Here is a 57,671-nt window from a genome sequence, read left to right as displayed (position 1 = left end):
ATCGTCAGCGTACACCCGAAGGCCATGCTGGACAACTTGCTGGAGTAACTCTACCCGTTCGGCCGTGGGTCCGCTCAAAGCAGTTTGGTGCCGTAATCGGTGTAGGGTACTTTCCGAGAGCTGCAACAGAGGAGCTAATTCTTTCAGGGTAACGCCGAGTTGTTGAGCTAACTGGTTAAGCCGTGCATCCAGTCCGTTGGGTTTAATTTGAACAGGTCGTTTGGCTCGCAGTCCCATTAGGTGGGGGGCTAAGTGCTGATTGGTTTTCATAGCTGCAGTTATCAGTTGACAATTATACAACAATCAGTTGACAATTGCAAGTTCCCCTTTGATGGCGTAGGGATCTTGACTAAGCAATTCTGAGACAGTTGGGCCGTATGCTACGAATAATGGTTGATAGCTTTTAAAAGTAATCGTCCCATAAAACCCCCTTATCGTTTGACACTCGTTACATGCCCAAAAGGGCATTTTGCTTTTCTGAATTCGAATACCTATAGACGTCCGTCAACTGGTGAACAGAGTTGCTAACTAGGGGCCAACAGTTAATCAAAATCGGCCTTGAAAATGGTACTTTACCCGTAGAGTTGAACTAAATACATTTTTTTATTCCCTTTCCAATATTTTGTACTTTTCATAGTAATCGTTCAAAAAAAGCAACCTTTACGTGAACGGTTTCAGATGTGAATGATGACTGAACGATTAAATCAGTCGTTTAAAGGCGATACCCCCTTTCTGAAGAGGTTAATGGTATCATTCTTTTTGTTAGCCTTACAACCTGATAATTATGTACCTTCAAGACCAACAACCTGCTTCATAGATCGAAAATAGATTTCTCACACTCACGTCAAATACGTGAGATAGATACTACTATATCATGAAGTTAGGTTACGCCCGCGTCTCTACACAAGATCAAAACCTGGCGCTTCAGCTTGATGCTCTTAATGCAGCAGGCTGCTCGAAGATCTTTCAGGAGAAAGCCAGTGGGTCTGAAACCGAACGGCCTGAATTGACCAGGCTACTCGAAATCATCCGGGAGGGGGACACCTTGATGATTTGGAAGCTGGATCGACTGGGCCGTTCCCTGAATCACTTGATCGAGATAGTGACTAAGTTGGAGCAACAACACATTGGCTTAGTCAGTTTGAACGACCCGATTGACACCACTACGGCTCAAGGTCGGCTCGTTTTTCGCATTTTTGCCAGTCTGGCTGAGTTTGAAAGGGAAGTAATTCGGGAACGGACTTTGGCCGGCTTGGCCTCCGCCCGTCGACGAGGTCAACTCTTAGGCCGTCGTAAAGGGTTATCCAAAACCGGTGAGCAGAAAGCCCGCCTTGGTGAAAGTCTCTACAAAGAGGCCAAGTACCCGGTTGAACAAATCGCCCGCGAGTTACACATCTCCAAAACCACCCTGTATAAGTATCTCCGTTTACGCGGGGTCGAAATTGGCGCTTCAGTTGAAACCACAGTTACCACAACGTAGAAAATTGTAGATGGATTCTGTTGGACATTCATCAAATGAACTTCAGTGAAGGATCAATAAGACTTGGACAAACCCCTCTCAGCAAGTGCTTTTAACAGCGTGAATCCTTAGGTTTAGTCACGGATGAAAACTACCTTCGTTGATTAATACTTAACTTAAAAGTGAATAATTTTGTAACCATTCGGCTTTTTAAAACGTTTGAACGGGTAGCTTACTATACCCTACAGGTGGAGGGAAGAGAACAATCGGAGACCGATCGTTTTTTTACTCGCTATGAACAAGATGAGTCGTTAGCCCGTGATTTGAATTTGTTGGTAGCCTGGATACAGGAGATCGGCCAGCGACGAGGAGCGAAGGCCCGGTACTTTCGATTTGAAAATGCGGCATCCGCTCTACCTCCTCCTGCTCGCATCATGGCGGAGTTAGGCAACGATTATTGCCTGTTTCGCCTGTATTGCATTCGGCTATCCGACCAGGTTGTCATCTTAGCGAACGGCGGACTAAAAGTGAGTCAGACTGTACAGAATAGTCCTGAACTACTGATTCATTTTCGATTTGCCAACAAAATTGCTCAGCAACTCACTGAGCTGACCCAATCGGGAGATCTGCTACTGGATGGTAAACAGATCGTAGATATAGACCGACTTGAACTATTAGCTTAACAAACAGAAATTATGGACGCATTCGACCGAATTGCCAGCCGGACTCCCGACCAAACCCGGCGCTTAGTCAACAAGATGCTCGATGTAGCGGATCGTATTCACGCTATTCTTGAGCAAAAGGGTATGAGCCAGAAAGACCTGGCGGTTGCTTTACACAAGTCAGAATCTGAAATCAGCAAATGGGTCAGTGGTACCCACAACTTAGAGCTGAAAACGATCATCCGGATTGAGGAAGCGCTAGGAGAAGACATTTTAACCGTGCCGAAACCACGAGCTATGGCTTGACGACATTCATTATCCGTTTGTTACTCTGTAAACCAAGGTATTAGCAGTAATCTGTAGTCTCCGATGGCCAGAAAAACCTAAATCTTACAAAATACGCTATACTATTAAAGTGAACGGTTTTATTGAACGCCAAAAGGCCTGTTTTCGGTGACCTACCTCCTCCCCTGTTACCGTCCAATTAAACCTCCGATTCCAGCCAGGTGTATCGTCCTCGTATCGTCCTAGCTCTACCTCTACAGGAGAGTGTCCGTCCGGTAGAGAAAATAGCTACCTTAAGCCTCTCTCTAGGCTGATATCATCTTTAAGACTAATAAAATTACCAATTGAGACTGTATTGCTGAGTATAACCCATACTCATGATCCGCCCTAAATAGCGTTTATAAAAACGTCCTACTCCAGTTTTAAACCGCGTTGCAAAAATTCAGTATCTGTCAACTACAATCAGTTACGTTCGATTGTGAATGGGGAGTGACTAAATGCTATTCACAACTGAACAAGTTTGTTAGTCAACATCACTGCTCCTGCTCCGCTAATTTGTCGCCGTTACGGACCGAAAATAGCGATTGCCGGTGATCTTTTTGACCGCCTTGGGCAGGTTCAGGCCGCTGGCACACTCATTGATAAGCCTATAGCGATTTGCCCTGAGCGTGTGGATTATAATAGTCTCGCCGGCAAAATTTTAGGGTTGTGATAGCCCCGGCACATCACCCAGCCGATGGTACACCGGCAGGCCGCGCTCGGTAGCCAGTCGAACGTCTTCGTCGGCTCCTTTAGACTCGCCGGGGAGCCGTAATAGGGCATCGCACCGATCCAGGAGATGGTGTGCGACAGGATACAAGATTTCCTGCCACGCTGCGTCGCCTGGCGTTTGACCACCCGCCAGATGCCAGAGCGGGAGGGCTACCCACTCGCCGATCATGGGCAGGTGGCCTGCCCGAAACAAGGATAAGGTTACGGCTTCGAGCCGATGAAGGTTTTCAGCTATTAAAGCCGGGTTGTCTTTGGTACCGGAGCGATATGGCCCGGCTACAAGTATCATCATGGTAGCTATGCGTTAACAGGTGAATGAATAAATCGATCAGTTTTTCGTTATTGAACCATTTTCGTCGCCGTAAAATAAGTTACGGCGGGTAGGAGGCAGTAGCCGTTTATTGTGCCGGTAACCTAATAGCAGCAGAACAACGGTGGCTGCTAAACAGAACAGAGTTGACAGGATGGAAACCTGCGGTCCGTATTTTCTGCCGCTGAGCTAGTCGACCCCCTCCATCTTCGTTGTTGATAAAGCCTCGTCCACCGCATTTGCCGCTATGCATGCCCCGAAAATTCCTGTTTCAGTGGAGTTCCAGGCAACGTGAATGGTGATGGCAAACCAGCAGATCGTGTTACAGATATCGGTTACGGGCAACCCCTCTACGCGGTCTTTCCCGCTTTTTTGTACCGATACCACCGAGAAAATGCCAAACGTCAGGATGGTGAAATAGACCCCATCTCGTTCAGCAGCCTGTCGGAGCGCCAGAGTCCAATTAAGTAGCCGAATATACCGGCTCCGAGAGCAGCTCAGGAAGCGTCTACAAAGGCGGTTAAGGATTCATGAAAATTCTGGTTTAGAAAAAGGTGGAACAAACACCGTTACGTCGGCTTATCAGCAATTATTAGTGTATTGGCATACCAAAGGTGGCGTTGGCCAAGCCCGTCAGCAAAAATTTTTCTATGACTGACGTGATTCAACCGGTGATTCGTATGTGGTTGACTACGAGTCGTTTTCAGCTCGTGGCGCAACGGCTCTGTTGGTGGCCGATTAAGAATCAAGTTTACCAAAACCCCTCCGTATCCAGCGTCGAAAGGGTTTTGGAACGGACCGATGCTCACTATGAATTAATTACCGCTTGAGCACCTTTACAGTTTGCATTTGGGTGGGCGTGTTGACCCGCAGCAGATACAGGCCCGCCGATTGATGACCAATCTCAAAGCTGTGCTGCTCGACCGACTCCGCCTGCCCCACCTGGTGCGATCCGATGACCCGCCCCCGCAGATCGGTCAACTCCATCTGTATGGGCTGGCCACCTGCACCCCGAACCTCAACCAGCGCCGCCCCGTTCTCCACCGGGTTACCCAGCACCCGTACCTCCAGGGCGGTCTGTCTTTCTCCCAAAGGGCTTACCCCAATTCGGGCACCTTGGTTCTGGCAGGCTGTTAACCAGGTGTAAGCAAACGAGGCTTCGCCCGGTGTTCCACTTTGAGTAGCCTTGAGCGTGATGGTGGGGTTGTCGATATACATACCCAGGGTATAGGGCCCCGCGTTGGTGGTGGGCACCATCTCGTTGACGACCTCAAAGCTGATGGGCTGGCCATTGCTCCCCCCATACTGGGGTGTGAAGACAAGCTGGCGCTGGGTAGCCGAGACAGCCTGGCAACTTACTAAGGTTACCCCCGTGATAGCAAAAGCATTTGGGTTACTCCCAGCCGGGTTGATGGTCAGCGTATAGGTGGCGCTCGCGCTCAGGCCGCCCGGGTCAGTGGCCGTCACGGTAATGATGTATACCCCGGCTGTAGAAGGCGGACCACTGATGTTACCTCCACCGGTGACCAGTAGACCGGGGGGCAAACCAATGACAGTGTACGTCAAGGGCTGTCCTTCGGGGTCGGTGAAGGGGAGGATAGTTTGCGAATAGACCTGACCCACCGTAGCACTGGCATTGGCAATAACGGGGGCCACCGGTGGCTGATTGCTCGATGGTACTCCGCCAGTGCAAGCCGCCAGCCAGTTGTAGGCAAACGAGGTCTGGCCCGGCGTTCCACTCTGGGTGGCTTTGAGCGTGATGGTGGGGTTGTCGATGTACATGCCCAGGGTATAGGGTCCCGCGTTGGTGGTGGGCACCATTTCGTTAACGACCTCAAAGCTGATGGGTTGCCCATTAGTTCCCGTGTACTGGGGCGTGAAGACGAGCTGACGCTGGGTAGCCGAGACAGCCTGGCAACTTACTAAGGTTACCCCCGTGATGGCAAAGGCCCCCGGATTGACGGGGGGGGGCGCACTGACGGTGATGGAAAACTGACCCGTGCTTTGTCCTGCAGCGTTGACGGCGGTAATGGTGACGGTGGGTGCCTGAACCGTGGTTGGCGTTCCGTTGATAGTGCGGGTAGCCGCGTCAAAGCTCAGGCCGGCGGGTAAGCCGCTGGCCTGGTAAGTAATGGGAGCCGTGCCGGTGAAGGCAGGCACTACGAAGCTGAAGAAGCTACCCACGGTGGCGGTTTGGTTAGGCAGCGCGGGTGCCACCGGAGCCACTGGATTGACGCTCACCGTGCCGCTGAGGCTCACCGTGGTCAAAATGGGTTGATTGGGTAGCTTCGAGTCAAAGGTTATGTCGCCGGTATGTGCTCCCAAAGCTTGCAAAGCTCTTAAGCGCACGTAAATGTTGACATTCCGGGTACCGCTGTTATTGACGGCTATACTAAGATTGGTACCGTAAAGTATACCATCAAAAGAGAGTTCGTACCCGGCGGGAGCATACGCCGTAAATGCCGCTGATGGGGGAAATCCAGACGCATCCAGCGTGAATTGTTGAGCCGAGGAGGGCGTGTCATGATCTGTAGTGAACCCCGAAAGCGTGGTAGGATTGACCGTAATAGCGGGAACCTGATTGACCGGCGGCACGACCACATCATCGGGTGAGGTAACAAACGTGGCATCAGCCCCAACGGCCACGAACAGGCCGTTGCCATGCATGACGCCATTAAGCGTGTTGCCGTCACTCTTCGATAGCCGGGCCGTCCAGACGGTGCCGTCGGGAGAGGTGAAAAGTTCGCCATCCTCACCAACGGTCACGAACTGGCCGTTACCAAACGTAACCCGGTTGATATCCGAACCCGTGAACGAGGGCACAACCGACCAAATGATACTATTGACTGACTTGACTACGGTACCGCCAACGCCCACCGCTACATACGTGCCGTTTCCGTAGGCGACACTTGTGAGCAGATTACCGGTGCCGGAGGAGTGGGCCGTCCAGTCGATTCCTTCCGGCGAGGTGGCAATGGCTCCGTTGAAGCCCACGGCTACAAACTGTCCATTGGCATGGGTGATGCCGTAGTAAAACGTATTAGGTCCGGTGGTACCCTTGGTCCAGGTGGTACCGTTGGTCGAGCGAACAACATTCCCGCCAAATCCCGCACCCACGGCCACATACTGCCCGGCCCCGCAAGCAACGCCATAAAGCGAGGCCCCCATGGTCGAATAACGCAGGGTCCAGGCTTTGCCATCTACAGAGGTTTGAATGATGGCCTCACCCCCAACGGCCACAAACTGGCCATTGCCCCAAACTACATCGTTGAAGCCTTCCCCGGCACCGGCAACGTGCTCGGTCGTACCCAGTGTGTAGTTAATGCCGTCGGTCGAGGTCGCGGCAACGCTGCCAATGGCGGGCTGGAGATTAATCGGGTATTTGCCCACGGCTACGTAGTGCCCGTTGCCGTAAGCCGCTGCGTTAAACTGGGTGTAGTAACCTATTGTCAGGGGGTGCCAGTTGATGCCGTTCAGCGACGAGAGGACGAGACCAAGCAGTCCCACCGCGATGAACCGACCGTTGACGTACCGAACCCCGTACAAGTCCGAACTGGTTCCAGATGACCACGGTGACCAGTTTATCCCGTCCGGCGACCTGAACAGTTGATGAGAGCCAAAAGAGCTTTCCGTTACGGCCACGTAAAGACTTTGTACCGGATCGTAAGATACAGCCGATAGAGGCAGCGGGGTGCCCGCTACGACCTGCGCTGTCCAAACGATCCCGTCAGGTGAACGGATTACGGTGTTATTATCGCCAACGGCCACAACTTGTCCGTTAGCCCCGGCCGTAACGCCTTTCAGCGAGACGACAGTACCCGATGCTCTCGCTGTCCAGATGATGCCGTTGGGAGTCGTTCGGATTAGCCCTCCGTCGCCAACAATCGTAAACGTCCCGCTCCCGTAGGTAATATCGTTCAACTCAACGCTGGTGCCGGTGGTCAGGGGGGTCCAGGTGATGCCATCCGTCGAGGTAATCGCAACGCCATTATCCCCAACGGCAATAAACCGCCCGCCCCCGTAAGCCAGCCCGCTCAAGGACTTAGTCGTACCCGACACCTGGCTCGACCACGTCAGACCATCAGGCGATGTACTGACGTGGCCGGAGCTTCCTACTGCCACGAACTGGCCGTTTGCATAAACAACACGGATTAAGGCCCCGGCTGATTGAGAAGCGGCAACCTGCGTCGTCCAGGTGACCCCATCACCCGAAATCTGGATAAGGCCATTATTGCCGACCGTTACATATCTACCGGCTCCGTAAGCCACATCGAACAGTATGTAGCTCGGTGTCTGATACCGGCGCGTCCAGGTGGTTTGGGCATTGGTACCTGTTATCATCAGTAGTAACAGGCCGCTGAAGAGCAACCGACGCAGCCAAGTCGGGGTGCCCGGCTGAACCGACGTGGCGTCCTGCCGTTTCTGGTATTCAGCCCACTGGGTACCGAAAATGGCGCTCAACAGGCCCAGCGCGGCTCCCATCAGATTGTCGGTGGGCCAGTGTCCGGCAACGGACACTGGCCGGGTATGACTGATAAGGGCCAGCAGGCCACAAAGTACGGTAGCAGTTCGGCATACGTTTCGCTTGTTCATCTGGAGGAGCGGTTGAATAGTCATGGTTTTCGTGGTGATTGAGTGATAATGAATGCGTTACAATAGTGCTTACGGGGATAAAAGTGGCCTGAGCAGACCCCCTGAGCAAAAATTTCCCAACGAATCGTATAGATTGGGTAGTTGAGTTGCGTGTGGGCGGGAACGAATCGTCTGGGTAGTAACACCCGCTCATTGAACGGCAACCGTTTGATAAACAGGTCATAAAAAAACCCCCGGCGCGAACGACGGGGGTTTATCACAACTACATAGTAGGATTGCCTACCAGGTATTCGTACGCCGTGTTCTCAACCGAACTGCCACCCAGCGTGTGGAACATGCTTCGTTGCTTGACGTAGCCATCCGCGTTCAGCACGTAGGTGTAGAAGCGGTCACTCGGTGCGGGAAAAGCCACCGATCCTGACGGCTCATACGATACCCGTTGCACCAGGTGCTTACTCGGCTTGCCAAAAATTCGCAGGTACGCATCGTGCTCCGGTATCTTGGGGACGTTTAGATTGACCGGGTACTCATCGTTCAGGAGACCGGCAACGGTGCGCTGACTGTAGGCAAATGTTATGTCCGTAAAGTCGAACGCACTGGTAGCCACCGTCGCCAGAATCATATCGCCGTCAGCATTGTACGTGTAATTGGTCCCGCCAACACAACTGTTTTTATTATAACAAGACCACAACTGTCCCTTCGCCGTGTATTTATATACCCACTGCGTTGCGTATTGCATCGGCGTGTTGTTGTTAATAACCGTATACGCCTGGGCGGATTCGGTACAGCGGCCGCTGGCATCGAGCGTGAAGGTTTCGTCGCGCAGTACGGTGTTTCCCTGGTGGGTAAACGCTTTGATCTTACCGGGGCTGTAGGTGTAGTCGGTCTGGATAGCCAAACTGCCGGAGACGGGGGTCGTCACGTTCAGGAGTTGGCCATTGTCGGCATACGTCAGGGTAGCGGCACCGTATTTGGTGAGTTTGTGCACCTGGGAACTACCGGGCAGGATGTCGTCGTTTACGGCTCCCGACCGGGCACTGCCTGCCGGGGTTGGATCGAGTAAATTGTCTTTCTCGCAGGAAGCAAAACTTAACGACAGGGCCAGGCCCAGGCCGGTGATGGTTTTTTGAAGTAAGGTGTTCATTAGTACTGGGTTCGTTTTTTGGTTGACATCGACTCGATTAGTGGTTGTACAGTGTTGATTTGAGGAAATGCCCCGGTTAGTCCAGGCAACAGCAGATTTACTTACCCACCGTCAGCGACCGCGTTGGCTGGCTCGGCTCGGGGGCCGTCGTCCGCAGTTGAACTGACTTGACGATGACACTGTCGCCCTGTTCGATGCGGATGGTGTAGGTGCCGTCCTGAAGTTCGTTCATGTCGAAGATCTGACGGAAGCGGGCTTCCTTTTTGGGTAAGCTGGCTGCGTACAGTACGTTGCCTCCGGACGTCATCAGCTGGACGGATGCCACTGTGTTGGGCTGTTTCTCGACGGCTAAGCAAAACTTATCGACCTGCCTGGTGGGATAAACACCCACTGTGAGTGGTGTGGGGTCTTGGGTGGTTTGGGCCAAAGTGACCGATGCGCTAAGCGAGGTGGTCAGGAGGAGTACGCCTGTCAGGAGGCTTTTGAAAGATGTCGTGTGTGACATGATTTTTGAGTTTGAAAAATGTTGTTTGCTGTTCGTGTTGCCTACTCGTTTTCAGGTTTTCGGCCACCCCTGTTGGTTATTGTGTTACAAAGGTGGCGGGGCGGTAGCGGGCCCTCAAAAATTTCAGCCTGAGTGGTGAGGATTCACCGGTTGAATCGTATCCTCCTGACCATGAGTTGCTTTCAGAGCCCGCGTAGTATTGCCAGGCCCGGACGTATTTGAACGCAAAAGTCCCCCGTCGCGAGCGACGGGGGACTTTTGCGTTCAAAGGACTACCCCACCCACGGCCCCTCCCCTTAAAAGAGGAAGAGGGATGTAGTCCCAGTTAGGTTGAGAATTAGCGGGTTTGGTCCGCTCCGCTTAAAAAAGGGCCGGGAATGGGTGGCCAGCCCTCACACCGTTTGGAGCATCGCCAGAGTGATCGAATCGTAGCAGACATCCCAGGCCCGTTTTACTTCGTCGTTCCAGTCATTGCCCAAGCCCCGTTCCAGCGTCCACAACAGAGCCTCTTTAACGGGTTCATAATGCTCGGGCTTTACGCCGTACCCTTCGTGGCTTTTGGCTAACTGACCTATTTCCTGCGCTACCGCATCCGGCCGGTCAAGGCGGGCCACAATGATGCTGAGCATGTCCACAAATTTCTGATACTGGCTTTCCATCGATCCCCGGAACATTGACCGCAGCGTTGGATAGGTGATAAATAACCGTCCGTAAAAAACGTCGCCCAGGATGGCCGGGTCTACGTCGCGCAGTAGTTTCCAGCTTTGTTTAACGAGAGTGAGTTGCTGATTGGTCATGGCTGGTCTGCGTAGGTCTGTTCTAATACCAGAACTAAATAAGGGGTCAATGAGTCAACGCCCAATTTTTTTCGCACGAGTCGTCACTATAAGCTAACCAGTCGTATCGGGTTGCCTCTAAGCAGTACTGGTTAGTACGTTCCGAACGTCTAGTTGCCAATTCTGCGTCATTGATGTTCATTTTGCAACGGTTCAGGGTTAAATCAGTGAGAACATCAACTGAGAATTAGCTATTTACGAGTAGCTTTAAACTCTACTACGTTCCGCCATGAATGCGCTCATTATTGAAGACGAAAAATTAGTGGCCCAGGAATTAGCCGCCAGCATTGCCGCCGTTGATCCCACAATTCACATAGTCGGCACGGTGGGCAGCGTAAAAACGGCCCTGAACTGGTTTGCCGAACACGCCGAACCCGACGTGGTATTTGCTGACATTCAACTGGCCGATGGGGTTAGCTTCAGTATCTTTAGCCAGTTTCAGATCTCGTGCCCCGTTATTTTCACCACCGCTTACAATGAATACGCCATTCAGGCCTTCACCGTCAACGGCATTGCCTACCTGCTCAAACCCGTTGACCGGGACGAACTCCGGCTGGCCATTACCAAAGCCCGGAAGCTCACCCGCGTACAGGGCCAGTCTACCTTCGATGTGCAGAAACTGATGGACGCGCTGAACCTGTCGTCGGCACTGAAGCCTGCCTTCAAAGAGCATTTTCTGGGCAATGCCCGCAACAGTTGGGTACCCATTCGGGTGACGGACATCGCTTACTTTATCCGGGATCAACTGATTTTTTTGGTCACCAACACCGGTGAGCGCTACATTGTCGACTATGACACCCTCGACGAGGTCGAATCGGTACTCAGCCCCGACCACTTTTATCGCATCAGTCGGCATTGCATCATCAACATCAACGCCGTACAGACCCTCAAGGGGATGGCCAATCTTAAGCTACAACTAATTCTGAAAGTGCCCAATCAGTCGGTGGGGCTTGACATCAGCCGCGACAAGGCACCTTCGTTCCGGAAATGGCTCGAAAAATAAGTCTTCGAATTCGCTGGTATGACCTTTGGCTGATTGGGCTGCTGGCGGGCACATCCGGGCCCGTGTCAGCCCAGCAGCCCGTTCAGCTTGAGTTCGACCACATTCAGCAAGCACAGGGATTGTCGTCCAACATCGTAAACTGCATTATGCAGGACCGCAGTGGCTATTTATGGATTGGCACCTACGGAGGACTAAATCGCTTCGACGGCAGCCACTTCACCGTGTTTAAAACGGATCGTCGGCGGCCGGGCAGTCTGGGCAACAACGTCGTGCATGATATTGGTCAGGACCAGGCCGGAAATCTGTGGCTGGCAACAGACGATGGCATCAGTCGGTACAACGGCCGCACGGGTCAGTTTCGCATGATCCGCTCAGGTGGCGGCAAAGTCTTTGGCCAGTGCCGCAACATTTTATGCGACCGGACTGGAAAAATATGGTTCTCCAGCGTACACCAGGGCTTATTTCTGTTCGACCCTGAAACGAACCAAACGACAAGCTTTCAGCATGTTCCGGCGGAGCTCACCTCGCTGTCGAGTGATGAGATTAGTAAGAATGGCTTGCTGGAAGACCCGCACCGCAACGGGCTTTGGATAACCACGCGCGACAAAGGACTTAATTACTTCGATATAGAATCCGGACAGTTTATCAACTACCGGAACAACCCGGACAAACTGGCCATTTTTCGCCCGCACGATACCTCGTCGCTGGCCTTAGACAGTACAACCCACTTGATTTTTGCCGACAATACGGACCAGCGGATTCTGATTTGTAAGCTGGTCACCAAAACCGTGACGAATGCCATTACCCTGGCCAGTCAGATAGGCCGTCCGGCTTTCCCAATGGCTACCATAGTTGTCGACCGGAGTCATAACTTGTGGGCCTGTTCCTGGCAGTACTCGATGTTTGCTATCCGGGCCGCCGGGTATCGGGGGCAGGAGTTTTTCCATGATGATGCCGAAAAAACATCCATCGCCGGTGACTTTTTCTGGACGGGCTGGCAGCAAAACGATGGTACCATCTGGTTTGGAACCGTCAACGGTATCTCGTACACGAATCCGGAAAAAACCTTCTATCACGTGCACAACCTGGCTCGGCAGCACCCGGCACTGGCCAACGGCAGGGGGCTGTCATCTTTCCTCGAAGAAGCCGACGGAAACTGGTGGCTGACCTCGGCGGAGGGTGAGTTACTCCATTACCGGCCGACGACTAGCCGGCTGGCGGTTTATAAACTGTCGAAATCAGTGCCGGATGATTACCGGTTCGGGCTACCCATGATAATTGCGGGTTTTGGCCAGGATGAACTCTACATCTGCCAGACGCGGTCGATAGACGTTTTCAATAAGCGAACCCGGACCGTTACGCCGTTTTTCCTACCCCCGATGGTATTCAATCACGCTACTGATCTGATTGCCATTGTCCGGCAGGGTGACTGGCTCTGGCTGTTCGGCACCAGCGATGTTGTTTTTAGTTGTCATCTGCCTTCCAAAAAGTGGCGCACCCATTCCTTGCCGTTTGGGACCGGAACAACCCGGCTTAAGGTTATCTCAGCGGGGTTGGACAAAACCGGGCGATTGTGGGCCGATGTACTTTCTAAAGGATTTATCTGGTTTGCGCCGAAAGATGGGCGATTCGTGGCCTGTCCGGTTCAGCCGCCTATAACGGGTTTTACCGATCATTACCGCTTTGCCGTCGACGCCCGGAACCGGCTCTGGAAACCAATATCAGGGTATGGCCTGGTTGAGTTTGACCCCGGCCGGGGCACCTACCGGACCTGGACAGAGCAGGACGGTTTATGCTCCAATGAGGGTAAAGCAGCCTGCACTGATGCATACGGACAGATTTGGATGGCCTCGTTTAACAATGTGTCGATTGTGAACCCGGCCCGCTCATCGGTCCAAAACTTTACCCTGCCGCTCACCGAATCAAACATTAATTACGTCGACTATATGTTTCCCCTGCGCAACGGAAACATTCTAACTACCCTGAAGAACTACGTGGTCGAGTTTATGCCCAACCGGGTCAATCGCCAACCCGCGCCGGCCAGCGTATTGATTAGCACACTGGCCCTGCCCGACACAACAATCAGCATTGGGGCCGGTGATCCCATGCTCAGGCTGGGTGTTGATGAGAACGATTTCAGCATCAGCTATTCGGTACTTAATCGCGCCCGGCAGACTTATACTTATTTTTATTACTTAGATGGCTACAACGACGACTGGGTGAAAGCCGACGCCCGGACCGTAGCTAACTATACGAAGTTACCGGGGGGCGACTACACGTTTCGAGTGAAAGCCGTAGCGGGCAACACGGAGACCAGTGAAACTAAACTGGCCATTCACATCGCTACCGTTTTTTACAATACCGGCTGGTTTCGGGCTGCGCTGTTTGCCTTCATGCTGGCGTTGATTTATTGGTTCTACCAGTACCGCACCCGGCAAGTGGCCCGGCTGCACCACTTTCAGATTCAGATGACCCGGCTCGAACACGACAAAACCCAGATTCAGTACCAAAATCTGATCAATCACCTCAACCCTCATTTTCTATTCAACAGCTTAACCTCCCTCAACAGTTTGATTCTGACCAAACCCGGAGAGGCTTCCCTGTTTCTGAGAAAATTGTCGGTAATCTACCGGTACATTCTGCAAAACAAGGACTCAGAACTCGTCAGCCTCCAGGACGAACTTACCTTCACTCAGCACTACATTGACCTCCAAACGGCCCGTTTCGGCGACGGCTTACAGATCAGCTTGAACATAGGTACCGAGTACCTGACCCGCCGGATTGTGCCCGTCACCATCCAGAATTTGCTCGAAAACGCCACAAAACATAACATTGTTAGCGACGATGATCCGCTCCGCATTCGAATTTACACCGCAGCGGAAACGCTGTTTGTGATGAACACACTCCAACCGAAAGGTTTCGTGGAAACGTCAAACAAACAGGGCTTAGCCAGTCTCAAATCCTTGTATGGCTACCTGAGCCGACGCCAGGTTAGCACGACTAAAACAGCTACTCATTTTACCGTAGCGGTCCCGTTGCTCTAAGCAAGGTTTTTTTCTATGTGACTACCTACCGTGAATACAATCTGCGTTATTTGCCGTGTGCTTTATGATTATATTGAATAGTTACTAAAGTTGAAAACAATCAAAACCAAATGTTTAATGGCGCACACTACTGCTCCATTTCTTTCAGGCAAAAATAGCTTGAAAACTCCTCATTAAGCTTCCGGTATAGGTTGCGTCGCGTTCTCTTTTCGCAACTTACCTGTTTATATCCGTACAGTCTCCCCTTCTACTCTACCGGTCGTTTTCGGTTAATAAAAGAGCACCAAATGCAATATAATGAACTCAATATGTTGCTATAAATGAATAGGTTGTATCAATATCAGGAACTGTTGAAAATCGTTCAGGAAACCCTCCGATTGCGGCTGTGTCCAGCCAGATGTGAATGGGGAGTGAGTTAGGCTTATTATTTCCTTTCCAACTGACTGCACCGAAACAATCAATCCGCTGACAAGTCACATCGGCAGAAGCCGAACGCGGCTTTCTGACTCAGTTTAGTGAGTCGACAAAACAATCAAATTTAAATCCCGGCAACAGAGTTGGTCATTTTGTCGGCTAATTCTTTCTCGACCATTCCTCTAAGCTTACCATACCGTTCCTCATTTAATGCACCAAACCTTGAACTGTACCATAGTTTCGTATTGTCTTTCACCGTCCTGATAAATAGGATTCGTTTAATTTGATTCGTCGAGGTTAGAATAAACGTACTGATCTGCAAGAAAACAACGCTGTTCGTCTCGTTCGCCAAACCAACCCAAAAGATGACCCTTAATAATGAATGCGTGTTTTATTTAACGTAGCCACAAGATCCTTGTACCACTCAATCAGTTGCCCCTTGTCCGAAACCAGTTTAGCTAGCTCTGACTGGGCCAGCTAAACCGGTTTCTCATCAGATGAACCGAGCACTCGCCTACAGCAGGGCCGGATTCGGTGCCACTCCCATCATGGCGCATTCGACGGATTGGGCGTTGGAGACGTTTATTCAACCATCAGGTAAAGGACTCACCACTGCTCGTCTTATCGTTTTATGAACTTTAGGCGCACCGGCCGCTTATCGTCAATAAATTCAAGTACGTACGTGCCGGTTGTCAGGTGACTCACATCCAACGTATGATTGACGGACTGGATTTTGGTCGTTCGGGCCGTACCCACGTTGATGACATTGACGATACCGTCATCCGTAATACCGTCGAGAGTCAGCACATCATGCGCTGGGTTGGGATAAAGTTGGTATTGTTTTTCATCCGACGGGCGGTTTGCCGCACTGACAGCCGCCTGCCGCGCCCCGGCAGTGCCGTATACTTCCAGTTCTAAAATGGAGTAGCCGTAAGGGGTGTACCGTTTCGTGCCGTAAATCCTGACGTGACGGCCCGTAACGGCAAGCCCGGTATGGTTGTTGACGAGATCGGCGTTGTTAGGAACGAATACCGCCCGGTTCCACTCGCCTACCGTGGTGGCAACCTGCACCTCGTATTCTTTCCCCCGCGCGTCTTCCCAAACTATTTTTACCTGACTGATCGTGTACACCGCGCCCAAATCGACGTAAATCCACTGCGGATCCGCAAATTGACTCGACCAGCGGGTGTTCATATTACCGTCGACCGCTAATTTTGGGTCGAACGATGCCCGTTCGACCGACGAGGCAGTGGCTGGCCGGTTCAACGCCAAGTTGGGGTTGCCACCGGTGGCCGGATTGACCGTGATGGGAACCGGAGTCGAGACGGCGCTCTGGCTCTCTGCATTGGTTACCTTCGCCGTGAGGGAATAGCTGCCGGCCGCCACGTTTGCCCAGCTAAAGGTGTAGGGCGCGGTCGGGTCTTCGCCGAGTTTGGTGGTTCCCTGAAAGAATTCCACGTTGCTGATGGCCGCCCCGGTACTGGTCACATTGGCGTTGATGGCAACGGTCGAGTTGGCCGCAAACGTGGCGTTGGCCGTTGGGGAGGCAATCGTCACGGCGACGCTATTGGTGGCACCGGCGAGGGCAAACGTCAGGTGGTTAAGGTTAAAATTGGGGGAGTCCATCACGACTCTGAGGACCTTGACACCCGTGGTCAATACCGGCGTTGTAACACTAACCGTTTGCCACGCCTGAAAACCGCCCGTGTTGGGTACCCCAATAGAACCCGAAACGGCCTGCCCATCCAGTTCCACATGGAAGTTATTGGCGTTGTAGGGAGTGGCAACCCGCGCCGACAGGGTGTAAGGTCCGGCGGTGGTCACATTGACCGTGTATTCGAGCCATTCGCCGGTGGCCACGTAGCCGATGTTGAATCCGCCCTCGGCGCACCCTTCAATGTCCACTCCGTCGCCGGGCCGGTGTTTGTTGCCACTGTTGGCCGTCGTTTCATCGTGATAAGCAACCCCTTCTCCGCCAAGGTCGAAGTTCTCAGCTTCGATTTTACCCGGCAACAGCACGGCCGCACCCAGGTAGGGACTTTGGGTGCCCCCCGGTGGGGGGGTGCTGGTGCCGTACGTGGCGGTGTAGGTGGTATTGGTCGCCGGTGCCCGCAGGGTTTGATTAGCCGCTCCACCCTGACTCCAGCCGGTAAAGGTGTAGGAGTTGCCGCCGGTGACCTGCGGGCTGGGGGCCTGTAGATTGACGGCGGTATTGACCACAAACGTTCCCGAAAAAGGAGCCGTCCGCTGGGTACCCAGCACCAACTGCAAACCCGGAATGTTGGCCGTGGCCGTCAGCACCACCTTGTTGGGATAAATATCGACCGAGTCGACGCCTGTGCGTCCCTGCGCGTCCGTCACCGTCAGCAGGAGCCGAAACCAGATGTTGGGCGACGTTTCTCCCCCGTTATCGGCGACGAACGTGCCCGATGCCACCCCCCCCGGCAGGCCGGGTCCCGGATGCCAATGCTCATCGTTCGGGCCATCTTTGTGGTAAAAGCGGGCTTCCCAGCGGTAAGTCGACACCGGCAGTATTCCGTCTTCGGCGTCGGTGGCTTCCCCCGAAAAGCGCACTACGTCGCCCACGCTCCAGGTCAGCGACGAAGCCGGTTGAATGATGCGCGCCACGGGTCGGGCGTTGGGGGCCGTAACCGTTAGCGTCGCTTCCGACGAGGTGACGCTGCCCGCCGAATTCGTAACCACACACCGGTAGTTGGCCGCATCCGACGCGGCCGTCCGGGCGATGGTGTACGCACTGGCCGTAGCCCCGGCGATGGCTCCCCCGTTCTTTTGCCACTGGTAGGCTAAGGGTGCTGCGCCGGAAGCCGTTACGGCAACCGTGAACGCGTCGCCCGTCACCACCGTCCGGCTGACGGGCTGGTTGACGATAGCCAGGGCCTGACCCGTTCCGTATTCCAAGCGCCACAGACTACCCCGGGTATCGTACTTGACGTAGTAGAGGTTACCGTCGATGCCCACGCTGGTGCCTAAAATCCGGCCAAAACCGGTGTTGGATAATTCAGCGTGGCCAGCGCCCGGATTGGTGGCGTCTACACTGCGGAGCCAGGCCGAACACCAGTCCGTGAAGTAGAATCGGTTGCGGTACTGCGCCGGATACGTGGTGGTGGCCGGGTTGAAAAAGACGCCGGACGTGATGGCACAGCCCCAGCCGTTGTGGCCATAGGCAAACACGGGCAGAATGGTATTTGGGGCCTGACCGGGACCCGACTGCCCCCGGCCGTCCCAGCCGTAATTGTAGTTTTTCGACGCGTCGGGTGCAGTAACATCGTTGATTTCTTCGTACCCCCCGCCCACGTTCACCACGAACACCTTGCCCGACGCCGGATCGAGGGACATTTTCCAGGGGTTGCGCATGCCAATGGCCCAGATGCTGCGCTTCTGACGGCTGGCCCCGGCTTCGTTGTAGTACGGATTACCCGGCGCAGGCTGACCGTCTTCGGTCAGGCGGAGGATTTTACCCCGGTAGGTGTCTAATTTGATGGCTTCCTCGGCGATGTTGCTCTCGCCGATGGCCACGTACAGCAGACCATCTTTAAAGAGTATGGCCCCGCCGTTGTGAAAGCCGTTCAGGATCGGATCGAAGGCCATCACCCGGCTCGACGAGGTCACCTGATTGGTGGTGTTGATCACGATCACGTCGATGTAGTGCAGGGTCTTGGCCTGATCGGTGTAGAAAAGGTAACACTTGCCGTTGGTGGCAAATTGCGGGTGGAGCGTGATGCCCAGCAGGCCCTGCTCACTATCTTTAGTCGTGGCGACCGAATGCACCGTAGCGACCGTTCCGTTCTGGAATACTTTCAGGATACCGCCCCGTTCGGCGATGAACACCCGGCCGTCGGCGGTGTGGACGGTGGCCGTTGCTTCGTTGATATCGTCGCCGGTTAACTTCTTTTGCGTGAACCCGGCCGGTAACTGACCATACGCCATAAAGTCAGGGCCGACGGCTAAGAAGGCAATCAGGCAGCATACGTTCAGGATGCGGCCAACAAGTTGGTAAAGCGTTGGATGATTCATCGTTTGTGATCGGTTTGTTAGGGAAAAGCGTACGGTACTGGCAACATCACGGGGTAATGACCCACTGCGGTATTTACGGCCGCCCGGCTGCTGACCCGTTGGAAACAGGTAGCGCTGATGTGCTGACAGAGGGTCCGGAGAGCTCGCAAAGCTGGCCACCGGGCGTTGCGTTGCTAAGGACGGTTCTGGGGTCTGGCAGATCGTGCGTCATCGGGGAAGTCCGATAACAAATGCGTCTGCGTCGGGTTACCGACGGTTGGCGTTCCGTTACGGACACTGTCCGCTGGCTCCTGACTAAACAGACGGTGGAAGTCTGGTGTGGTTTGTAACTGCTTCGCGCTGGCCGAAAAAGAAGAGGTAACGCAAAGCAGATTTGTGGTACTACGCTATTTATCAGCCAATAAAGAAAGAAATAATTGTAAATAGAAAAAAAATAGTTGTAAAATTAGTCTATGGTTACCGGGTCAGCGAGTTGCGTGCGGTGCCCGTGCATTTGCCGAAGACAAGTACAGAATCGGTCCGCGCACCGCGCAACTGACCGCCCGAAACCGAGTGTATCGTTACCTGCTTACTCCAACGGATCATGAAAAAAATCAACCCAAAATGTTTTGTTGTTCTATGGACTGTATTCCTCGTATCCGGCTGGTTTTCCCCTGGTTACGCCCAGACCAAAAGTGCCAAACGAGGCATCGCGTACGGGTATCACTCCGCAGCCGATATGCAGGCGCTGGCACCCGGCCTGAGCTGGTGGTACAACTGGTATCACAAACCCGATGCCGGAGCGGCCGCCGTATACCCCGGTTTGGGCGTCGACTACGTGCCGATGCAGTGGGGGCGTCAATTGGATGGCCAGCCGTTCACCGCCGACCAGTTGGCGGCTACCATCCCCGCCGGAACTACCTATTTGTTGGGCTTCAACGAGCCGAATTTCCGGTCGCAGGCTAATCTGACTCCAACGCAGGCCGCAGCCCTGTGGCCGATGCTGGAGGACGTAGCCCGGCGCAGAAACCTCAAATTAGTGTCCCCAGCGGTGAACTACTGCGGAGACTGCGTCTCGGAAAACGGCACCACCTATTACTCGCCTACCCAGTATCTGGACGCCTTCTTTGCCGCCTGCCCCACCTGCCGGGTCGATTACATTGCCGTGCACACCTACGTATGCGAGGAGCGGTGGCTGCGCGAAAAAATTGGCGAGTTGAGGAAATACAACAAGCCGATCTGGCTGACTGAGTTTTCCTGCGGGGACATGCCCCACAGTCAGATTACGCTGGCGACCCAGAAAAAATACCTGACCGATGCGGTAAACTACCTGGAAAATGAACCGGCCGTGTTTCGGTACGCCTGGTTTTCGGGGCGCAACAACGAAATTCCCAATATCAACCTGCTGGGTAATTCGGGGCAGTTAACCGAGTTGGGTCAGTTATACGTATCGTTACCCGCTGCCGGCAGCACCCCGGTCGAAGCGGTGCTGAAACCGGTGTCGGCCACGGCCTCCTCAAACCAGACGACAACGAGCCTTGCTGCGCTGGCCATCGATGGCGACCCCAGAACGCGCTGGAGCAGCCAGTGGGCCGACCCCCAGTATTTGCAACTGGATTTCGGGGCTGATGTTGACATCACGCGGGTAAAAATCACCTGGGAAGCCGCCTACGCCAAAGACTACCAGTTGCTGACTTCATCCAACGGCACGTCCTGGACGCCCATCCACTCGATATTGAACGGCGACGGGGGCACTGACGACATTACAGGTTTGAGCGTTCGGGGCCGTTATTTGCGGATCAACGGGACGCGCCGGGCTACTGCGTTTGGTTACTCCATCTACGAAGTAGCGGTATACGGTCGCGCCGTGGCAAACGCCACTAAAATCGAGGCCGAGTCATTTGCTGCTATGCAAGGTATCCAGGTAGAACCCACTACCGATGCCGACGGTGGACAGAATGTGGGCTATATCGACGCGGGCGACTGGCTGAGTTATGCCAGCGTACGCTTTCCCACGGCGGGTACGTACACCATTGAGTACCGCGTAGCCAGTCCGAACGGCAGCAGTTTATCAGCCGATTTGACTGGTAGTTCTACCCAGTTGGGCACCGTTCCGATTCCGGCTACGGGTGAGTGGCAACGCTGGACGACGATATCGCAAACGGTGACGGTTCCCACTGGCACCTATACACTGAACGTACGCGCGGTGGGGGGTGGCTGGAATCTGAACTGGCTGCGCATCACGAAAGTGTCAGGTGCCCGAACCGCTGTGGCGGCCACCCCGCTGACGCTTACGGATGCGCCTGATCGGGTGGACTTGTATCCAAATCCGGTTACCGATTTCCTGTTGATTCGAACCCATGACAGCCTGACCGGAAGCCGCTACCGGATCGTGGATACGGCGGGCAGGCCGGTACTCACGGGGGCCGTGGCGGCTGACCGCGTGAACGTATCAACCCTGACGTCGGGCAGTTACCTACTGCAGGTATTACCTGAAAACAAATCGCCGGTAACGCTGCGCTTTCTGAAACAGTAAACACGGGTGTATGCATATGTATTTATGTCCGCTGCTACAAGGTTTGCTACAATCAGTAGGTGTTATACATGGCCAGCATCAAATGGGGAGACGCCAAAGTATCCGAACTGTTCAAACGGTTAAACTCCTGCGTGATATCCTCTGATGCTGCTCGGCTGTCCTACCCTGAGATAGATTATCGGGTTTTACCAAAAAACGACTGCCGATACTATCGTGAGTTGCCAACTAGACCCATGCCGGTCTACCGGTGCTAATGCAGTTTCCTGACATACATGTTGAGTTAATGGAGCTACTTACTGTTTAACTGTATCAGTTCTAATTCACCCTGCCGGTCCAAGGAGAAAAGGGTGATTGACGAGTTGTCCTGCACTAATTTCCGGTAGTTTCGGAGGGGCATTCCCAGTTTCCAGGCTAAATAAAAGCGGTTGACGGCGTTGTGGGCCACGACTAAGATCGTCCCGGATGGGTGAGTTTGCTGCATCTCCCGAAAGAAATTATCTACCCGACTGACGACGACCATCGCGGTGTCGCCCGTTTCCCCGGCTTTTGTGTGTTCGGGTGCCCGGCTCCAGTCGTCCCACAGTTGTGGATTCTGGGCAACAAATTCGGCTCTGGTTTTTCCTTCCCAGTTTCCGAAATCAGCTTCGATCAACCGCGCGTCGGTCTGCACCTGTTCGGGCTTACCCGAGGCAATTTGGGCGGTCAAAAGAGCCCGCTTCAGGGGCGACGAATAGAGAGCGTCGAACGCAAGGCCATTCAGCAGATCGGCCGCGAAGTGGGCCTGTTGAACGCCCTTGTCAGTCAACTCAATGTCGGTAGTCCCGCAGTAGCGGTTACCATCGGCGTTCCAGCGGGTTTCGCCATGCCGGAGCAAATACACAGTCAACATGGGCGGCAGATCAAGTAGTTAGGGGTACGTAATAAAGTAGTAAGTAATGAAGTAGTAAGTGGTTGACGGTAGTCTGGCAGGTAGCCACTCACCACGTTACAACCTGCACCTGGTCCTTAATTGATAAATCCTTTTTCCTGCATTGTCCGGATAAAAGCGGAATAACCACTATCGTACGCCCGCATCAACCCGGCTTCGGGCTGCACCTCCTTTTCGACGCGGGTCAGGACCTCAGCCGCTTCGATCAACGAGCCGAAATGCGTTTGGGAGGCCGCCAGAATAGCTGCCCCGACTGCACCCGTTACCTGCGCGCATTTGTACACCGGGCGTTTCAGCACATTGCTGCGAATCGTGAGCCAGGTGTCGCTATTACTGCCCCCCCCGGCGGTATAAACGGCACTGACCGTCTCGCCCGACAGCGTTTCGATGAGTTCGTAGGCGTATCGCTCCACGTAGGCCACACCCTCCATATTAGCCGTAAACAGTTCAGCATCAGATAGTCCATCCGGCGCAAAACCACGGGCCGTAGCGGAAATGAACGGGAAACGCTCTCCGGCCTGCCGAAGCGGATAGGCGATGTGCGGGGTTGGAATGAGCGTTGCAGCGGCCACGTTCAGTTCCTGGAGCCGGTCGCTGAAACCCGTTGTTACCCAGTCGGCACCAATGTTAGCGGCACCGCCCGGCATCCAGTAGCCCTGCGGATGCCGGTGGCTGTAGAGTCGGCCTTCGGGGTCTTTCAACTCCCGCGTCGTTACCCCTTTCACGACCAACGTAGTGCCGATCGTGGTATTCCAGTTGCCCGGACGAACTGCCCCTGACGCGATTTGGGATGCACAACCGTCGGTCATTCCGGCCACGACGCTAATCGCCGGCACACCTAATTCACGAGCCAGTTCAGGCAATAACGTGCCGATGGGCTGGCCAGAGGGAACGACCGTCTGCATCCATTCCCGGCGCAAAAACAACTGATCGAACAGGTACGGCGGCCACTCCTCTTTCGTGAGGTCGTAGCCTGATTTCAGGGCATTAGTATAATCCGTCACCCGAAAGTTGCCGGATAGTTTCCCCGTGATGTAGTCGGCCGCGTGAATCCAGGTCCGAATCTGTCCGGCTTTTTCGGGAAAGTATTTTCCGAACCAAACCATTTTCGACAGGCCACTGGAGGCATTAAAGCCGGTGTAGCCCTCAGGGTGAGACGCTTCGGCCACGGCCCGGCAGTGCTTCCCCTCCGCGGCCGGGCGGGGGTCGCTGTACATCAGAGCATCGTGCAGCGGTTCGTTGTGGCGGTCGATCGGAATCACCGTCCCCGACGTAGACGTGACGGCAATGGACCGGACGTTTTGCAAATTGATTTCGGCGTCAGGGGCGCTGAGTAATTTTGTTAAACAGTGCTTCGTGCTTTCCCACCACGCGCGGGGTGACTGCTCTTCGCGGGAACGTTCGGTCAGGTCGAAAACGGCCTCCTGACTGCCCTTGACGGTACCAGCCTCGTCGATCAGAACGACGCGAACGCCCTGGGTACCAATGTCAATTCCAATGAAGTAGGTGGGCATCAGTTCATGGTTTTAAAAGCCTGGCGCGTTTTTTTCCAGTCGGCGTACAGGCCTTGATAGCGGTTTTCCCGGCTCGGCGCAACTTCCTCCAGAATCTCCGGGTCAACACCACCTATTCCCAGCGCATCGTTGCAGGTGAACACGCCCCCCACGACTGAGGCCTGGCGGTAGGTGTCGCGGATGATCACCTTTTTTCCGGTCAGGTTGGCGATGTACTGGCGCAACACGCGACTTTGGACGCCCCCGCCACAGGCCCAGATATAGTCCTGGGGGTGGGTGGTAACCTCGCACAGACTCTTGTAGTTTTCGTAGATGCTACAGGCGATGTCCCAGAGTGTAGCGAAGACAAAATCCCCGCGCGTTAACTGGTGCGACACTGGCGTGTTAAAGATGAAGCCACCCCGAATCAGGGGCGATTTCTCGTCGGCCAGCAACGATCCCAGCGCGGCCACACACTGCGACTGTTCGCTGGCGACGACTTCGGTTTCAATGACCTCGTAGGATTCAGTGGGGTAAAAAATCTCTTTGAGCCGCTGGTAGTTCAGCCCCGTTACGCCCGCGTTGGCTTCCAGAATAAAACTGTTGGCGTCGATGTGGCGGCTGGTCCAGGTGCGCTGATGCGCGTCCGTCACGTATTCATCCACGATTTTAATGATCGGTGTGGTTGTTCCCGACACAATGACGACGTCATCCACCGAGGGCTGCATACTGCGAATGGCCAACTGCGTATCCGACCCGCCTACGACGACGATGGCCTCCGGTGAAATCGCCAGCGCCTGCGCTACTGCCGGCCTGACTGGCCCCAGCACCGTCCCGGCGGATTGCAACGGCGGGGGAGCAATGCCGAGGGCAAACAGGTCGGCTAATTCGGGCGACCACTGTTTAGCAGCCACATCATACAGCAACGTTTCGGACGCCTGCGAGTGCTCGTACCGGGCAATACCGCTCAGTTGATACTGCACCCAATCGCTGATGCTCAGAAACGTAGCCACCTGATCCCACAAATCGGCTCTCCGCTCGCGGACGCCCACTAACTTCAGGGCCGAGAAAAGCGAGGTAGGGTACCGCCCGGTCAGGTCGTAGACCCGGCTTTTATCGTCGATGCAGTGTTCCCATTCCCTGCCCCGGTGGTCGATGTTGGGCATCCCGATCAGCGACTCACCCTCCCTGCCGATGGCCACGATGCCTTCGCGCTGACTGGTAGCGGTAATCGCCTGAATTGTAACCGGACCCGCAGCGGTCAGGGCGGTTTTTGCCAGTCGCAGAATCTGTTGCCAGAGTTGATTGGGGTCAAACTGAATGGATTCCGGGTAGTGCTCGTCCCGGTCATAACGGACGTTTTCGCGGTCGATGCTCAGGAGATGGCCACTCGGCTCGGCCACGGCCACCCGGACATTTCCCGTACCAACGTCAATAATCAAATAGGCAGGTTTTGGTATCATTCGGGGGTGAGGGCGTGTTAAACTTCCTTCGTTTCCAGCACCTGGCGGTTAACCAATTGCCGGATTTCTTTCTTGTCTTCCACGAGGAAACTCCGCAGGGCATTGTTCATGATGTCGGCGTGGTGGTCTTCGACCTCAAACGTGGCCCCGGCGATGTGGGGCGTGGCCAGTACGTCATCGCGGTGGATCAGTTTATAGTCTAACTCATCGGGCGGCTCATGGTCGAACACGTCCAGAATGGCTCCCCGAATCCGGTTGTTTTCAAGCGCGTCCAGCAAATCTTCCCGGTTCACGACCACCGCGCGGGCGGTATTGACGAAAATGGCGTCGGGTTTCATCAGCGAGATCAGGCTTTTGTCGATCAGGCCCTCGGTCTGTTTGTTGACCGGCAGGTGAATCGACACCACGTCGCTCGTCCGAAATACGGTTTCCAGATCGGTCTTCACGTAATCCAGGTTGCTGTCGGTGTAGAACGGATCGTAATATTGGATGGTAGCCGGGAAATGCCGTACCAGATTCGCGATGGTTTGCCCAACGGCCCCGAAGCCGACCATACCGATGGTTTTACCCGCAATTTCGTTGCCCTTAAATTGCAAATAAGCCGTGTGCGCCCCCGCTTCCCACTTTTCGGCTTCTAACCAGCGGATACCCGCCAGCGTGTACCGCATCATGGTGACTAAGTTGGCGATGAACATTTCGGCCACGGCCTGCGCGTTCCGGGCCGGGGTGTTGAACACCGGAATTCCGTTTTCAGTAGCGGTGGCCACGGCCACGTTGGAGGGCGTTCCCCGGCACACGCCGATGAACCGCAGGGCGGGATAGGCGTCGATGACCGCTGCCGTAACCTCGTCGTGTTCGGTAATGAGCGCATCGGCCTGGGTTTCCTCCAGCAAGTCGATCAGTTCAGATTCGGTGTAGCCATGCCCCTGCAATTTCCAGGGCCGGTAAATGACTTCGCCGAACAGACGTTCGAGTTCGTCCTGTCCTTTTTGGTGGTAGGGTGCGGTGATGACGATTTTCATGAGATTGACTGCTATTTTTAAGTCCGTTAATTACCACCTCAGGCGGCTGTGCTCCCGGTGGAAACGGGTTGTTTCGTAACCATTATCGTTTCGGTCGGTAGCGTGATAAAGCGGGTGAGCAGGGCACTGAGGAAGTACAGCCCGGCCAGAATCCAGACGACACCCTCGCTGCCGATGGTGCCGATAAAAAGCCCAACGATGGCGGGTCCAACGAAGACCGGTAGGCCGGCCCCCAGATTCAGAATGGCCATGGCCGCGCCTTTGTCTTCCTTAACCAGCGAAGGCACCAGGGCCGACAGCGGCACGTAGCCCGCCAGCAAGGCGCCCCAGAGAATCCCCGACAGCATCACCATAGCCTGGCTACCGGCAAACCAGACCGGCGAATAATAGAAAAGCAACGTCGACATGCCACAGCCAACGCCCCCGAACCACATAATGGTGTTGCGCCAGCCCAGCCGGTCGCCGATGAAGCCGAACAGGAGGTTGAAAATGATATTGGCGGTAAAAATAGTGCCCCAGATTTGCAGCCATTGCGTGGTGCTGAATCCGTGCGTGGCCATGTAAATCGGTAGAAATACCGGAAAAGCGAATTGCGCGGTGGTGTTGATGATGCGGACGATGCCCCCCAGCAATACTTTGGGCTCCTTTTTAATAATCGTAAACCCGTTCATCAATTCACTGGCTTTAGTGCCGGTCTGAGTCGATGAGGGCACGAATCGGTCGCGGTTCAGGATGAGGGCAAAGAATGCCCCCACCAGCACCCAGAAAATAGACGTCCAGAGCGTGTTGGAATAGCCCAGTTCGCCGATGGCCCAGCTTGCGTAATACGCGCCGAATACGTTGAGGCCGCCGGTGAAAACGAACCAGAACCAGCCCACCGCCCGGCCCAGTTGGTTCTGCGGGGTGCGGTAAGTGACCCAGACCAGAAACGAGTAGGCAAACAGCGGGTAGCCGAAACCGCGAATGGCGTAGGTGAGCAGCATGAGCGGAAAATCGAGCCGGGCCATGCCGTAGCCCACAAAGCCCACCGTGCCGATGATATACAGCAACAGCCCCGCAAGCATCACCTTCCGGGGGCCGTAGCCCTCGGCCAGCACGCCCGAAAACCAGGAAGAAATGGCGATGGTGATGCCATAGACGGTAAACAGCAGCGCGGATTGCTGAATAGTCATGCCGTGTTCGAGCAGGTACGGACTGAGCCAGCCCTGTTCCACCCCGTCGCCCATCATAAAAATGAGAATCCCCAGGTAGCCCCAGGCGAGGGATTTGGGCAATCCCGCTTTGGTAAACAGTGGGGTCGATTCCATCAGTGATACAGATACAGAGCTGCGCAAAACGGGTTGACGACTACGCCTTCGCAACTGGGTCGGGTATGGATCGCGAGCCTGAGCCGCGCAAGCGCACAGTTGAGCTTGACGTAGATTACGTTGGGCCAAAATAGCAGAACGAAACCTTACGAAACAAATTTAAAGTAAATTATATTTATTGAAAGCAGAAAAGATAGGATTTAAAACAGACCTATCCGATGAGCACCTGAATGCCCCGGTCTTCCAGTGCTCTGACGGTTTCCGACGAGACCCCTCCATTGGTGATAATGTACTGTACCTGATCCAGATCGCACACCTTGCCGATGCCCCGCTTGCCGAATTTGGTGTGGTCGGCCAGTACGACCAGCGTCTGAGCCGCGTCGATCATTTTCTGATTCAGGTTGGTTTCGGTGAGGTTACTGATGGATAGCCCAAACTCAAAATCAATCCCGTCGACGCCAATAAACAAGGCCCCGCACGATATACTGGCCAATATCTGCTCGGCGTAGGCACCCGCTACCGACGACGAATTGGCCCGGATCAGTCCGCCCAACTGAAGCACTTCCACATTTTTCCGGCTGCTGAGTTCGAGGGCTACTTTCAGGGCGGGCGTAATGACGGTCAGCGGTTTGGCCGGTTGCAGGTTGCGGGCCAGCGCAAAAACGGTTGTCCCCGATCCGATGATGATCGAGTCGTTTTGTTCTACGAGCGGCAGGGCGGCCAGCGCAATCTTCTGCTTTTCGTCGGCGTTAATCAGTTCCTTCTCGTCGATGGGCTTTTCAAAGGCATACGGATTCGTGATCGACCCGCCACCCCTCGTCCGAAACAGCAGGCTTTTATCCTCGAGCAGTTTCATATCCTTTCGGATGGTAACCTCCGATACGTCCATCAGGTCACTCAGTTCTTGAATGGCGACGCTGCCCTTCTCCTTCACCCGCTGAAGAATAAACTGGTGTCTTTCTGTGATTGTCTTTACGGCCATGATACTCGTTTGAAGCAATACTACTGAGAATTTACGCTATTGGCTACACATACTGTTGCAGTGGCTTGCATTTCCTTTCAAAAGTAATGCAGATTCATTCCGTTTTCAACCAGATAGTACCGGTGCTCCCACTCAGGCGGTCCCCCAACTGATAGCATCCCCCGAATGCACCCGCACGAGTATCCCGTTCAGACGCTTTATCCCAATCCGTTACGCTCTATAACCAGTTGAAATAGCTTATTTTTATATTTCGTTAAATTTTATTAAGTTTTATTTTGTTTCATAATATTTCTCTCTATTACTTTGTCTCAACTTAATCTGGCTTCCGTTCAATTACTGCGAGCAAGCCGGATTAGCGCGGTTGCCCGTTAATTTTCTGATCAAAGCCAGTTGACAAACCGGCTCCGTTGCGTTTACACCCCTTTCTTTTTTTTCAAATCCCCGACGTATGATTCATTAACCTCTAACCTTTTTACCCTTATGAGTTACTATTTATTCAACCGGTACGGTTCCCGGCACAAGCCGCTACGTGCTGCCCGCGCACTCCTGCTGAGTGCGTTCCTTCTCCTGTCAATGACCGGATACGCACAATCGAATACGGCCCTGTCGGGGAAGGTGATCGATGCCAAAAACCAACCGGTACCGGGGGTGTCAGTCGTGGTACAAAACACAACGCTGGGCACGGTCACGCTGGCCGATGGTACGTTTCAGTTGCAGGTGCCCGCTACGGCTACCAATCTGGTCTTCTCCAACGTCGGTTTCGTTTCACAGGTGGTGCCCGTAGCCGGTAAAACGACCATCGATATTACCCTGCTGGAAGACAGCAAGGCGTTGCAGGAAGTGGTTGTGGTGGGCTACGGTACCCAGCGGAAGCAGGATTTGACGGGTGCGGTGGCCATTGCGGACATCAAGGCCCTGAAATCGCAACCGGCCGCGAGTGCCACGGAGGCCTTGCAGGGCAAAGTGGCCGGAGTGAACATCGTCAACGACGGGTCGCCCGGTTCGACGCCCCAAATAAGGATACGCGGCTACAGCACCATCAACAACAACGAGCCGCTCTACATCATCGACGGGGTGCCGTATCAGGGGAAACTGTCCTGGTTCAACCAGAACGACATCCAGACCCTACAGGTGCTGAAAGACGCGTCGTCGGCATCTATATACGGCTCGCGGGCCAACAACGGCGTGGTCATCATCACCACGAAACGCGGCAAGGAAGGCCCGGCTCAGATCACTTTCGACAGTTATTACGGGGTTTCCACGCCGATAACGTCCCGGTTTCCTACGTTTTTAACGCCCCAGCAGTATGCCGATTACCTGTTCCAGGGCTACACCAACGCGGGGCTGAATCCGGGCGATTACCTCGGTGACCAGTACGGCAAGGGTGCTACGGCTGTGTTGCCGGAATACCTGCGGGCGGGCAGCGCTACGGGGCAGAACGTGACGCCCGCCGATGCCGACCCGGCTAAATACAGCAACGACCCGGCCAATTACTACCAGATCACCAGAGCCAGCAAAACGGGCACGGACTGGATGCGGGCCATCACGCGGTCGGCACCGGTACAGAGCTATCAGTTGGGCGCGTCGGGCGGCAGCAAAAACACGACCTACGCGTTTTCGCTGGGCTACCAGGATCAGCAGGGGATTCTGAAATACACCGATTTTAAACGGTACTCTCTGCGGGCCAATGTGCAGACCGGGGCCTTCGACAACCACTTCCGCTTTGGTGAAAATATGCTGTTCAGCCGCACCGAGGGGGCTGGCTTCTCAACCAACAACAACACGCCCGGCGATTACCTGATTGAGGATAACCCGGTGAACTCGGTCTATAAACAGCAGACCATCATTCCGCTGTACGACATCGCCGGGAATTTTGCCGGGAGTCAGGGCACGGGTCTCGGCGACGGTAAACAGCCGCTGGCGCAGTTGTTCCGGGCTAAAGATGATTTCACGAATGAGAACCGCTTTTTCGGTAACATATTCGCCGAGGCCGACCTTCTCAAGGGGTTGGTGGCCCGCACGAGTTTTGGCGTCAACTTGAATAATTTCAACAGTCAGGCCCTGCGGTATCCCAATCTGGAAACCTCACCGGCGTCGTCCGTCAATGGGTACGTGGCCACCCAGGGCTACGGCACGCAGTGGACGTGGACCAACACGTTGAGCTACAAGCGTAGCTTTAGTCAGGATCAGAACCTGAGTCTGCTGGTCGGTTCGGAAGCCATCAGCACAGACTTCCGGAACCTGTCCGGCTCCCGAAACGGCTATTTTCTGCTCGGTAGCCAGGATTATTATTACCTCAATTCGGGATCGACCAACATCAGCAATGCCGAAGTTGGCGGAATCAGCACCCTCTCGTCGCTGTTCGGTCGCGTCGATTATTCGTACAAAGACAAGTATCTGGCCGGGGCCACGCTGCGACGCGATGGCTCGTCGAACTTCGGGGCCGCGAACCGGTACGGCTATTTTCCGGCAGCCAGCGTGGCCTGGCGATTATCCAGCGAGCCGTTTTTAGCGTCGGTGAAGTGGTTGCAGGACCTGAAAGTGCGGTACGGCTACGGTCAGACGGGAAATCAGAACATCCCGGCCAACAACGCCATCGACGTGTATCAGTTGCTGAATACGATCAGCTATTACCCGCTCAGTGGGTCCAATACGCTGGTACCGGGCGCGGCTCAGGTGCAGATCGGCAACCCGCTGCTGAAGTGGGAAACGCTGAAATCGTCTAACCTCGGCGTCGATTTCAGCGTACTGAACGGGTCAATCGACGGCTCGGTGGACGTGTACAGCCGCACCACCGACGGGGTTTTGTTTCCGATTACGCTGCCCGCGCAAACCGGCGGTTTGGTCAACAGCCCGTACGTCAACGCCGGCAATATGCGCAACCGGGGCATCGAGCTGGTGCTGAACTACCACTACACGGCCAAACGCGACCGGGCCGTGACGGTTGATGTCGGGCTGAATCTGGCGGCCAACCAGAATGAGATTCTCCAGTTGGCCCCCGGTATTCAGAATGCGCCCTACGGCAACTTCCGAAGCCTGACGACGACCATTTTCCAGGTTGGCAAGCCCTACGGCGAGTTCTACGGCTATAAAGTGGCGGGTATTTTCCAGAATGCCGACGAGGTAGCGGGCAGTACGCAGCCCGGTGCCCGGATTGGCGGGATCAAGTTCGCCGATGCCAACGGGGACGGTACCTTCTCGGCCGACGACCGGACGACGCTGGGGAGTCCGCTGCCGAAATTCACCTACGGTACCAACCTGAATATCGGCTACAAAAATTTCGATCTGGCCGCGTTTTTCTACGGTAGTCAGGGCAACAAGATTTACAATATTCAGAAGTATTACACTGACTTTCAGGCATTTCCGTCGGCGGCCAGCACCCGGCTATTAGACGCCTGGAGCCCGACCAACACGGGTTCGCTGATTCCGTCGCCGTCGGCCCGGTCGAGTGCGCTGGAGTATCAGTCGTCGTCGTATTACGTCGAAAACGGGTCGTACCTCCGGCTTCGGAACCTGCAACTCGGCTACGCGATCAAGCCCGCTTTTCTGGCCGATAAACTGGGTATCTCGCGGTTGCGCGTCTACGGCTCGGTCACCAACCTGTTCACGATCACGAAGTATTCTGGCCTCGATCCCGAAGTTACCCAGGTCAACCAGGGATTCAGCTTACCCGGTCTCGATTTTGGGGTGTATCCCTCGCCCCGCCAGTTTATCGTCGGTCTTAACGCCAGTTTCTAAACCCCTAACCGCCATGAAAAAAATTATTAGTTTCATCGCCCTCGTTGCCGGTGGTCTGCTGGCCGAATCCTGCTCCGACCGCTTTCTGGAAGTCAATCCGCAGGCGCAGCTAACGCCCGTTCAATTGCAAACATCGGCGGGCGTCGAGGCCGCTCTGGTCGGAGCCTACGCCATGCTGAACGGTAATTTGTACGGGCAGGCCAGTTACCAGTTCAACACTTTTTCGGGAGCCGCCAGCCTATGGGTGTGGGGCGACGTAGCGGCCGACAATGCCCACAAAGGCAGTGATCCCGGCGATCAGCCCGACATTGGAGCCATCGAAACCCACAACCCCATCAGCGCTAACATCGACCTCGCGCTGATCTGGGAGAAGCGGTTCGAGGGGGTGGTCCGGTGCAACAACACGCTGAAACTGCTGGCTGCGGCAACGGGGCTGAAGAGCACACCGAGGGCCAAAACCATCGAAGCCGAAGCCCGGTTTCTGCGGGCGCATTACTACTTCGATATGTGGCGAATTTTCAAGTTCGTGCCCTACATCACGGACCTGACCCCCGACCCGTCGGCCGTTGCCAACGATAAAGACATCATCAGCGACATTGAGGCCGACATGCTGTTTGCCCGGCAGAATCTAACCGCTGCCAAACAGAACAATGAGGTGGGCCGGGCCGATCTGAATGCCGCCAAAGCGTATCTCGGCAAGATCTATATGTACCAGAGAAAGTACGCCCTGGCCCTACCGTTGCTCAATGAGGTGATCGCGGCCAAAGCGGACCTGATTACGATGGACTTCCGCGACAACTTCGACGTAACCAAAAAGAACGGTCCCGAAATGGTATTCGACGTGCAATCGTCGGTGCAGGACGGCACCAACGGCGAGCGCGGCAACGTGGGCGACATTCTCAACAATCCCTACGGCGGTTCGCTGCCCGTGACGTGCTGCGGCTTTTTTCAACCATCATTCGATCTGGCCAACGCCTACCGCGTCGACGCCAACGGCCTGCCCGACATGGCCAATATCCACACGAGCTACTTCCCATCGAGTTTCGACCCGAATTTCCAGGTGCCCGTCACCCTTGCTGTTGATACCCGGCTGGATTATACCGTGGGTCGGCAGGGCGTCCCCTACCGCGACTGGGGCCTGATGGCGGGCAATAGCTGGATCAGAAATCCGGGGGCGGGTGGTCCGTTTGTGCCGTACCGCAACGTGACTGATGCCGCCCAGATTGCTGCCCATACGCAGCCTGGCATTTCGTACCTGAGTGACCTGAACATTCACATTATCCGGCTGGCCGACGTGTACCTGATGGCGGCTGAGTGCGCAGCTAACACCAATAACCTCACTACGGCCCTGACGCTGGTCAATAAAGTACGGGCGCGGGCCGCGAGACTGCCCAAAAAGCAGATTGAGGTGGGGGGTGCCATGATCGATGCCGCCATGTACAACGTTGGTCAGTACACGTCGTTCACTGATCTGGCGATGGCGAACCGAGCCATTCAGTGGGAACGTCGGCTGGAGTTTGCGATGGAAGGCGGACATCGGTTTTTCGACCTGCGTCGGTGGGGTATCCTCAAGCAAACGCTGGATGCCTATGCCGCCTACGAGTCCAAAAAGCTGAGCTACGTCCGCACCATCAGCAAAGAGGACTACTACTATCCCATCCCTCAGTCGCAGATCGACCGGTCGCAGGGCGTATTGAAACAAATGAATTAGTTAGTTGACAAGTGTTGACGAGTGCCTGTACCGGAAACAGTTTTCGGTACAGGCATTCATTTGTGCTGTAAAAACTGCTTAGCAACAGACTTAGAAATTAGTGGGATAACTACCGTTTAGTGGCGAAACTCAGTGATCTGACTCCGGATTTTCTTAAAAAACCAAGTGATTAGATCAGCACGCTATACTGACCAGATCATAGTGACGGCTCCTAAACGCATGAATTCACCCTGCGCATGTTCATGCACAGGGTGAATTCATGCTGTGCTATGGTGTTCTCCTGTTTTTAACCGCACCTAACTCATTTCGAGTTGATAATTCTTTCGATGGATTAGCTGCACCAGCGGACCGGCTAAATGAGATCGGAAGGAAAATAGAAATGAAAACAAATGAACGTCTGATTCCAAATCTTTGAGCGGTTTACTCTTTAGGGGCAGGTCGAGACCGAGGGTCTCCTTGACCGTGCTACGGTGGCACCGTTTTAAGTTACGGGCTGCCGCACCTTATTCCGGTGCATAGCACCCCATTCGCTCAGCGATTGTACCACGCCTTCCAAGGTATTGCTGTAGTCCGTCAGCACATACTCAACCAGTACAGGCGTAACATCGGCATGGACAGTGCGTTTGACGAAGCCATTCAGTTCGAGCTCTCTCAATTCGTTCGACAACACGCGGGCCGAGATGCCGGTAACGGCTCGCTGCAATTCGTTGAACCGCTTGTTGCCGTGCGCTATAGCGATAATGACCCGCAACGTCCATTTGCCACCCACTGCGTACAGAGCGTCGCCGATGGTAGTCAGCAGGGCCGCACATCGCTGACCCATCGGCTTTTCCAGCTCATCAACACCACATAGATTTATCATTGTCGTTCGCTAATGAAAAGGTTACCACTAACCTTTAGTATACTACTATCCTGTGAATAGCAAATATACATAGATTTGTTGCGATCAATTACTGAATCTCTAAGAAAATACAGCATGATTAACAAACGGATTGTAATTGACAAGCCAGGAGGCATCGCAACCCTCCGGTTAATCGAAGAGCCACTCCCAATACCCGAAGATAATCAGGTACGTGTTCGGGTACTGGCCAGCGGGGTGGCATTTGGTGATGTTGCGTTGCGAAAGGGCGGTAATCCGGGAACGTCATTTCCCATCACTCCCGGCTATGATCTGGTGGGTGAAGTAGATTCAGTAGGTACCACTGCCATCCGATTTAAAATTGGGGATCGGGTAGCGGCTATTCCCGTGACTGGTGGCTACACGACTTATTGCTGTCTGCCAGAAACCGAGCTGGTGCCAGTACCGGCTCACCTATCGCCCCCGGCGGTAGTGAGTGTCATTCTGAACTACACCACGGCTTACCGATTATTGACCCAAGCCACCAGGCTCAAAGCGGGCAACAGCGTTTTGATCCACGGGGCGGCTGGTGGGGTGGGCACCGCCGTTTTACAGCTGGGGCGTGTTTTGGGTATCACTGTGTATGGAACGGTCTCGACGGCTAAAACGCCTGTTGTTAAAGCCGAAGGGGGTATCCCGATTGACTATACCAGGAACGACTTTGTTGAGGAAATCCGGCGATTAACGGATGGCAAGGGCGTGGATGCAGTACTGGACCCCATCGGCGGGACCCATTTGTCGCGTTCCTACAAGGCGCTCAATCCCCAAGGAACCCTCGTTTTGTTCGGGGTTTCTTCAAGCCTGGATGGTCGTGGCAATCCAACCTTGGGAATCCTTAAAACGATGATTAGGTGGGTCTTTTTAAAACTACGACTCAACACAAAACAGGTAGTTACCTCTTTTATTACGCCGACCAAAAAGGGAGCGGGTATTTACGAGACGATGGCGACCATGATTAAGTGGCTGGACGAGGGTAAGATCAAGCCCATTGTCGCTGCAACGTTTCCCCTCAGTCAGGCCGCTCAGGCCCAGGCCATGCTTGAAAACGACAAACCGACCGGCAAAGTCGTCCTAACGCCCTAATTCGACCGTCAACCCCATTGGAATAACTACCTGCTCCGGGTATGACCTTATCAATCACAAATCCATAAACAATTGAAACCATGAAACACGTACTATTCCTGTTGTCCTTGGGCCTACTCGCGGTTACTCCTTTGCAGGCTCAACAATCTGACCAAATCCTGGGAATCTGGGAGATGGACGACAAAGACAACAAGTTAGAAATAACCAAAACCGGTAACAGCTATACCGGGGTATTACTCTGGGGTAAACAAATCACCGAGGCAGATGGCAAAACGTTTAAAAAAGACGTAAAAAACCCTGACGCTGGCTTACGTCAGCGGTCATTAGAGAAGACAGTCTTTATCAGTGGTTTAACGTTTAGCGATGGTCAGTGGGAGAATGGCAAGCTTTACGATGCAACCAGCGGTAAAACCTACAAATGCAACGTAAAAATGGAGAAGGGACAGCTTCTTCTTCGGGGCTATCTGGGTGTACCGATGCTGGGCAAGACGGTTACCTACAATAAGCTCAAATGACGATCAGGAGGCTAATTCGGACGCCAGTCAAATTAGGTGAAACTCTACTCCCGATGACATATTTCATTGCTTCACTAACGGCGGTAGAACCGTCCTTACCTCCTCTGGTGACCCAGTTTTGACTGGAGGAGGTCATTTCATGACATGGCCACTAAACTGGATTACTTTAAAGTAGTGTTTTCATCGGTACAATGGTGCTCAACGGTATTCAGACAAGAAATAGGTCGAAACCCTCCCAGCAAGCATCTGGTGAATGTTGCATAGCGTTTCCCTCCCGTAACGTACACGTTTATTTACGTACACGCTCGCTCCCCTCCTATCCCCATCCCCATCAGCTGATTTCGTTCATCTAAAGGTTAGTTTATAACTTTTTTATTCTTATAACATGTTATTAATGAGTAGTTTGCAGTAGAGGTAGTCATCAAAAAAATCGTCCAAAAAACCCTCCCAATGATTTCAGTGTAAGACACCGCTGGCCGGAATTCGAGAAAAGTGTCCGGGAAAAAGACTAAGGGCGCTGCCCCATTGCTGGCTCAAGCCGCCGCCCGCCGGTGCACGAGGCTGGACGCGGTGTAGCCAAACTGCTGCTTGAACGAGGTCGAGAAGTGAGACAGGTTTTCAAAGCCTACTTCCAGACACACTACAGCCGGGGCCTGAAGCTGCTGGGCAATCAGAAAATGGGCCTGGGTGAGGCGCTTCTCGTGCAGCCATCGTTGCGGGGCCAGCCCATAGGCCCGCTGAAAGTCACGTTTGAACGTGGCCAGGCTGCGGCCCGTGAGCCGGGCAAACTGCGCCAGCGGCACATTGTAGGAAAAATTCTGCTCCATAAAGCCGACCAAGTCAATTTTGTGCGGCTCGTTGAAATCGAACAGGAAGTTCTTCAGCCCGGCCTCGAGGCGGAGCAGCAGCGCCACGGCCTCATGCGTTTTCAGCGCAGCCAGCGCGGGGGTAAGCTGCGACGGCTGGTCGAAGTACGGCAGCAGCGAATCGAAATAAGCCTTCAAAAAAGGGTCGGGGGGCATCTGCCATGTACCAGGGCCCCGGTACGGGCCATCGGCAGCCAGGTGGTGCCCCACGCTGTAGCCGCGCAGCAGTTCCTGGGTCAGGATGATGTTAATGGCTTTGAACGGCCCCCCGCCGGCCGGGGGCACTTTGTGGGACTTCACTAGCTGATGGCGGCGCACCAACCCAATGGTGCCCGGTAGGTACACGTGCGGGCCCTCCGGTGTCTGGAAGTGGCTTTCGCCGGCAATCAGGTACACCAGCACATGTTCGGGCACGAACTGCTCGTAGTTGCGCTGCCGGGTATCGAGGCAGGAATACAAAATAGTGGGCGATAGCGATACGGGCGACATGGCGGCGATAAGTGCGGGCGGAAAGTTAGCGAAACTGGCTCATAGTGAGCCGGTCTATCATTTTGTCGGACAGAACCTGGCGCAAAAACAGCAGGGGCTTAGCCAAGTAGCCGCCTGCGTAGCGGGTGCGGGGGCTTTTGGCCTCGATAGCCCGTTGCACGAGGGCGGCAATCAGCGCGGGGCCGGGCAGCTTGGACTCCGTGGCTTTCACCATGTCGCCGAACTTACGGGCCATGGCCTGGTAGGCTGAGTGGCCGGACGTTTTCAGCAGGCTGTCGAAGGCAATGCCGGCCCATTCGGATTGGATGCCGCCGGGCTCAATCACGACCACGTCGATGCCAAAGGGCTTCACCTCGTTGCGCAGCGAATCGCTCAGCCCTTCTAAGGCAAACTTGCTGGCGTGGTACCAAGCCCCAAAGGGGTTGGCCAGCTTGCCGCCCACCGAAGAGATGTTGACAATCTTACCCCAATGCTGGGCTCGCATGGCCGGCAACACCAGTTGCGTGAGGCGCGCCGCGCCAAATAGGTTTACCTCCAGCTGATATTTGGCATCGGCCAGGGGCACATCTTCTACGGCCCCGTAGGAACCAAAGCCGGCGCTGTTGACGAGCACATCAATTTTGCCCTCGGCGGCCAAGATTTGCTCCACGCCGTGCACCATCGACTCCTCGTCCGTGACGTCCATCGCCAGCACGTGGATGCCGACCTGTTGCAGGTTCTGCATGCTGGCGAGGCGGCGCGCGGCCCCGTAGACGGTATAGCCCTGCTGGGCTAGGTGCAACGCCGTGGCCTTGCCAATGCCGGCCGAAGCGCCGGTAACTAACACTGTCCTTTTCATAACCTGAAGAGGTTTGTGCAGCGCCTGCGGTTGGGGCCAATGGGATTGACCGGGGTGCGCGACTTGCTGCGGTGAAAACTAAGACAAAGGTCGGGCAAGCAGTAAGGGGTAGGTTTGGTCAGGGGCTCAACTTTGCTTTGGTCAGTAGCTCAAGTAGGCGGGGCGGTGGCGAGCGTAGAGCAACGCGGAATGATGCCTCAAAGTCCTTGTTGCTAAGCGGAAGTGGCTGCCAACATCCGCCCGAAGCTTTCCCGCAAAAAGGCCGGTAGCAGCGGCTGGGTAACCTGGCAGTTAGCCGGTCTGGCTGCTTCTTGGCTAGGGCATGCGGTGACTATGGTGGCTGATGAAAAAAGGGTTTAAATTACTGGTCAATATAAAGCTGGATAACTAACAAACGGTCAACATTTCAGGACGGGTCAAGCCGTTTTCGGTCCATAAATGGGCAGCTAATGCTATTTAATGAACTGGTTATTTTGCTATCAATGAATAGGTTGCGTTAAGAGCAGCTACCGCTGAAATCGTTCAGAAAAACCTCCCTTTGATTTGTCAGGACAAGACAAGGTGTTTGATTAGGGGCGGGTTTAGGCAGGGAAGTAGCTACTGCACCCCTACCTAAACCCGCCCCTAACCAGACACCTGCTTCAGACAACCGCCAATGCCTCTAACGTTGAGAGGGCATTTGACTTTTCACCATCACTTCTTCACTTACCTTCTCAACAGCTAACCTCGGCCTCTAACCGGGAAAATAAAACAATTAAGTTGGGTCAGTAGGTGATAAAGGGTCTTCATCCTCTGGGGTAGTTGGGGGTGAATCCGCGGCGAATGGATCTAATTTATCCCGTGCCTCGTATAACTCGTTCAGACGGGCCTTCGCCTGCTTGAGCGCAGTCGTCAAGACGTCCTTCTCCTGCTGCTGCTCTTCCAGGTCGTCATGTAACGCCTCTTCTTGAGCGGACGTTGTTCGGTCATCATCAACCTCCTTCCCCCTCTGGGCCACCAACCAACCGCTCAGCACTACACCCCCTAAGGAAACCAGCCAAAACGTCGTATCTGCCGTCCTGTTACGACGGCGGTAAGCTTTAAACCAAATGGATACCAGGATCAACGCCAGGAAAACACCAATCGCCCAGCCCCGCTGATAGTTCTCACCCGGCCTGGTTAGCGCTCGGGTTGCGTCCTTGTTTTCTTCGAGTGCTTGCTCGATCCGCGTACAGCGCGCTTGTTGCGCTTGGCAGAGTAGATCCGCCGCCTGCCAGTGGCTATTGCTCACTTTAGCCAAGGGAATCACCCGCTCTTTTTCTTTCGCCAATTGGGTGTTTTGCTGCTCGACTTGTTTGGCCAAATCCTTCGTCTTTTGTTTTTGTTTGAAGCGGTCGGAAGCTGAGCGACAGTTATTCGAACAGAACTTGCGGGTTGGTTTGGCGCTGATAAACACGGTGCTGCAAATCGGGCAGGTGCGCTCGTGGGGTTGCTTGTCATTCATGATTTATCGGGTTTTTGGATCTCAACTTATTAAATTAACACCCGTTCGGCTACAAATATGAGTGGTTTCATTGGGTATAAACTCGTGGTGAATACCGAAGAAGGGGTTTATGGTAATTTCTTCTATTTTATGGTAAGAAATGGTAAAAATTGAAATCCTGGCGGTCAGCTGATTCACCCACGCCCTCACGTTCTCCAGCTACTGGCGAGCAGCCCCTCATCTTAGCACGGGTTTCACCTGCCCCTCTCATCCGACCCGGTAAGACACTGCGTGTTGACCTGGGGCGGGGAGTCAAACCCGCTTGTCGCTACGCGGGTGCTGGCCCACTTCTGACTCGTTCGCTTGCCTGGACCCTCCCTCCCATGGGCTTCTATATCGTCTTTCCTGCATACCGGGGCCAGGAAAGAAGGATAATCAGGCAGGTGCTTTGGGCCGGTTTGGTAGTTGAGGCCTTCCCTGAGCAACGGCCGTAACCGTCATCTTGTCCATCAGGTGGCAGGAGGGATTCAGGACGAGGTACGTTACCAGGCGCTGGACGGCTACCGTTAGGCAACCAACGAAGCGAACGCACCAACACATGCCCATCCCCCACTCGGCACACCCTCTAATTACCCTATTTTGCGGTTTTTAGGCCCTTTTGCCGCTATCGGGCTGTCACGAACGTCACGTGCTGTTAGTTGGCATGAGGTGCTGTTAGCTGGCATCACATGCTGTCAGTTGCCGTCGTCTGGCGTTGGTGACGCTTAATTACTCCAACTAGCCGCTGTTTGCCACTCTTTACGGCTTCGTTAGGGTAGACTCAGGCCAGGCGGACAATGCGGGCTTAAAGCCGTGACAGTGGTCAAGTGACGGTACCACGGCTAAGTGGGGAGCCGACAACCTGAGGGCTACTCTCCCGCCTTGAGATTGCTTTGGACCGTTCCTACCGCAGACAGGTTGGCCTTGAGTGGCGGAATGCACAAGAGAGACGCATGGCCCCACCAGGTTAGACCTCTTTCTACCCGTACGAAGGAAGGTACAGTCCAGTTGATACCCTTGCCCCGAATGGTTACCGGTCCGCTAAATCCGTACCCTGGCAGCTGACGTCCAGCGGGTGAGCGCGGTGCCCGCTGGTGCGTTTAAGACTCAAGTCCATTTCACTTATATAATAAGACGAAGGCTGGGGCTAACCCTGGGCACCTGATTCAAAAATGCCCTTCACAACTCCCCATACTTTTTTCACCAACCTGTCCTCGAGCGATTCTCTATCCCACTTATTCTCGTTGTTCCATCCGGCCTAAACCCGATCCCTACCCAAATGCCACCTCATTAATCGGCCCCGGGATGGACTGGTGCGCTTAGGTGCGTTAAACCGTGGGCTTAGCGCCGGATGTAGTTGTCGGGCAGTTGCTGGTTGCGGATCACCTTCCAGCGGTAGCCTTCGATCTCACCGGGGGGTATGACCCCGGCGATGATAAAGGGTTTGAGATAGTCGTCGAGCTCCATGCGGTCTTGGAAGCATTTGGTCTCCGATAAGGCCCGGGTCCCCGCCCCTGCATAGTAGGTAGCCAAGGGCAGGCTCCCCCGCTGGGGGGTAATCGTCGGTGGGCTGTTAGTGGGGGACAGGGCTACCGGGGGTGAGTAAGCGGCAGGATTGCCAGTAGGGGGCGTGAAGAGACCCTGCACGTAGGTATCCGGTTTGGGTTTATAGAGGCCCTCCAGGTAGGCCATCAGCCAGGGCAGCTGGCTGGCGTAGTGGCTGGGCTCGGCCCGGCTGTGGTGCAGGGTAAAGACCCAGATCGAGTCGCGGTCATCATCGGAGCGGTTGTTGTAAAATTCGATGCAGGCCCCCGCCTGCAGGTAGGCTTTGGGGCTGGCCAGCAGTCGGCGGATGATGTCCTGCAAGAGGACTACTTTGTCGTCCTTCTCGCGGCCGCCCCGGGGCCGGCTGTAGCCGATGAGGGTGGTTTTTCGGGTGTCGGCGAAGCGGATAACGTGGGTGTAGGTGGCGCCTTGTCGGACGAATTTACCAAAGTTATCTTTGTAGGCTGACTGAGCGGGTGGTGTTTGGCCAGCCTGTTGGGCGTGAGCGGCAAGGGGCTGAGCCAACTGACCGAAAGAGGGGGTACTGTGGGGTTTGGACATAACTGGTTAACGGAGAACGTTTTTTGTATCAATGAATCGCTTTTGGTTTGGCCTCCCACCTGTACAAGTATACATGAGTACAATGGACAAGGGTAAACATTGGAACATAGGGTAAAGAATAGTCACTTTATGAGCCAACAGTACAGGGGTCGGGGCTAAAAAATGCCTGCTTTAGGGCAGGGTCACAAGAGTACTGTTCTCCTGCTGAGCAGGTCGGCAGTGAGTACACGGTTAAGAGCCCCTTTGGAGTGATCGGTTCGTGGGAGGCCAGGAGGTTATGGCGGGTTTCTTTAAGGGGGTGCCTGTTGGTGGTAGAGCCAGTGCATATTGGTTTGTGGTAGAGCCGAGTTTGTTGGACGAGTCTTAGCAAAGGCCATTTCGTCGAGGGGCGGCTCAAATTCTAAGCAAACATGGCGGGTTGCTTTGGGGTGTCGTAGTGAGTTTTATCGTGTGGCCCAATTATACTCCGATTCGGCTTTCCGGTAGTCGGTTACGGACGAATGGTACCGGTATAGAAGCCCCATTCCGAGTGTTGCAATTGATACCCGGATTAAAACGAATAGCTCTACAAGTAGCAGTTCGAACTGATTACACATCCTATTTGGGACCAAATCCCACACAACAACGTAAACTATTTACTCAGCTTATACAACTGGCTAGCAGTACGAAGACCAGAAAAGAGCCGTACTTGTGAGAGATTAGTTTACCTGTGTGTTGACGGCGGAGCTAACAATGGACGGAAGCGAGTCATTAAGGCTCACCATATCGTTAGTTTGTCTACTTTGATCCGTGAGAATGCGGTTACCTATCTGGAAGAGGCCATTGGCTATGCTATGCTCTGGGATGTAAATAATGGCCGGACCTTGTGTTATTCCTGCCACGTAAAAACAGACAGTTTTCCGGTTAACTTTCGTATCAAAGAAGGGTTCGAAAGTAGGAAATCTAAATTAGAGCTTACTGGACCGGAGGATCAGCTGATTAGGGCCATAAACCTTAAAAATGACATATTTCATATCCATTTAGAGACTATGCTCTTCCGTTGGATGTGAGGTTTATCCCGTTATTCTATAAATGTTGCCAATTTGGCAACATTATTCTTAAAATACGTCTAAACACGCTTCAAGCGTTTCGCTTCATTCGAAAGCGCAATGAGTTTATCACAGGTCGTTGCAAATTTTGAGGAATTTGGGCTCAACTCAGCGGCTATCTTGACGATTTTGTTTACTACATCCTGTAATTTTTTGTTATCAAGCGCTGGCGGCTTGGGCTTAGCGGAAACAGGCGCTTTATTAAGTGCCAACAGTTCTGGCAGCGTAAGTGGGGACGTATTACTCTCATTATTTTTTCCAATAGCGCGAATCAATTCTTTCGATACCTTCTGTTTCCCCTTCAATACATCTTGCTTTAAATCGGGACTGAGCTTATCAATCCCTTCTGAGAATTCCCGGTCCCGATGAATGGTTCGTGGGGAAACATTAAACTCTTTCGCAAGACGGTCCTGTGTTCGCTGCGCTAATGAGTGTTCACCTTCTTCTTGCGCAGAGGAATCTCCATCGACAATGGGTCGACCAGTGGCCTGGCGCTCATTTCGATATTTAAGTCCCCGTAGGTAGGATGTCTGCTCGGGGGTTAAGTTACGACGGCCTAACTGGTTATCGATCATAAAGTCTCGTACAGCCTGGAGACTGGAAAACTCGCGGAGTATGACCTTAAAATCGATATTATTTTTTTGGCAGATGGCATAGCGGTTATGGCCATCCACCAATACATTCAGTGGAGAATCGTTACTGGATTCGTCAACTGTTCCTTGAGTGGTTTGCCATATCAACAACGATTCCCGGCACCCGTCTTTTTGAATGTTCGTTTCTAATTGCTCGTATTCAGCCGTTTGCAGTGAGGGAATAAAGGATTTCAGCTCGGGTAAAACCGTAATGTTGGCTTTGACTTCATCCAACATACTTTGCATTAAATTAGCCGTGTTTCTGTGTAGCACAGGCGGGGTTCCTGTAGCCGTTGCAAATTTTTTCATAGTGTAGAAAGGGGGATTAAACGAGGTGGTTAGTGAATACTTCATCGGCCAGAGATTGATAATCCGTTGCCCCCGTTGAATTGGGCTTGTAATCAAAAATGGTCTTGCCTACGTACTGGGATTCAGCAATGGCTACGTTTTGCCGAATCTCGGTTTTAAAGAATGGTTGCCCTTTTAAATCATCCCGAACCTTACCCATCAATTCACGGTGGAGTACTAACTGGGGGTTAACCTGCGCCATTACAATGCCTTCAACTTTTAATTTTGGGTTGAATGACTCCCTTATATCTTGGATGAGTTCTAATAGGTTGTACATGCCTTTTACGGCGGAGGCTTCCGGCTCCAAAATGACTAATGCAGCCGAAGAAGCCACCAGAGCTGAATAAGTAAATATGTTTAAGGAGGGTGGGCAGTCGATGAGGATGTAATCGTATTTTACCAGTAACGGCGCTAAGGCGTTGCGAAACCGCAAAACCCCGCTGGGCGTTTTTATCAGTTCCGCTTCGGCTCTGGCTAATTCTAGATCGCTTGGTACCACGTGATAACCCGCTGACAAGGAGACGACCGGCAGGGTACTACCTTGCGTAAGCGCTTGCAATAATTGTTGTTCAGGATTATGAATACCCAGGCTCTGGGAAAGATTGCCTTGAGAATCCATGTCTATTAAAAGAACTGACTGCTGACGATTTACTAGTCCTTTGCCCAGATTGATGGTTGTCGTCGTTTTGCCGACCCCTCCTTTATGGTTTACGACTGATAAGACTATAGCCTGTCGGTTACGGAAGTCGTCAATACCGTACTGAAGTAGGATTGGCTCTAATGCTTTTAAGTGGGATTCGGTTAGTTTTCGCTGACCATTCATGGCTTTCGTTAACGTGCCCGTAGGCAAGCCCGATTCTTTGGTTAGTCCGGAGTGCGACAGGGTGGACTTCTTTTTTAGAAAGGCGTATACCTCCTCGTGCGTGAGCATAGCAGTCGGGTTAAGATTTGCCTTAAATTTATACCCAAACTTATAATATTAACTAAAATAAGTATAAATTTTTACCAATTGGGGTGGGAAATAGTACAAAACTCTATAGAAAGCCGTAATTGGCTAGTGTAAATAGGTTTTAAAGGCTAAGCTGATTTTCTATTTGTTTTATATAACTAATTAGATGTCAGCTACTTATTGACTAACTCCGTACAAAATAGTAGTACTGGTAGTACCTCATAATTGAAAATGCAGGTGAAAGCGTTTTTTACGCAAAGTAAATATCCTGTATAACCCTCTGATTTATAATAGTTTATACACTAACCCCGTACAAAATAGTAGTCACGGTAGGCTCAATAGTGATTGAGTTTTGATTTTTTCCTTTTCCAGTTGTACTTTTTCTGGTTTTCCATAGAATGTTTTTATTATTAGCTTTAAAAGCTGAACTTATCAAACTATTTGTGATTAATTTTATTTTTATTATTTTGCTTATTTTAACTTAGATGTATCTTATTGATTATAAGTGGCTTGCAAAGGCTCTCTCCGTACAAAATAGTCGTTAGCACCGTACAAAATAGTCGTCAGCACCGTACAAAATAGTCGTAACATTTTGGGCTAACTCCGTACAAAATAGTAGTGAGTTCCTAAGATATCCGTACAAAATAGTAGTCAATTCCGTACATGTTATTTTTTCTGTTAGGTTTACCTCAGAAAGTGTGGATAACTATGAAGAAAAGGATTCCTGCCAACCAGCTATCTATTTTAGGAAAAGTTGATAATGCGGTGCGGATGCTCTTTCAAGCGAATGCGCTAACGGTTGCTAATTACGAAATGAGCGCCTTGCAGAAGAATATTTTTTACATGGTTCAATCGCAATTAGGGGCTGATGATGCACCCAACAAAGAGTACATTATTCGCATCAAGGACCTGGTGGATGTTACCAACGTGGTTAACCCGTATGCTAATCTACGACTGGCCACCAAGACAATGATGCAAAAGATCTTGGAAATACCCATTGACGGCAACTTATTACAGGTAGCTCCTTTCTCATCTGTATTCTACAATACCGATGAGGGGACGATTGCCATCTGCATTGACCCCAAGCTTCGTCCGTTTTTATTTAACTTGGAAAACCGCTTTACGACCTATGGCTTTTACGAAGCCTTACTCGTATCCGGCAAGTATACCAAACGATTGTACGAAATGCTATCTCAGTGGAAGAACCTGGGTATAATGAAAGTGTCGATTCAGGATTTAAAAACGCGTTTACGGTTAATTCGCAATGATGAAGAGACCGGACAAGACACTGAACAATATCCCGATTGGGACAATTTTAAGCGGCGGGTATTGGATCCAGCAGTGAAAGAAATTAATTCTAAAACCGACATTGAGGTCACTTACTACCCAAAACGAGAAAGCCGTAAAACAACGGGTCTAATTTGGACCATTAAAGTTAAGAAACCCGAGCTTCAGCTTCCCCCGCCTTCTGAATTGCACCAAAGGCTTATTGAAAAATTTGGATTGCGAGCGGATCAGGCTCAGTACGTGATTAATAATTACGATTCAGTATATATCATGAGGAAATTGTACGAAATAGAGATTAAGAATACATCCCGCAAAATTCTCAATATGGGTGCTTATACCGCGAAAGTATTCGGGGTAATATAACATGCACGGAGTAGAGACCACAACTAATAAGGGTGGGGGAGGAGCAAACTTGCTATGACCACGGCCTAAACCTCGTTTTTATATCTCACAAACCTCACTATTATCGATCAAACCTTGTATTTGCACCGCCCAAATTTAGTATCTAATCCTATATGAGGTCCCTTAAACCTCCTTTTTGTGTATTTTTAGCTTGCAAATTTCTGAAAGACAACTAGTAACAAGGTCTCATAAATCAGACAAGTGTGATAACTACATCAAAGTGTTGCTTTTGGAAAGGGGAAGAAAAGAAACAGAATAGAGAAACCAGTTATTTACTTTATTAGTAAATAACTGGTTTCTTTGTATTATGGAACCGCAACCCCGTAAGAAACCCCTCAAACGAGAGGAGGAGGCACCCCTTGACGCCCTGCGCTTAGTGCTCAACCAGCAGGCAGTTCTGCTCAACCCCATAGACAATCAAGTCAGTGCTCTGCCTGTGGATAAAGAGCTCGAGTACTATTTCGTACCCATGCAGTATATGCAACAATACCAGGCCTACTACCGGCCCGGTAAACCCTTTAAGAATCTTAAGCTCATCAACTTCGATAAACCTGCTATTTCGCTTTCCTTCTTCTTCAAACATAAATACTCCATTGAGCGCAACGCAATGCAGGTCGATGTGGTGCTGCACCTGAAGAATTACCGCGACGAACTCTTGAATAAGTCGCTCATGCAGCAGCTTAGCCCCACTCAGCAGCAGCAACTCCAGCAGGCTGATCAACTCCTGCGGGCTGTTCGTCAAGACCCTGCTGCTTACCAAGCTTGCTTTTCCAATTACTATCACTACTACCGCTATTGGTACTGCACCTACCGCTTCTTTGACGATCAGGAGAAAACCAAAGCCACCACCAGCAGTGAGCACCTGCTTAAACACACCGAACGTATTCCGGGGCAGGTCCATGAGCGACTCAACATCATCTTTATCGATCCCCACTACATCAACCGGCCCGTACCCCACGATCACAAGCTCATCGACCGCGAACTCGATACCTTTCCCATCCACATCAGGCAGGGCATAACTACCTTGTACCTGCGCAAAGTTTGACCAAAACTGCTGGCCAAGGTACCGGCTTAGTTTAAGCCTGAGTGATGACAGTAGCCAGAAAGGATATGATGGGATAATAAGAGAAGAAAGCATGAGTTGATAAGGGGCCGAATTTGTAATTACGCGGCCAAAGCCGTAGTTTAACCCCGTTCATTTCTGGCCACCCGCACACCTGGCTATGAAAAATGTCCCTAGCTGGGCTTGATCTCCAGCCTATCGACTTAGAAAGGGTAAAATCGTTGATATTCCTTTTTATCAATCCGCCCGACGCGCAATACTCGTAAGCACGCCTTAAATCACACCAACGGGCGCTTCCATTCACAGTAGACTCTACACTGGTTAAAACCCATTGAAATAGCAAGACGACCTACTTGCCCTAACTCAATCAATAACCTGCTTAAACCACACCACGATGAAAACTGGTTTGCTGCTTTTGAGCCTGTCTCTGCTGGTAACAGCTTTTGGTAGGCTGACACCATCCTACCGCTCCATTACTGAAACTGAACCAACCAACCCGATAGCCGTTTGTGGAGTCAGTGCAGAAGGTCGTATCAATCCGATGACCAACGGAAAGTTTATGGTGGCCCTACCCGGTTGGGGCAAGTACTCTTTTAAGATTTCTACCCGCATTGACAGTGCTCAGTTTTACTTTGATCAGGGCCTGACCATGTATTACAGTTACCACATAAAAGAAGCGATAGCTTCCTTTAAAGAGGTGGCACGCCTGGATACCACCTGCCCGATGGCTTGGTGGGGGCAGGCTTTAGCGGGAGGGCCCTATTACAATGCAGCGCACCTGTATACCGTTTCGCCCGACATGGCTGGGGTACTGGTCCGGATGAACGAACTGCTGAGATACGCCAGCCCGAAAGAAAAGAGACTCATCCAGGTGATGAATACCCGGTATGCAGCGGATCCCACTGATTCTGAACGCCAAAAACTCAATCAGGCGTATGCTTCAGCAACCCGGCAACTAATCGCCGAATTTGACGAGCCCGACATTAAAATGTTCTATGTGGACGCCATCATGCTGATCCACGCCTGGGATTTCTGGAATAGCGATGGTACCCCCAAAGCCTGGACTCCGGAAGTAACAAAGCTCACCCAAGCCGTCCTTAAAAAATATCCTTATCATCCGGCCGCCCTGCATTATCAAATTCATCTAACGGAGGCCTCGAAGCATCCGGAAATAGCGCTGGCCAATGCCGATAAACTCAAAACAGGGCTACCCGGCGTCGCCCATATGGTCCATATGGCAAGTCATGAATACCAGCGAAATGGTCTTTTCGACCAGGGGGTTCTGGTCAACGACCAAGCCGATAAAAATCTGTTAACGTATGATTCACTGGCCGCTCATCTAGGTTTGGTGAAACATTCACCTCATTATTTTGCGGTGCAGACCTATTGCGCCCTGACCGGAGGCATGTATGAAGCTGGCCTGAAGGATGCCCTTCGCTGCCGCCGGTCGGTGTCTCCGGTAGCCGAGAACGCTTATGATCAATATCTGTACATGCTGCCCTCGCTGACGTTGGTCAGGCTAGGTAAATGGGAAGAGATTTTAGCGACGCCCCCCCCCCGTCAAGAGTGGGCGTATGCTACCGTGCTGGATCATTTCGCCCGAGGTATGGCGCTTATGGGTACGGGAAAAATTACTGAAGCCCAAAAACAAATGCGATTGCTGGAGGAGCGATTGACGGATCCGATCCTAGCAAAGCGACGCGTTCCGTTTAATGCTGCGCTTCCCGTGGCCCGCATTGCCTATCATATTCTGGACGCATCAATCCTTTTTGCTGATGAGAAAGTTGAGCAGGCCGTGACTAGCCTTCATCAGGCGATTCGTATTGAAGATCAACTGATCTACACCGAGCCCAGTGACTGGCCTTTACCCAGCCGGCAGTTTTTAGGGGCCTATTTGCTTAGGATGCAAAAGGCGAAGGCAGCCGAATCCGTATACCGTCAGGATCTAGTTCATCACCCCAGAAATGGCTGGTCTTTAGTGGGTCTTTACCAAGCCCTTAAAATGCAGGGTAAAAGTGCTGAACTGCCCAGGATTGAGGTTGGCTACCGATTCGCCTTCTCTAAGGCCGAGCATATTCCATCGTCTTCTATTTACTAATTTAGGGTCTCTGCACAGAATCGTACCGGTCCGCCGGCGCGGGGCTGCGGCCGAGCCTCGCCCGGTTGGCTGGATGACTCCTGCTACCTGCATAACAATCTCCATGAATAGCACTTTTCCAGGCCATGTATCACCCCGAAATAGCTTGACAGATTTAGGACTCATTTTGGGTAACGGACATGGCTTCCTGATGTTGTACTTTTTCGGTATTCCGGGGCGCGGGCTTTCGCCACCTTTTGGCTAACTCGCCCTGCATCAGGTGAGCCTGCTCAGGGGTGTGGTAGTCGCAACTCCCATGCGGCCGCAGTCGATTGTAATGCTCAATAGCACACCTGATTGCTTCCTGAGCTTTGGTAGGGGTTGTTATTCCAACGGAGCGGATTTACACATTAATCAACTAAAATAGTAGTTAGTGAGTAATTTGAAAGCTCGCTTAGACTGAGGAGACCGGGCGGGTTTGCTTTTCATCGTTCGGGTCAATTCAGCCTACCGAGCTAATGCGTACCGAACGGAACATCCAGCTCGCGTTATCATTCTTGGTATTGGTTTGATCAATGGAGGCCCCCAAGGTGCCGGTGAATCCCGGAATTCCAGGAATGAAGACAGCAATGATTTGCTGCTTGGTCAGGGTGATATCTTGAAAGGTAGCCAACGGATACTGGAACACCCGGAATTTGTAGGGGATCGCCTCATTAACGAGCGAAACGTTGAATTCGACCAGGTGCGCCTTGCCAGGCTTGATCTGCTTGAACTCAACCTGCACCGAGGGGTTACCTCCAGTGGGGTAGGCTGAACTAAACAGGGCGAGGTTATTGCTGGCTGCTGTTTCAGTAAGTAACATAATGGCCGAGAAGAATGACAGATTATTCTGCTGGATTCGGGGTACACCGGGCGTAAGTGTGAGTGGAAAGATAGTCAGGTCTTTGGGTTCTACTTTAAAATACTTGGCTCGTTGTGTGAGGGTCAGGTCACGCGTTTTGCGCTGAAAGTGGGCCTCGGTCAGGTCCATCTCCTTTATAAGTTCGATCCTTCTTTGTTGGATGTTCATTGGGAAGGTGTTGCGGGGTTAATTTAATATCTGCAAAAGTACGAAGCGGCACTTTGGAGCTTTTTACCGCTCGCTCAATGACTAATTCGTACTGTTGCAAGCTTAATTGTTCGGTATTTACTCTGTGTGACTGTAATTGGCTGATCCTTTCAGCCGTTTATAGCGGATCTAAACTCAAGGGGTACAAACCAAGAACGACTGTCAATGGTCTGAACTACGGTCATAACATTTTCACAACGACCGTTGTGATAACGTTATGAACACCTTATTTTGCCTATCTTCGCCCGTGGAACATCAACAATTAATCAGTACGGGTTGGTTGAGGATGTAAATACCCTATACTTCGATCTCCTTTCCAACGCCTATACACACCATGTAGAATAATTATGAAGTACGTGCCTTACTACCGGGTCTCCACGGCCGGTCAGGGGAAGAGTGGATTGGGCCTCTCGGCTCAGCGCGAGATCGTCCATCGGTTCCTCAAAGCCGACGATGAGTTGTTGGCTGAATTCATTGAAGTCGAGTCGGGCAAGAAAGCCAACCGACCCCAGCTCACGGCCGCCATCGCCTGGGCCAAGCAGCACCACGCCCGGCTGCTGATCGCCAAGCTCGACCGGCTGAGTCGCAACGTGTCGTTTATCTTTTCGCTGCGCAACTCGGAGGTCGACTTTGTGGCCTGCGACATCCCGGATGCCAATACCCTGACCGTAGGCATCATGGCCGTGCTGGCTCAGCACGAACGGGAACTGATTGGCCAGCGCACCAAAGCAGCTCTGGCGGCCAAGAAAGCTCAGGGCTTCCAATTGGGCATGCCCAACATCACACCCGCTATTACGGCCTTGGGCTTACAGGTGCGTAAGCAGAATGCGCTGACCAATCAGGCCAACCGGCAAGCAGCTGAACTGATTCGCTTGTACCGCAAGGAGGGTTTGACCTATCAGGCTATTGCCCAGCAGCTCAATGAGATGGGCTACCGGACCCGGCGGGGCAAGGCGTTTCTGGCTATGAGCGTGCAACGACTCGATGGGAGGTTTACCTAAGTTAACCGAGCATAATTAATGCACATAATTAGCACTAAAAATAGGTGTTGTTTTGATGCTAATTATGCACGTTATTTGAGCACTGATTCAGGTGTAAGATTCAGCACTATTTATGATCTACGTGTTGGGAGGTATTAAAGGAGGATCAGGCCGCAGCACCATCAGCGAACACCTGACCGTCTGGCTGGCCCGGCAGGGCGCTGACGTCCTTTTGATCGATGCCGATGAACAGGGTACGGTCAGTGACTTTACGGCCTGGCGGGAACATACGCTCGATGGACAAGTCGGTTACACCCTGGTTCAGTTGGTTGGAGCCAATCTGCGCAAGCAGGTGGAAACCATGAAGCCTAAGTACGACCACATGGTCATTGATACCGGTGGTCGGGATACGACCAGTCAGCGTGCGGCCCTTATTGTCGCAGATATAGCGCTAATTCCCATCCAGCCCCGCAGCCACGACGTCTGGACGCTGGCCAAACTGGTGGAATTGCTGGGCGAAATTCAGGTCAGCCGAATCAACCCCTTGACGGTTTATTCATTCCTCAACCGGGCCGACATTACCTCGGCGGACAATCGCCAAACGGCCGAAGCCTTGCGGGATATGCCGGATCTGGGTTTTGTGGCCCACGACATCAAGAACCGAAAAGCATATCCCAACGCAGGAGCCAAGGGGCTGACCGTATTTGAGATGGATCCATCTGATCTAAAAGCCGTCACGGAGATTAACGCCCTATTTAACCAATTTACTCATGGCCGTTTCCCTATCACCTCCCAAACGTAAAGCGCCCTCGGAGGCCCAGATTGAGGCCGTCATTAACAAAGGCGGCAAGCCAACGGTCGAGGCCGAAGCCGAGCCAACGGTGAAGCATTTCAATATCCGTCTGACGGGCGATATCCTCACCCAGATTGACGGGCTCCGGGCCAAGCGTCCCCGTAAGCCCGGTTCGCCCAAGTTAGGCGTGTCAACCCATGACTGGATTGTGGAGGCCGTTTTAGAAAAGCTGAAACGGGATAGTAAGTAGCGCTTTGTGAGCTGAATTTTTAACGACAAATAGCACTAAAAACACACCTAAAACCAGTGCTAAAAAACTAGTTTAATTTACCTTACATGCAGGTTGTAAATTCCACGCAGATTTCGGACTACTCTACACTTAATCTAACAAGAAATTCATTAAATCAGACGTTTTTATTGCAAGTCCGCTAGGGCTTGACCACCTTTAGTACAACAAACGCGTCGGGTGTACTGACCCGCAATAAGTAAACACCCGCGGTTTTCCTTAAAGGAAAGGATTGGTGTTCAATCCCAGAAGCTTGCCTAATGTGGCGACTCAGAACGGGGGTACCGGCTGCCGTTACCAAGTCTAAGTGAACGGGTTGATGGTCAGCTCCCCGAATCTCAAGATTAACCTGATCACTTTGCACTGGATTGCCCAGAATAGTGACTTGTAGCGTGTTCTTTGTCGCTTCAGCAGCTAAGCGAGCACCCAATGTCGGTTGGCTACCATACACCAACGCCCCTTTGTAGTAGACGGTAACGTGGTCGTTCTCCGCCAGGGGATTGCTGCCGTTCTGGTAAGAATAGTCGTTGCTTTGATTAAAATTACTCCAATCCTGCTTGGTAATCCGGTATTGAATGTTACCTGTGCTGCTTAAGGGATAAAACTGACCTAAATTGCTGAAGCCCAATTCTATGTATGTATCGGCGTTGGCTAAGGGCGGGTTAACCCTGACGAACTTAACCTTCACATTATTGCTGCCCAACACGGCGTAGCCTACTTGAGCGTTCAGCGGCTGATCACTATCCGCTGTAAAGTAGTAGCGCACCGTTATATCCTCATAGGCCACTGCCACATTGCCCTCGTTGCGCAGTTGAAGGTAGGTACTAATGGAATTGGCCGTGGTACTGCTCTTGTTCTCGGTGTATACCTTCAGGTTTTGCACGGGAGTCAGCACCGCTGGTTCGGCACCCCAGATCAGTGTTCCATTGCGGTAGGCCGTGATGCGATTATTTCTGATGTAACTGCTACTATTGGCATAGGAATAGTCATCACCCTCATTGACCACCGTCCAGTCCTGCTTGCGAATGCCGTTCTGACTCTGGATAGGCCCGGAGTTGCTGTTTCCCGCTAAATTACCTGCCGAGCCGTCAAAACTATACTCGATGTAGCCGAAAGCGCCCTGACGGGGCTGGTCTGTAGCTACATACTTCATCCTGACTTTGTCGGTACCCAACTGTGCGTAGGAAGCCACGAGGTTGGTGAGGGGGGCAAACTGCTCCACCGTCAGCCAGTAGCGGAGAGTAATTTCGTAGTACGGGATGGACGAGCTGCCTTCGTTTTGAAGTTGCAGAGAAGGCTTGATGGTGTTATTGTTGGGCTGGTTGTAGTCGGCATTCTGGTGTAGGACGCTCAGCGTCGTCGTGGGAAGTCCTCCCTGTACGATGACCGTTGCCGAAGCGGGAGCACTGATGCAACTATACCCGTTAAGCTGACAGGTCGCCTGATACACCACTGTACCAACAGCCGAGGTGGGCACGGCAATGGGCGTGGAACTACCAGCCGTGTTGCCGGAGCCGGTCCAGGCCAGAGTACCCCCGTTGCAGCCTCCAATCACCAAGTTGACCGTACCGCTATTTTGGCTGACCGTGACGCTGGGCTGACCGCCGGGGTACGCTTGCCCGCTTTGGGTGAGCAGGCTGGGGGGCGCGGGCCGGGGATTGACGGTTACCCGCACGTCTTCAACGGCATAACAACTGCCGCTGCCGCTTAACTGGTAGCGGATGAAGTACGTAGTGGAACTGGTCGGGCTGACGGTTGACGAAGGCAGCCGATTCCGGGCAGTCTGAGCGTCGGTTAGGGTAGCATAATAGCTCAGGGTGCCCCCAGCCAGCGTTTGGCCACTGACGGTGGTGGCTAAATTGATGTTCTGCCCAGAGCAGATGGCGGCAGGATCAGTAGCAATGAAGGTGGGGGGGGGTTGGTTGAAGAGCACTGTCACGCTATTCTCGCCATAATTCGCCGTGATTAAGTCCAGTCGTTGGTTGCCGTCGATATCGGCAACGACCACCGAGTTAGGCCCTCCGCCAACACCATGGTCGGTGCGGTCGAACCCACCGTTGTCATTGCCCCGCAGTACCGTGACGGTATTGAGGAAAACGTTGGTTGTTATTAAGTCGACCCGTCCATCGCCCGTCACATCCCCCACCGCAACGGAGGTAGGGGATGTATCCACCTCATAGGTAGTGGAGTCAAATCCCCCGGCGGTGTTGCCTCGCAACACCGTTACGCTATTAATAGAAATGTTGACTAGGATCAGGTCGAGCCGCCCATCGCCGTTTACGTCACCCACCTTGACAAAGTTAGCATACTCCGCTATCGGATAGGTAATTAGGTCAAAACCTGAGCTGGCATTACCCCGCAACACGGTAAGCGTATTATTAGAGAAACTGGCCGTTATTAGATCCGGTCGCCCATCGTTATTCACATCGCCCACCGCAACTGACCCGGGTCCACCCGCTACTGCGTAATCAACACGATCAAATCCTCCTCCCGCCTTACCCCGTAGCACCGTCACGTTGTTACTGGTAATGTTGGCCGTTATCAGGTCCAGCCGTCCATCTCTATTTACATCGCTTATTGCCACTGAGTAAGGTGCAGTGCCCACGCTATAGTCAGTGCGGTTGCCGGTTTCAACGCGGTCGAAACTCGCGCTTGAGTTGCCTCGTAGCAACGTGACGGTGTTGCTCTCGGCATTAGCGGTCACCAAGTCAATAAACCCATCGCCATTGACATCACCTGCCGCAACCGAGATAGGTCCGTTACCCGTCCCGTAGCTATTAGCAATCTGGAAGCCCCCGGACCCGCTATAATAATTCCGTAGCACCGTCACTTGGTGATTAAAATAGTCGGCCGTTATCACGTCTGGTCGCCCATCGTTATCCACATCGCCCACTGCAATGGCCCGAGGGCCATTATGCGATCCGTAGAATACCTCCCTGCGCTGGAAACACTGACCGAAAGCGGTGCTGCTCACCAGTAGAAATAGCCCTGTCAGGTAGCCCCAGGTTAGGCAGATTTGCCTCACGGCAACCAATGAAAAATGCACGGAGAGCAATGGAGCCGCAACCCGGCTACCGATTTGTACAATTGGTTTCATGAAGCGTTAGGAATTGAGGGGTTGAATGAGAAAGATTAACTAGAGATTTCGTTGCGAGACAGAATGGCATCAGGCCAGTTATAGGGTCAAGCAGCTAAATTAAACCGGGTGTTACGATCAGACAGGCTCAGCAACGTCCATAAATCAAGCTTACTTCGAGTTTGATCGAGCATAGGAAGGCGTACCAGGAGACCCAAGGATGCTGATCCAATCCGCATGCTGACCAGTAATCTAGTTGACTCCACCACTGGTCTAGTATGAATTTCGAGTTTTTAAATGGAAAAGTAAACTTGGGCTGTACCCTAACTGCTTTGCTGCGCCATATATTTACTTATACAGCGTTAATTTATTAAACAGATTATTAATTTAAAAATACGATTACAAAAAGGTAGCAGAATTAATTATACCGTAACATGCTTTCAGGTGCTTTCGTCGGCACACTTTATAGGATTAAAGAGCCGCATCCAGTTTCTTCTGATGCAGCTTTTCAATCAACTGATTATTTCAATTCAGTCAGTTGAAAGGAGAATAAAAAGCTTGTTTCACTCTCCATTCACATCCTAGCTGGACCCGGCCGCAATCGGAGGTTTTGGTGGACGATTTTCAGCGGTAGTTGATGGTAACACAACCCATTCATTGACAGCAAAATATCGAGTCCAATAAATAGCACGATCTACCTTTTTATTGGACGAAAACGGCCGGTTGAGTAGGCGGGAAGCCTGAACGGATATAACCAGGTAGATGGCGTAAAGAATACGCGACGTAACCAGTACCAGAGACCTGACGAGGGATAATCGAGCTATTTTTTGCCTGAGGGAAACGGAGCAGTACTGTAGGCCAAAAATCCCTACTTAAGCTCCTAAGCCGAATCCTTCGCCCAGGAGCTTAAGTAGGGATTTAATGGCAAGCAAGTTGCCGTTTTCACGACGGCAAATAATACTTTCTACCTTAAGTAATCAAGCAGAATTAAGTTTGATATTAGTTTGAGTATTTTTCATGATGAGTTTTGTGAAATTGATGGTGTACGTTGAACCATACTCTTTAA

At 52.7% G+C, this 57,671-nt stretch carries 39 protein-coding genes (1 of these 39 running past the window's edge); 16 read left to right on the top strand and 23 right to left on the bottom strand.

Translation table 11 applies throughout. The features are described from left to right. Positions 1-270: the 5' portion of an antitoxin Xre/MbcA/ParS toxin-binding domain-containing protein gene (locus tag ACYVHB_RS31120; RefSeq protein ID WP_461055943.1), read on the bottom strand. Its footprint begins 141 nt before the window's first position; only the first 270 of its 411 coding nucleotides appear in the window; the start codon lies at positions 268-270; its stop codon lies beyond the left edge, outside the window. Between the two features lie 604 nt (positions 271-874). Here ACYVHB_RS31120 and ACYVHB_RS31115 point away from each other — a divergent pair. The 3 genes from ACYVHB_RS31115 to ACYVHB_RS31105 all read left to right on the top strand — a co-directional run bounded on the left by ACYVHB_RS31115 (position 875) and on the right by ACYVHB_RS31105 (position 2,427). Further along, positions 875-1,480: a recombinase family protein gene (locus ACYVHB_RS31115; RefSeq protein WP_461055942.1), complete on the top strand. Its 606-nt coding sequence runs from the start codon at positions 875-877 to the stop codon at positions 1,478-1,480. A gap of 161 nt (positions 1,481-1,641) precedes the next feature. Beyond that, a complete protein-coding gene (locus tag ACYVHB_RS31110; protein ID WP_461055941.1) occupies positions 1,642-2,142 on the top strand; it encodes a hypothetical protein in 501 nt (166 codons plus the stop codon). A gap of 12 nt (positions 2,143-2,154) precedes the next feature. Then, positions 2,155-2,427, top strand: coding sequence for a helix-turn-helix domain-containing protein (locus tag ACYVHB_RS31105; RefSeq protein ID WP_461055940.1), 273 nt, complete (start codon positions 2,155-2,157; stop codon positions 2,425-2,427). Between the two features lie 679 nt (positions 2,428-3,106). Here the strand turns inward: ACYVHB_RS31105 and ACYVHB_RS31100 are convergent. The 5 genes from ACYVHB_RS31100 to ACYVHB_RS31080 form a co-directional block, all read right to left on the bottom strand. Next, complete coding sequence (locus ACYVHB_RS31100) at positions 3,107-3,469, bottom strand: DUF4406 domain-containing protein (protein ID WP_461055939.1); 363 nt, start codon at positions 3,467-3,469, stop codon at positions 3,107-3,109. An 837-nt stretch (positions 3,470-4,306) separates the two neighbouring features. Then, entirely contained in the window at positions 4,307-8,104 is a 3,798-nt protein-coding gene (locus ACYVHB_RS31095) for a putative Ig domain-containing protein (protein WP_461055938.1), read from the bottom strand. 238 nt (positions 8,105-8,342) lie between these two features. After that, positions 8,343-9,224, bottom strand: a complete 882-nt coding sequence (locus ACYVHB_RS31090) for a hypothetical protein (RefSeq protein WP_461055937.1) — start codon at positions 9,222-9,224, stop codon at positions 8,343-8,345. Positions 9,225-9,321: 97 nt separating this feature from the next. Then, positions 9,322-9,729 (bottom strand): hypothetical protein, encoded by a 408-nt coding sequence (locus ACYVHB_RS31085; protein WP_461055936.1) that lies wholly within the window; start codon positions 9,727-9,729, stop codon positions 9,322-9,324. A 392-nt stretch (positions 9,730-10,121) separates the two neighbouring features. After that, positions 10,122-10,526 (bottom strand): globin domain-containing protein, encoded by a 405-nt coding sequence (locus ACYVHB_RS31080; RefSeq protein WP_461055935.1) that lies wholly within the window; start codon positions 10,524-10,526, stop codon positions 10,122-10,124. A 268-nt stretch (positions 10,527-10,794) separates the two neighbouring features. Here ACYVHB_RS31080 and ACYVHB_RS31075 point away from each other — a divergent pair, with 268 nt between their 5' ends. Both ACYVHB_RS31075 and ACYVHB_RS31070 read left to right on the top strand, forming a co-directional pair. Then, positions 10,795-11,568 (top strand): LytR/AlgR family response regulator transcription factor, encoded by a 774-nt coding sequence (locus tag ACYVHB_RS31075; protein ID WP_461055934.1) that lies wholly within the window; start codon positions 10,795-10,797, stop codon positions 11,566-11,568. Further along, positions 11,553-14,612 (top strand): ligand-binding sensor domain-containing protein, encoded by a 3,060-nt coding sequence (locus ACYVHB_RS31070; RefSeq protein WP_461055933.1) that lies wholly within the window; start codon positions 11,553-11,555, stop codon positions 14,610-14,612. Before ACYVHB_RS31075 ends, ACYVHB_RS31070 begins: the two co-directional genes overlap by 16 nt. Positions 14,613-15,647: 1,035 nt before the next feature. Here ACYVHB_RS31070 and ACYVHB_RS31065 read toward each other — a convergent pair. Continuing rightward, positions 15,648-19,061 (bottom strand): PQQ-dependent sugar dehydrogenase, encoded by a 3,414-nt coding sequence (locus ACYVHB_RS31065; RefSeq protein WP_461055932.1) that lies wholly within the window; start codon positions 19,059-19,061, stop codon positions 15,648-15,650. A gap of 583 nt (positions 19,062-19,644) precedes the next feature. Here ACYVHB_RS31065 and ACYVHB_RS31060 point away from each other — a divergent pair. Further along, complete coding sequence (locus ACYVHB_RS31060; protein WP_461055931.1) at positions 19,645-21,576, top strand: glycosyl hydrolase; 1,932 nt, start codon at positions 19,645-19,647, stop codon at positions 21,574-21,576. Positions 21,577-21,865: 289 nt separating this feature from the next. On the opposite strand, the gene ACYVHB_RS31055 is transcribed toward ACYVHB_RS31060, so the two are convergent. The 6 genes from ACYVHB_RS31055 to ACYVHB_RS31030 form a co-directional block, all read right to left on the bottom strand. Next, positions 21,866-22,465: a histidine phosphatase family protein gene (locus ACYVHB_RS31055; protein ID WP_461055930.1), complete on the bottom strand. Its 600-nt coding sequence runs from the start codon at positions 22,463-22,465 to the stop codon at positions 21,866-21,868. Positions 22,466-22,581: 116 nt separating this feature from the next. Next, positions 22,582-24,018, bottom strand: a complete 1,437-nt coding sequence (locus ACYVHB_RS31050) for an FGGY-family carbohydrate kinase (protein WP_461055929.1) — start codon at positions 24,016-24,018, stop codon at positions 22,582-22,584. Continuing rightward, positions 24,018-25,460, bottom strand: coding sequence for an FGGY-family carbohydrate kinase (locus tag ACYVHB_RS31045; protein WP_461055928.1), 1,443 nt, complete (start codon positions 25,458-25,460; stop codon positions 24,018-24,020). Before ACYVHB_RS31045 ends, ACYVHB_RS31050 begins: the two co-directional genes overlap by 1 nt. Before the next feature lie 17 nt (positions 25,461-25,477). Further along, positions 25,478-26,482 (bottom strand): 2-hydroxyacid dehydrogenase, encoded by a 1,005-nt coding sequence (locus tag ACYVHB_RS31040; protein ID WP_461055927.1) that lies wholly within the window; start codon positions 26,480-26,482, stop codon positions 25,478-25,480. A gap of 38 nt (positions 26,483-26,520) precedes the next feature. Beyond that, entirely contained in the window at positions 26,521-27,789 is a 1,269-nt protein-coding gene (locus ACYVHB_RS31035; RefSeq protein WP_461055926.1) for an MFS transporter, read from the bottom strand. Between the two features lie 211 nt (positions 27,790-28,000). After that, positions 28,001-28,771 carry a DeoR/GlpR family DNA-binding transcription regulator gene (locus ACYVHB_RS31030; RefSeq protein WP_461055925.1) on the bottom strand — a complete coding sequence of 257 codons (771 nt, stop codon included), beginning with the start codon at positions 28,769-28,771 and terminating at the stop codon, positions 28,001-28,003. Between the two features lie 480 nt (positions 28,772-29,251). Here ACYVHB_RS31030 and ACYVHB_RS31025 point away from each other — a divergent pair, with 480 nt between their 5' ends. Further along, positions 29,252-32,509, top strand: coding sequence for a SusC/RagA family TonB-linked outer membrane protein (locus tag ACYVHB_RS31025; RefSeq protein WP_461055924.1), 3,258 nt, complete (start codon positions 29,252-29,254; stop codon positions 32,507-32,509). A gap of 13 nt (positions 32,510-32,522) precedes the next feature. Next, on the top strand, positions 32,523-34,220 hold the full coding sequence (locus ACYVHB_RS31020) for a RagB/SusD family nutrient uptake outer membrane protein (protein ID WP_461055923.1): 1,698 nt from the start codon (positions 32,523-32,525) through the stop codon (positions 34,218-34,220). 481 nt (positions 34,221-34,701) lie between these two features. Here ACYVHB_RS31020 and ACYVHB_RS31015 read toward each other — a convergent pair whose 3' ends face one another. Further along, positions 34,702-35,082, bottom strand: a complete 381-nt coding sequence (locus ACYVHB_RS31015) for a winged helix-turn-helix transcriptional regulator (RefSeq protein ID WP_461055922.1) — start codon at positions 35,080-35,082, stop codon at positions 34,702-34,704. 114 nt (positions 35,083-35,196) lie between these two features. Here ACYVHB_RS31015 and ACYVHB_RS31010 point away from each other — a divergent pair, with 114 nt between their 5' ends. Both ACYVHB_RS31010 and ACYVHB_RS31005 read left to right on the top strand, forming a co-directional pair. Then, complete coding sequence (locus ACYVHB_RS31010) at positions 35,197-36,201, top strand: medium chain dehydrogenase/reductase family protein (protein WP_461055921.1); 1,005 nt, start codon at positions 35,197-35,199, stop codon at positions 36,199-36,201. An 80-nt stretch (positions 36,202-36,281) separates the two neighbouring features. Continuing rightward, on the top strand, positions 36,282-36,716 hold the full coding sequence (locus ACYVHB_RS31005) for a DUF2147 domain-containing protein (protein ID WP_461055920.1): 435 nt from the start codon (positions 36,282-36,284) through the stop codon (positions 36,714-36,716). 533 nt (positions 36,717-37,249) lie between these two features. On the opposite strand, the gene ACYVHB_RS31000 is transcribed toward ACYVHB_RS31005, so the two are convergent. The 6 genes from ACYVHB_RS31000 to ACYVHB_RS30975 form a co-directional block, all read right to left on the bottom strand. Next, entirely contained in the window at positions 37,250-38,071 is an 822-nt protein-coding gene (locus ACYVHB_RS31000; protein WP_461055919.1) for a helix-turn-helix transcriptional regulator, read from the bottom strand. A 25-nt stretch (positions 38,072-38,096) separates the two neighbouring features. Further along, positions 38,097-38,909 carry an oxidoreductase gene (locus ACYVHB_RS30995; protein WP_461055918.1) on the bottom strand — a complete coding sequence of 271 codons (813 nt, stop codon included), beginning with the start codon at positions 38,907-38,909 and terminating at the stop codon, positions 38,097-38,099. A gap of 754 nt (positions 38,910-39,663) precedes the next feature. Next, complete coding sequence (locus ACYVHB_RS30990) at positions 39,664-40,392, bottom strand: hypothetical protein (RefSeq protein ID WP_461055917.1); 729 nt, start codon at positions 40,390-40,392, stop codon at positions 39,664-39,666. 1,359 nt (positions 40,393-41,751) lie between these two features. After that, the gene (locus ACYVHB_RS30985) at positions 41,752-42,516 is read right to left on the bottom strand and encodes a hypothetical protein (RefSeq protein WP_461055916.1); all 765 of its coding nucleotides are present in this window, start codon (positions 42,514-42,516) and stop codon (positions 41,752-41,754) included. Between the two features lie 1,108 nt (positions 42,517-43,624). Further along, positions 43,625-44,545: a hypothetical protein gene (locus ACYVHB_RS30980; RefSeq protein ID WP_461055915.1), complete on the bottom strand. Its 921-nt coding sequence runs from the start codon at positions 44,543-44,545 to the stop codon at positions 43,625-43,627. A gap of 16 nt (positions 44,546-44,561) precedes the next feature. After that, a complete protein-coding gene (locus tag ACYVHB_RS30975; RefSeq protein WP_461055914.1) occupies positions 44,562-45,515 on the bottom strand; it encodes a ParA family protein in 954 nt (317 codons plus the stop codon). A gap of 726 nt (positions 45,516-46,241) precedes the next feature. On the opposite strand from ACYVHB_RS30975, the gene ACYVHB_RS30970 reads away from it, so the two are divergent. The 3 genes from ACYVHB_RS30970 to ACYVHB_RS30960 all read left to right on the top strand — a co-directional run bounded on the left by ACYVHB_RS30970 (position 46,242) and on the right by ACYVHB_RS30960 (position 50,383). Beyond that, positions 46,242-47,183, top strand: a complete 942-nt coding sequence (locus ACYVHB_RS30970) for a replication initiation protein (protein ID WP_461055913.1) — start codon at positions 46,242-46,244, stop codon at positions 47,181-47,183. A gap of 346 nt (positions 47,184-47,529) precedes the next feature. Then, positions 47,530-48,267: a hypothetical protein gene (locus ACYVHB_RS30965; RefSeq protein ID WP_461055912.1), complete on the top strand. Its 738-nt coding sequence runs from the start codon at positions 47,530-47,532 to the stop codon at positions 48,265-48,267. Between the two features lie 412 nt (positions 48,268-48,679). Continuing rightward, on the top strand, positions 48,680-50,383 hold the full coding sequence (locus ACYVHB_RS30960) for a tetratricopeptide repeat protein (RefSeq protein ID WP_461055911.1): 1,704 nt from the start codon (positions 48,680-48,682) through the stop codon (positions 50,381-50,383). Positions 50,384-50,537: 154 nt separating this feature from the next. On the opposite strand, the gene ACYVHB_RS30955 is transcribed toward ACYVHB_RS30960, so the two are convergent. Both ACYVHB_RS30955 and ACYVHB_RS30950 read right to left on the bottom strand, forming a co-directional pair. After that, positions 50,538-50,750, bottom strand: coding sequence for an integrase core domain-containing protein (locus tag ACYVHB_RS30955; RefSeq protein ID WP_461055950.1), 213 nt, complete (start codon positions 50,748-50,750; stop codon positions 50,538-50,540). A 114-nt stretch (positions 50,751-50,864) separates the two neighbouring features. Then, entirely contained in the window at positions 50,865-51,431 is a 567-nt protein-coding gene (locus ACYVHB_RS30950) for a hypothetical protein (protein WP_461055910.1), read from the bottom strand. A 386-nt stretch (positions 51,432-51,817) separates the two neighbouring features. Here ACYVHB_RS30950 and ACYVHB_RS30945 point away from each other — a divergent pair, with 386 nt between their 5' ends. The 3 genes from ACYVHB_RS30945 to ACYVHB_RS30935 all read left to right on the top strand — a co-directional run bounded on the left by ACYVHB_RS30945 (position 51,818) and on the right by ACYVHB_RS30935 (position 53,493). Beyond that, on the top strand, positions 51,818-52,471 hold the full coding sequence (locus ACYVHB_RS30945; protein WP_461055909.1) for a recombinase family protein: 654 nt from the start codon (positions 51,818-51,820) through the stop codon (positions 52,469-52,471). 112 nt (positions 52,472-52,583) lie between these two features. After that, positions 52,584-53,252 carry an AAA family ATPase gene (locus ACYVHB_RS30940; RefSeq protein ID WP_461055908.1) on the top strand — a complete coding sequence of 223 codons (669 nt, stop codon included), beginning with the start codon at positions 52,584-52,586 and terminating at the stop codon, positions 53,250-53,252. Continuing rightward, on the top strand, positions 53,221-53,493 hold the full coding sequence (locus tag ACYVHB_RS30935) for a hypothetical protein (RefSeq protein ID WP_461055907.1): 273 nt from the start codon (positions 53,221-53,223) through the stop codon (positions 53,491-53,493). The genes ACYVHB_RS30940 and ACYVHB_RS30935 overlap by 32 nt, the downstream gene beginning before the upstream one ends. A gap of 178 nt (positions 53,494-53,671) precedes the next feature. Here the strand turns inward: ACYVHB_RS30935 and ACYVHB_RS30930 are convergent, their stop codons facing one another. Further along, entirely contained in the window at positions 53,672-56,626 is a 2,955-nt protein-coding gene (locus ACYVHB_RS30930) for an FG-GAP-like repeat-containing protein (RefSeq protein WP_461055906.1), read from the bottom strand. Between the last annotated feature and the right edge of the window lie 1,045 nt (positions 56,627-57,671).

It is taken from the genome of Spirosoma arcticum, assembly GCF_054779955.1.
The sequence above is the reverse complement of the archived record's forward strand: the minus strand, read 5'-3'. Positions and strand labels throughout refer to the sequence as shown.

Bases quoted from the DNA above. Each gene is read 5' to 3' on its own strand.
- ACYVHB_RS31115 (WP_461055942.1), top strand. From the start codon at position 875: ATGAAGTTAGGTTACGCCCGCGTCTCTACACAAGATCAAAACCTGGCG.
- ACYVHB_RS31105 (WP_461055940.1), top strand. From the start codon at position 2,155: ATGGACGCATTCGACCGAATTGCCAGCCGGACTCCCGACCAAACCCGG.
- ACYVHB_RS31100 (WP_461055939.1), bottom strand. From the start codon at position 3,469: ATGATGATACTTGTAGCCGGGCCATATCGCTCCGGTACCAAAGACAAC.
- ACYVHB_RS31095 (WP_461055938.1), bottom strand. From the start codon at position 8,104: ATGACTATTCAACCGCTCCTCCAGATGAACAAGCGAAACGTATGCCGA.
- ACYVHB_RS31090 (WP_461055937.1), bottom strand. From the start codon at position 9,224: ATGAACACCTTACTTCAAAAAACCATCACCGGCCTGGGCCTGGCCCTG.
- ACYVHB_RS31085 (WP_461055936.1), bottom strand. From the start codon at position 9,729: ATGTCACACACGACATCTTTCAAAAGCCTCCTGACAGGCGTACTCCTC.
- ACYVHB_RS31080 (WP_461055935.1), bottom strand. From the start codon at position 10,526: ATGACCAATCAGCAACTCACTCTCGTTAAACAAAGCTGGAAACTACTG.
- ACYVHB_RS31075 (WP_461055934.1), top strand. From the start codon at position 10,795: ATGAATGCGCTCATTATTGAAGACGAAAAATTAGTGGCCCAGGAATTA.
- ACYVHB_RS31070 (WP_461055933.1), top strand. From the start codon at position 11,553: ATGGCTCGAAAAATAAGTCTTCGAATTCGCTGGTATGACCTTTGGCTG.
- ACYVHB_RS31065 (WP_461055932.1), bottom strand. From the start codon at position 19,061: ATGAATCATCCAACGCTTTACCAACTTGTTGGCCGCATCCTGAACGTA.
- ACYVHB_RS31060 (WP_461055931.1), top strand. From the start codon at position 19,645: ATGAAAAAAATCAACCCAAAATGTTTTGTTGTTCTATGGACTGTATTC.
- ACYVHB_RS31055 (WP_461055930.1), bottom strand. From the start codon at position 22,465: ATGTTGACTGTGTATTTGCTCCGGCATGGCGAAACCCGCTGGAACGCC.
- ACYVHB_RS31050 (WP_461055929.1), bottom strand. From the start codon at position 24,018: ATGCCCACCTACTTCATTGGAATTGACATTGGTACCCAGGGCGTTCGC.
- ACYVHB_RS31045 (WP_461055928.1), bottom strand. From the start codon at position 25,460: ATGATACCAAAACCTGCCTATTTGATTATTGACGTTGGTACGGGAAAT.
- ACYVHB_RS31040 (WP_461055927.1), bottom strand. From the start codon at position 26,482: ATGAAAATCGTCATCACCGCACCCTACCACCAAAAAGGACAGGACGAA.
- ACYVHB_RS31035 (WP_461055926.1), bottom strand. From the start codon at position 27,789: ATGGAATCGACCCCACTGTTTACCAAAGCGGGATTGCCCAAATCCCTC.
- ACYVHB_RS31030 (WP_461055925.1), bottom strand. From the start codon at position 28,771: ATGGCCGTAAAGACAATCACAGAAAGACACCAGTTTATTCTTCAGCGG.
- ACYVHB_RS31025 (WP_461055924.1), top strand. From the start codon at position 29,252: ATGAGTTACTATTTATTCAACCGGTACGGTTCCCGGCACAAGCCGCTA.
- ACYVHB_RS31020 (WP_461055923.1), top strand. From the start codon at position 32,523: ATGAAAAAAATTATTAGTTTCATCGCCCTCGTTGCCGGTGGTCTGCTG.
- ACYVHB_RS31015 (WP_461055922.1), bottom strand. From the start codon at position 35,082: ATGATAAATCTATGTGGTGTTGATGAGCTGGAAAAGCCGATGGGTCAG.
- ACYVHB_RS31010 (WP_461055921.1), top strand. From the start codon at position 35,197: ATGATTAACAAACGGATTGTAATTGACAAGCCAGGAGGCATCGCAACC.
- ACYVHB_RS31005 (WP_461055920.1), top strand. From the start codon at position 36,282: ATGAAACACGTACTATTCCTGTTGTCCTTGGGCCTACTCGCGGTTACT.
- ACYVHB_RS31000 (WP_461055919.1), bottom strand. From the start codon at position 38,071: ATGTCGCCCGTATCGCTATCGCCCACTATTTTGTATTCCTGCCTCGAT.
- ACYVHB_RS30995 (WP_461055918.1), bottom strand. From the start codon at position 38,909: ATGAAAAGGACAGTGTTAGTTACCGGCGCTTCGGCCGGCATTGGCAAG.
- ACYVHB_RS30990 (WP_461055917.1), bottom strand. From the start codon at position 40,392: ATGAATGACAAGCAACCCCACGAGCGCACCTGCCCGATTTGCAGCACC.
- ACYVHB_RS30985 (WP_461055916.1), bottom strand. From the start codon at position 42,516: ATGTCCAAACCCCACAGTACCCCCTCTTTCGGTCAGTTGGCTCAGCCC.
- ACYVHB_RS30980 (WP_461055915.1), bottom strand. From the start codon at position 44,545: ATGAAAAAATTTGCAACGGCTACAGGAACCCCGCCTGTGCTACACAGA.
- ACYVHB_RS30975 (WP_461055914.1), bottom strand. From the start codon at position 45,515: ATGCTCACGCACGAGGAGGTATACGCCTTTCTAAAAAAGAAGTCCACC.
- ACYVHB_RS30970 (WP_461055913.1), top strand. From the start codon at position 46,242: ATGAAGAAAAGGATTCCTGCCAACCAGCTATCTATTTTAGGAAAAGTT.
- ACYVHB_RS30965 (WP_461055912.1), top strand. From the start codon at position 47,530: ATGGAACCGCAACCCCGTAAGAAACCCCTCAAACGAGAGGAGGAGGCA.
- ACYVHB_RS30960 (WP_461055911.1), top strand. From the start codon at position 48,680: ATGAAAACTGGTTTGCTGCTTTTGAGCCTGTCTCTGCTGGTAACAGCT.
- ACYVHB_RS30950 (WP_461055910.1), bottom strand. From the start codon at position 51,431: ATGAACATCCAACAAAGAAGGATCGAACTTATAAAGGAGATGGACCTG.
- ACYVHB_RS30945 (WP_461055909.1), top strand. From the start codon at position 51,818: ATGAAGTACGTGCCTTACTACCGGGTCTCCACGGCCGGTCAGGGGAAG.
- ACYVHB_RS30940 (WP_461055908.1), top strand. From the start codon at position 52,584: ATGATCTACGTGTTGGGAGGTATTAAAGGAGGATCAGGCCGCAGCACC.
- ACYVHB_RS30935 (WP_461055907.1), top strand. From the start codon at position 53,221: ATGGCCGTTTCCCTATCACCTCCCAAACGTAAAGCGCCCTCGGAGGCC.
- ACYVHB_RS30930 (WP_461055906.1), bottom strand. From the start codon at position 56,626: ATGAAACCAATTGTACAAATCGGTAGCCGGGTTGCGGCTCCATTGCTC.